The organism is Gemmatimonadaceae bacterium, assembly GCA_019637445.1.
In the GTDB taxonomy this organism is placed as follows: domain Bacteria; phylum Gemmatimonadota; class Gemmatimonadetes; order Gemmatimonadales; family Gemmatimonadaceae; genus Pseudogemmatithrix.
This window is the reverse complement of sequence record JAHBVS010000001.1, coordinates 1,959,406-2,017,076: the sequence shown is the minus strand read 5'-3', so window position 1 is coordinate 2,017,076 and position 57,671 is coordinate 1,959,406. Positions and strand designations below refer to the sequence as shown.

Below are 57,671 nucleotides of genomic sequence, written 5' to 3'. Positions count from 1 at the left end.
CGATACATCGTGGCCGGAGAGACATCGAACATCAGTTCACGGTCACCCAGCGCCGGTGGCGCGGGGTTCAGGCGGCGGGCAGCCGGCCCGTCACCGCCGCCGGCGTCGCCGTGGCAGGAGGCGCAGCGCTGCGCGTAGATCGCGCGGCCCTCGGCCAGATCCACGGCCTTCGTCGGGAAATCGAGCGAGGCGTCGGGGCCGAGCAGTGTCACCAGCTCGACTTGCGTGGCGAGCAGGTCTGCCGGCGCCACGCGCGCGGTGACCTGCGCCTGCATGCGCTCGATCAGCGCGACGAGCTTGGGTGCACGCTCGTCGGACACGCGCGCGGCAACCGACTTCGCATCGTCGAGGAACGCGACTGCCTCGTCGTACTCCACCTGCAGCACGATGCGGCCGGCACTATCAACGCCCTTCGAATACTCGTCGGCGGCGACGCCCACGATGTTGCCGAGTCTGCGCGCGGGCGACTCCTGCGCCGCGGCCACGGAGGGCCGCGCGAGGAGCGCAAACGCGCCGAAAGCGTAGATGAGAATCGTTCTCAATGACATCCTGATTCAACCTAGCGCAATCCCGAATAAAAAACAGGGGCTTTAGGGCGCCTCGAGAATGACCACCGCGCCGGCCACCTCTTCGGTGTGGCTCAGCGTCAGGTGGATGCGCGTCACGCCGAGCTCGATGGCCCGCGCCGCCGCACGACCGGTGAACTGCAACACCGGCGGTCCCTCGCTGCCGCGCTGCACCTCGGCCTCGCGCCAACCAATCAACTTGGCCTCGTCGGAGCCGGTGAGCGCCTTGAACGACGCCTCCTTGGCGGCGAGCCGCGCGGCGAGATGCATTGCCGGCTTGGCGCGGGCCAGGGCGTATTCCTGCTCGTGTGCCGTGAACAGGCGGTCAAGGGCGCGCTGTTCCTTGCGCTTGAGCATCAGCTCCACGCGCGCGATGGCGACCAGGTCAAATCCCACGCCGACGATCACTGGCCCCTCCGCAGCACCCGTCGCCACAGCGCACCTCGACGCCCCTGGGAATCCGCTAGGGCAGCCAAGGACTGCTCCCACCACTCGTCCGCGGCGCGGAACACGCCGTGCAGCGCCGCGATCCAACGCTCCCAAGCCGCGCGTCGCTCGTCAACGCGCGCTGCGCGCACCGCCTCGGCCCCACTGCGCGCCGCAGCAAGCGCATCCCAGACTGGCGCCGCCAGCATCTCCAACTCGGCCCCGATCGCGCGCCGGTCCGGCAGCGACTTCGGGTGCCGACGCTCGGCAAGCGTCGCGATGGCCCCGCGCCAGTTGCGCTCCAGTCGCGCGGCATCGAACGCGGCCAGCTGCTGCTCAAGGGAAGTCGCGCGCTGCGCCGCCCGCCGCGCCTCGATGAGCGGAAGGAACACCACGTCGTGATCCGAGCCGGGCGCCGAGGGCGTAGCCAGCGCGCGGAGGGAGCGCGTGAACTCGGGAAGCGGATACTCAGGCGTCACGGCTTGAATATCGGTAATCGCCGTCGAGTTCGCGGTCGCAGATCGCCGCGCGCTGTCCGGTCCGCGACTCATAGGCCAGCACGAAGTCAGGCAAGCGCCCGGTCGTAAAGCCCGCGCGCGGCATCCCCAGAGCGGCGATGGCGCGCTCGATGGCCTTGGGCTCGCCCTCGACCTCCACGAGCACATCCATCCGCGGGTAGCGCTCGAAGCGGACGGTGGCGCCGTGCAGCGTGTACTGTGCAATCTCCCGGTCGATCTCGCGCGTGATGATGTAGCCCAGCGCCTCGAGAATCTGCGCCAGCGCCGAGGGGTCCTCGGCCGACACGCTGTGCTCCTCGCGCACCTTGAAGCCGTCGGCGTATCCAGTGGGGCCCTTGAAGTCGAGCGACGTGCGCAGCGCGTCCTCGCTTCGATACACACGCAGGCGCAGCACGTGGTCGCGCAGGGCCAGCGCGCGATCCGGCGTGTCGTAGCGGCGATCCTCGAGCCGTCCCTCGTACTGCAACTCGGCGCCGGCTGCCTCAAGCCTGCCTCGAGCCTCCACCATGGCCTCGGCAGATTCCAGCCGGCCCTTCAGCTCGACCTCACGCATCGAGGATCGCCTCCAACACGCGGGTCGTGTCGCGCAGGTCCTCAAAGTCTGCGACCGCGCCGTGCGCGACGAGCTCGGCGCGCGCATAGCCGCCCGTCGAGACGGCAATTGCGCGGGCACCAATGCCCTGCCCACAGGTCATATCGTGCGGCGTGTCACCGATGATCACGAAGCGTTCCCCAGGCACGTCGTAGCCGAGCAGGTCGCTGGCGCGGCGCTGCGCGATGGGTGGCAGCATCGGACGGTCCTCATGGTCCGAACCATATGCGGCGACGCGGAATCGTGCCGGTTCGACGCCGACCGCGCGCAGCTTCACGCCGGCACCCTCTGCGATGTTTCCCGTCAGCAGGCCGAGCACGAGATCGTCGCGGGCCTCGATGGCCGACAGCAGCTCGGGCACGCCCGGCAGTGCGTGGGCGCTGTGCGTCCCGGACTCGAGATGGCCACGCAGGCCTTGCAGGTACCGTGCGAGCACCTCCTCCATCCGCGCGTCGATGGCGGCATCGTCAAAGCCCTCCAGCCGCATCGTCTCGCGCACGATCAGCTTGTCCGTCTTGCCGCCGTAGCGATAGCCGCTGGGCCCTCGGTGTCCGAAGACCCGCTCAAGCGCCGCTTCCATCGCCGTGCGGCCGGCACCGTCGGAGAGCAACAGCGTGCCGTCGATGTCGAAGAGGACGACCTTCATCGGCGCGCGAGGTAGAGTCCGCCGATCACTGCCGCTGCGCCAGCGCCTTGGAAGCCGGTGGGCACCTCTCCCAACGCGGCCCACGCCACCATCACCGCGACGATCGGCTGCAGGTTGGCAAACATCGCCGTGCGCGTGGGCCCGATCTCGCGCACGCCGCGATACCACAGCAGGTAGGCGATGACCATCGCGAGCACGCCGGAATAGGCCACCGCCGACCACGTGACGGGCGTGATGCTCGTCCAGTCGGTGCGCAGCAGGCTCGGCACGGCGAGGGCAATCAACGGGATCACGCCGCCGACCAGCGTCCACGCCGCCACGTGCACGGGCGAGACGCGCTGCGTGAGCGGCACGAGCCAGGTCGTGTAGAACGCCCACACGACGACCGCGCCAAGGATCATCAGGTCGCCGAGCAGGTGCGCGGCGCCGTCGGCGCTGATGGAGCCGCCGAGCACGAGCATCACGCCGGCAATGGACAGCGCGATGCCTGCCACCGCCTTGAGCGGCAGCTTCTCGTGGCCCGTGAAGCGCGCGACCAATGCGACCACTGCCGGACTCGCCGCCACCACCAGCGACGCCGTGCCAGCACGCGTCAGTGCGAGGCCCTGCACAAAAAGCAGTTGGTAGAAGCAGTGCCCGAGGATGCCCAGTGCCATCAGGCGATACTTGTCTGCACGGGCGGGCCGGCGACTATGCGTCGCGTAGGCAATCGACAGCAGGATCAGGCAGCCGAGCAGCATCCGCAGCGCGTTGTAGGCGATCGGCGCCATCTGCTGCGTGCCGTACTTCATCACCGAGAAGTTGACGCCCCAGATGACGGCCATCCCGACGAGGCTGTATTCGGTGGCGCGTACGCTGCGCGTGGGGGCGGTCATGGCCTCTGCAATCTAGCGCGACGACCAAGACCGCCCGGGGCCGCGGCCTGGCTCTCGTGCGACGAGCATCGGGGCCCGCGGCGGTGCGCGCTGCGGGTGGCCCGAGTAGCTTCCGGCGATGCACGTCTCCTTCGCGCTTTTCGCCGACGCGGCCAACATCTCGCAGGAAGGCAAGCTGAACATCCTCGGGGTCTTCGACGCCCTGCAGGTGCAGCAGTTGCCGGCCGTCCACCCGCGGGCCACGATGGTCGTCCGCCTGAAGGCCCTGCCGGACGACGTCGGTCGCCACACGCTGGCCTTCGTCTGGCTCGGCCCCGAGGGTGACGAGATGTGGTCCTCGCAGGGCGAGCTGGAGGTGGGCGCACCGCCGCCGGGCGCCGAGGAGTTGGACGTGCCGGTGATTGCCGCCATCGACCTTCCGATCCAGTCGCAGGGCACCCACGTAATGCGCATCGCGCTGGACGGCGACCTCTGCGCGGAGTTGGTCCTGCACGTGCGCTCTGGCAGCCCGGTGATGCCGCCGGCCGGCGGGCTGGTCAGCTAGGCGTTGTTGGCGGGCGGCAGTCGCAGCTCGCTCGGCAACGTCGCGCTCTAGGCGCGGTCCGCGAGACCGGGCACGCCGTCGCGGCCGACCGCCAGCCGCACCGCGCGTTCCACTGCCTGCTCCAATGCCGTGATGGCCAACTGCTCGGCCTGTGGCAGCGACCCCTTGGGTCCGTCCATCGGCGCCAGCGCGAAGATGATGTCACCGTCGGACTGCGTGCCAACGGGCGTGATGCGCCGCTGGAGCGCCGCCGTGGCACTGCGGGCAAGTGACTGCAGCTCAAGCCGCGAAAACGCCGCGTCGCAGGCCAGCACGACCAGCGTGGTCGCGGTGCCGTTGATGAATCCTTTGCGCGCGCCGCCTTCGGCGAGGCGGCGCGCGGTGTCGACGAAGGCACCCTTGCCGTCCCGCGCACCGGCGATGATGCGCCCGCTGCCGTCGCGGACATCGCCGAGGGCGTTCACGACGACCAAGGCGGCTACCGCTGAGTCGCCACCGCTGGCGACGCTGAGGGCGAAGCCGCCCTTCATCGCGCCGACCGGCCCGGAGCCCTTCCCGACCGTCGCGCCGGTGCCGACGCCCACGCAGCCCTCGGCAACCCCATCGCTGATCGCGGAGTCGCAGGCGGCAAACGCCATCTGCGCCGTGGGCCGTGCGTCGAATCGGCCGAGCGGCAGCAGGTCGAAGATCACAGCGGCTGGGACGATCGGCACCACGCCCGCACCGACCGGATAGCCGCGGCCCTTCGATTCCATCCATTGCATCACGCCGGCGGCGGCATCGAGCCCATAGGCCGAGCCACCGGTGAGCAGGATGGCGTCCACGCGCTCGACGGAATGTCCGGGCTCGAGCAGCGCCAACTCGCGCGAGCCGGTGGCGCGGCCCATTACGTGCACGGCGGCGCGCAGTGGATGCTCCACGCCGCGGATGACCGTGCAACCCGTCGCCCCGTCGCTATCGGTCGCGTGCCCGACAGCGAGGCCGAAGCGCGCGAGCGACGACGAAGCGCTCACGCGCCTTCGACGCTGGCGGAGTCGGCCGCGTCGGCGGCGGCCTGGCAGGTGGCGCAGAGCGTGACGCCGCGCATCGCACAGATCTGGCAGATGAAGGTCCCGCAGCTCTCGCAGGGATAGCCTTCGCTGGCCCGCTCCTCATTCCCGCAGGCCCTGCACACCATCACGTCGGTTTCCGACATCGGTCCCTCCTAGCGCGGCTTCTCGGCCAGGTCGTACTCGCGGATCTTCTTGATCAAAGTCGCGCGTGAGATGCCGAGTTCCTTGGCGGCGTGCGTACGGTTGTGGCCGTGCGCCCGCAGCGTGCGGTCGATATGTGCGCGCTCGACCTCGTTCAGCGAGCGCGGCTCGTGATGCGCCACCTCGGCGCCACTGGCCTGTTGCACCTCGCGAGGCAGGTGCACCACGTCGACCGCCGGCTGGCCGCGGGCGATGAGCATCGCGCGCTCCATGACGTTGCGCAGCTCGCGGATGTTGCCAGGCCAAGAGTAGCGCAGGATGGCATCCAGGGCGCCGTCGCTGAGCACGGTGGGTGCGCCGGGCAGCGAGGGCTGCAGCGAGTCCTGCACCGACGCGATGAGCTCCAGCAGGTCCTCGCGCACGCGCTGCCTGAGCGGCGGCAACTGGATCGGCATCACGGCCAGACGATAGTAGAGATCGTCGCGGAAGCGGCCGGCGGCCACCGCCGAGGAGAGGTCCTCCGACGACGCGGCAATCACACGCACGTTCGGCGTGATTTCATCGCGACCACCGACGCGGCGGAAGCCCTTGCCCTCGAGCACGCGCACGAGCTTGGGCTGCAGCTTGGGATCGAGGTCGCCGATCTCGTCGAGAAAGATGGTGCCGCCATCGGCGATCTCGAAGGCGCCCAGCTTGGTCTCGGCGCCCGGCTCGTTGCCCCCCTCCACACCGAAGAGCTCGCTATCCAACGACTCCGGTCGTAGCGAGGCGCAGTTCACTTCCACGAACGGCTTGGAGGCGCGTGGGCTCTGGGCGTGCAGCAACTCGGCCACGCGGCCCTTGCCCGCGCCGCTCTCACCGAGGATGAGCGCGGTGGTGCGGTCACTGGCGCTCAGCAACTGCAGCTGGGCCTGCAGCTCGCGCATCGACGGCGAGGAGCCAAAGACGAGCCCGTGCTGCGCGCCGCGCTTGTTGTGCAGCAGTTGTGTCATGCGACGCAGCTGGGCCTTCTCTAGCGCACGCTCGGCGGCCGCCTTCAGGTGGCTCAGGTCCACCGGCTTGGTCAGGAAGTTCTCGGCGCCCTTGTGCAGCGCATCTACCGCCATCGGCACGTCGCCGTAGGCCGTGACCATAATGACCACGGGATGGTGCTCGCGGATGGCGGCCAGCACGTCAAAGCCCGTCATGTCCGGCAGGCGGACATCGAGCAGCACGAGATCCGGCCGCATGCGGTTGAAGGCGGCGATGCCGTCGGCCCCCGTGTGCGCTTCCATCACCGTGTGCTGACCGTCGTGACGGAAGAACATCGCGAATGCAGTCGCGATGGCCACTTCGTCATCAATGATCAGGATGCTCGACATGCGTTATCTGGATTCCGGGGGTTGGGGCGGTTCGCCGCCTACTGAAAATGCGCCTCGCGCACGTGGGCGCAATGCCGCCGGGGTCGGGGCAAGGAAGCGCGCCGCCAGCGGCACGACCTCCGCATCGAGTATCGGCGCCTCCAGCAGTTCTCCGTCAGCCTCGGCCGCCACGTTCGCGGCAGCCTCGACCCGGATGTGCCGGCCCTGGGCGTGCCAGAGGCGGGAGTCGTCGGGAAACACGCCCCGCGCCATCCACGAGGCCAAGCGGAGGGCATCGCCGACACCCGAGGGCGAAAGCAGGCAGACGTCGAGCAGGCCGTCGTCGGGCCGCGCGTTGGGGCCAAGCCGGAACCGGCCGTCCATCACGGCGCCCACATTCGCGATCATCGCGAGGCCGACGTCGCGCTCTTCAACGCGGCCGTCAACGGAGACGCGCACCGCGAAGGGGCGCGCGGCGAAGACCGCCTTCACCGCGCTGAGTACGTAGGCGCCGACGCCAAGGCGGCGCTTGGAGGCGGGACTCGCGCCCTGGATCATCGCGGCGTCGAGTCCGACGCCGGCCGCCAACGCGAAGTACCGGCCGTCGCTGAGCCGACCCAGATCGAGGCGCAGCTCCTCGGCGCCGACGAGGGCGCGGACGGCGCGCGTCACGTTCAGGGGGATGCCGAGGTGGCGGGCGAGTTGGTTGCCCGTGCCGCCTGGCAGGATGCCGATGGGTGTCGGACGGCCGACACGCGCACCGACGGCTTCCATCACCGTGCCGTCGCCACCGAGCACGAGGATCGGCGCGTCGTCCGGCCCATCGGCCGCAATCCGGGCGGCGTCGCCGGCGGCGGTGGTGCGTACCACGCGCGGCGCGATACCCACCGAGCGGCAGGCCGCGAGCGCTTCGGCCTCAGCGTGCCGTCCCCCGCGAGCGGCGGGGTTCACGATCAACAGCGATGGCTGCACGCTAGAAACGCCAGGTGCGGAAAAGGTCGAAGCCCACCTGCCGCGGGGTCGGCACGAACCCGCGGGCGCTGGCATTCGCGTTGACCGAACAAAGCAGGGCGCTGGTCGGTGGCTCCACGCCGATCGAGGCCGAGACCCCGCGGCCGAGTAGGTAATCCAACTTGAGTCCCAAGGCGTCGGTGAACGAGAGCGGGTCACTGCCCCCGCCTTGCGTCACGAGCTGGCCCACCTGGCAGAGACCTGCATCGAGGCGCACGAAGGTGCGGTCATTGATCTGCTTGGCGCAGTTGAAGCGCGTGCCGGAGAGGATGCCACCACCCACGCGTCGCAGACGACCGCCATAGGCATCGAGTCCCGCGGTGGAGAGTTGCGCATCATCGCAGATGCCGCCGCCCGAGGCCTTGCCGCCGAGCACGCTGCCGAGCGAGCCCACCACCACACGCGCCGCCGTCGCCGAGATGTCGCCGTTGCGGCCACCGATCTCCACGCTGGGCCCACCGGTCACGAGGTAGGAGAGCAGGTCGGCATTCGTCACGCGCAGCGAGTCCGGCGACGAGAGTTCTAGCAGCGGCTGCTGCAGCGTGCCGCCGAGATGCACACGTACGCGAACGTCCGGCCGCACGCCCTGCTCGCTGTACTGCCGCACGGTGTGCAGCGCCGAGATGTCCAGCGTGGGATTCAGCTCGGGATCGCCGAAGAAACGGATCTCACCCTGCTCCACCGTGAAGGTGCGCTGCACCGGACCGAGGTTGAGCCGGTAGGTCCCGCGCTGAGTCTGCAGCGGCCCGAGCAAGGCCAGCTGCAACTCGCCGGCGTTCGCGCCCCGCGTGACTCGACCGCGCGTCACGCTGACTTCGCCGCCGAGATTGATGTTCGCCTCGGTGGACCGCAGCCACACGTCGCTGCCCATTCGCACCGGCACGTTGGCGATCGTGAGGTTGTCGACGAAGTCCGGCGGCGCGGCGGCGGCGCTGCGCGTGACGGGGCTGTTGATCGTGTCCAGCATCGCGAATCGGTCCGGACCCTCGAGCGAGATCACGTCCTTGCTCGCCAACTCGGGGATGGCGATGATCGCGCGGTCGGCGGTCAGGCTGCCACGCAACGTGGCGCCGCGCCAGGGACCGGTGAGGCGAAGGTCACCCGACAGGTCCACCTCGGCGAGGTTGGGCCTCGCTATCGCGTTGAAGGAGCGCGCGCTGAGCTGCAGGTCGAGCAGCGGATTCGCGCGATCGGCAAGGGCGAGATGGCCCGTGAGACGGGCGCTGCCACCGCGGCCGGCGCTGCTGGTGGCCGCTACGTTGCGCACGGCGATCGAGTCGCCGAAGAATCCGATGTCCGCCTCGACGCCGCGCCAGCGCACGTTGCCGAGTGCCGCCGGCGCCAGCGAGCCGTTGATGACGCGTAGCGCGCCTGCGGCCAGTGGGTGCGACCAGGTGCCGCCGAGCGTGAGGTCCATGGCCATCGTGCCGCGGGCCGACAGCGTGCCGCCGGTAATCGTCTGCAGGAGTTCGAGACCGAGCGAATCACTCTGCAGGCGGCCGGAGATCGGGCCCTCGCCTTCGAAGCGTGTGCCTGAACCGTCGAGCCCCAGTGCCAGCGGGAGCACCGCCTCGGCGACCAGCGTGGGCCGCGCCCGTGCGCCGAGCGTGGCGTCGAGGCGAACGGCATCCGCCGCCGCGCGGGCGCGCGCCCGCAGGGTGTCGAGGGCCACGCCGCGCAACGCGCCGCCGCGCCACTCCGCGTCGGCCGCCAGGTCCGGCGCGGCGCGCGTTCCGGTCAGCGTCGCCGTGGACCACAGCCTCCCGCGCGGATCCCCCGGCAGCTGGAGCAGCTCGGCCACATCGCGCAGCGGGAAGTCCACGGTCCGCAGACGCAGGTCCAAGGCTCCCTCGGCGGGTAGCGCGCCGGCGAGCGCGACTGTCGAGGGTCCCGCCGCAAGCGCTAGCGAGTCCAGACGGAACCCGCCGCGCGCAAAGGCCAGGCGAGACGGCGCCGCCAGCTGCCAGGTCCGCTGCGAGGTCCCGAAGCTGAGCGTGGCCAAGTTCAACTCGAGCGTGTCGCCCACACCGCGCAGTCGGCCCGAGGCGCCGACAAGCGTGCCAGTCTCACCGCGCCCCGCGAGTCGCGCGGTCGTGATGCCGTCAGCGTCGCGGTCCGCATCCACGCGCGCGTCGGCGAAGCCGATGCCTCCGATGCGCATGCCGCTGCCGCTCAGCTCGAGCGTGCCGAACGGCCGCGTCGGCAGGCCGCGCAGCCGGCCGACGAGTTCGAGCGAGTCGGCGCTGTTGCCCATCGCAAATGCGTTCTCAGCCACGGCGGTCGCATCCACGGCAAAGTCGCGCAGCCAGCCGGCGGCGCCGAGCTGCAGGCGCAGCGCGCCCGACAGTGAGTCGGTGAGGGCACGGCGCAGCCAGGGGCGCAGGCCGCCGAGCGAGTCGGCGCGCCCAGCGATGCGAAGGCTGTCCGTGACGCCTTCGTGGAGTCCGAGTGCACCGCGGCCCGAGAGGTCAACGGCGGAGGACTCGAAGTAGAGCGTGTCGAGCAGGGCGCGGCCGGCATCGAAGCGCAGTTGCGCCGTGCCCGCGAAGACGCGAACGCCCTCGATCACCGAACGATCGAGCTGGAGCTGCCCCTCACCCTGCAACGCGGCGAGCGAGTCGCCCGCGACGTCAACAGAGAAGCGCCCGTTCACCTCGCCGCTCGGCACGCGCTCCTGCTGGAACAGCAGCCGCGGATCCACGTTGGTCAGGCTCGCTCGGCCGACCACGCGCTGCTGCGGAATGCTGGCCACGCGCAGGTCCGACTCCACGCGGCCGGCCGGCCCGAGCAGGTCGCCGCCGAGAGTGAAGTCGTCGCCCGTGCCGCTGGAGCGGAACGGGCCGCTGAACTCCCCGCGCAACGGGAAGGCGGGAAAGCTCTTCGCCAGCGCCGTGAAGGCGAGCGGCAGCGCCGCCGCCTCGAGCTCCCAACGCAGGGGCGACACATCATCCCAGCTGAGGCGGCCGTCGCCGCGCAACCGTGACTCAGGAGAGTCGCCATCCACGTGGGTGAGGTCGGCGTCACGGAATCGCACGTCGCCCCAGATGGAGTCGAGTGTGGCCACGCCGCGAACGTTGCCGTTCAGCTTCGGGAACTCGTCGTCCAGCGCCTGCGCACTGCGCAGGTCGAACTGCGCCACGTCGAGTCGGAGGCCCTTGAAGATCGGCAGGCCGGGGTCCGTGATGTCGAGTGTACCGGAGGCCCTCGCCTGCGCGGTGGCGCCGGGGACGTTGGCGTCGGTGAAGCTGGCCCTCGCGTCCTGCACCACGAACTGGTCGAGCGGCCCGCCGCTCGCCCGCACACGTCCGCGCAGCTGACCACGCAGCGGCACGGCGAGCGGCCCTTGGTTGAAGCGCTCGAGCAGCGCGGCATCCAGCGGCGCCATCTCGATGTTCACGTCCTTGAGCGCGAGCGCTCGCGGTCCGACGCCCCAGGTCATCTCGCCAACGAGCCGCGAGCGATGGGCCCGCACATCCATCTCGCGGATGATGTAGTCGATCGTCGAGGGATCGTTGGGATCGCTCTGGATATCCAACTGCATGCGTCCGCGACCCGGCGTGGGAATCGCCGGGCTGATCCACGCGATGTCCTGCAGCGACACGGAATCGGAGTTCACGCGGATGGCATAGCGCACGGGACCGGGTCGGCCCCACCAGATCCTGCCGTTGGCGTCGCCGGTGGAACCCGGCAGCGTGAAGCGATTGAAGTCGAGGAAGACGGTGTCGCCAAGGATACGCACCTCGCCGGCGAGGTCGCGGAAGCTGAATGGCGGATCGCGCTCCTCCACGTCGAGGTCGCCGACCGTGAGGTGAACGCCGGACGAATCGGGATACGCGAAGCGCGCCCGCGGCAATTCGAGATTGATCTCCTGCCAGCGCCAGGCGCGCGAGATCGTGGCGTTCGGCGCGGAGTCCGGCGCCCAGGGCATGATCAGCGCGAACTCGCCGTCGCGCACGACGACGCGCTCGACGATGAAGACCGCGCCGAAGGCAGAACGGCGGCGGATGGTGCTGCGCACGCGGTTGCGCCGGAAGATCTTCTCGTGCGTCCACTCGCCGCCCAGCTCGCGACGCGCGGCGAAGAACGCGCGATCCACCTCGGCGCTGCGCAGGATGATGCGCCCGTCGGCGAGGTCTCGCGGGTCGAAGGTGAGCCGCAGCGGGCCGGTGGAGACGAGCAGGGAGTCATCCGCATCCGTGATGCGCAGCGAGTCGATGCGCAGGTCGGTGAGGAAGGATCCCGAGAGCGTGCCAAGCCGCACGCGGCCACGCACGAGCTGCGAGAGCTGCGCCTCCGCGACTCGGCGGATCAGCTCGCGGCCGCGGTCGCTCTGCGTGGCCAGCACGAAGGCGCCGATGACGCTGGCGCCCAGTGCGAGCATCAGCACCGCGCTGACGAGGGCCACGAGGCGGCGGCGGCTCATCATCTCAGAAGGCCTGGCCGATGGCGAACGAGGGGGTCCACCGGCCAAAAAGCCCACGCTGGCGACGCGGCGCGTAGCCGCCCGGACAGTTGCCCTGTGCCTGGACCAGCTGCGCACCGACCAACGTCACCGGCAGCGTGTTGCCGGGGCTGACGCAGAAGAGCTGCCCGCCCGCAAGGATTGGCGCGTCGTAGTACGCCGAGCCGCTCGAGGGATCGTAGGGGTTGTAGGCCATGTCCACGCGCAGGAAGCCGATCGGCGTGCGCAGGCGGAATCCGGCGCCGGGCGTGAGCTTGATCGACTTGAACGCCAGCGTGCGGCCCGCGCCGCGGTTCCACAGCTCGCCGATGTCGCCGAAGACGGTCCAGCGCAGGAGGTTCGAGAGGAACGGGCTGGCGAATCGCAGCTCGGCGTTGCCAACCAACAAGGTGTTGCCGCCCGTCGGCACGGCGCGCTGCCCGACCTCATCGGCGTTGGCGCGGAAGTAGTAGGTCTGGCCGGGCACGGGAACGGCCGGCGCCTGCGTGCCATCCACATTCAACGTGTCGAAGGACGTGGGGATGTAGACCGCCGGGCCGAGCTCGTTCTGGCGAAAGCCGCGTACCGAGGTCGGGCCGCCGGCGAAGAGGCGTTCCTGTGGCGGCACGAAGGCGGCCGCGTCGGAGAGCGAGAGCGTGCTGCCGAACACGGCACCCAGACGCACGCGCGTGGCGAGCACGATGTCCGGACCGAGCGGCACATAGGCGGAGGCGTCGAGCGTCGCGCGGCTGAACTCGAGGCCCGGTTCGGCTCCCACGTACTGCGAGGCGTGGCGGATCTCGCCGCGCGTGACGAAGCCCAGGCGCGGCTCCACCGGATCGTCCGTGCGCTCGAAGCTGCCCGAGGCGCTGAGCACGGCGAGCCGGAACAGGCGCTGCAGCGCCGCCCGGTCCGCGCTCTCGCAGGCGTTGAACACCGCGCAGTAGAGCGCGGGCTGCGCCTCCGTCTTTCCGTACTCCACGCTGTAGCCAAGGCCTCGACTGATGTCCGGCAGGCTCTGCGTCAGCGCCACCGAGCCACCGACCGGCGTGGTGCGCAGGAAGGCGCTGTACTCCGAGCGACGCTCCGAGTAGAGCGAGAACGAGGGGACGAGGCTGGCCCGCGTGAGCAACGGACGCGAGAGTGTGGCCCCCGCGTAGTAGTTGAGGTTTCGGCTGTAGATGTCCTTCTGCGCCTGCGGGCAGAGGGATTCCGCCCCGGCCAGGGGATCGCCGATCCCGATCTTCGAGACGCGGCCGCGGAACTCCATGCGCGTCGCGGAGCCGAGGACATTGTAGTTCGTGAGGTCAGCCGTGGTACGGAAGCAGTCCAGCGAGCCCCAACCGCCGCCAAGCCGCGCCGCGCGCAGAAAGCCTTCCTGCAGCGCCACATTGACGGCGATGCTGGAGTCGCTGATGGCCCCCGGCTCCACCAACACCTGTGTGAACGCCTCGCTCTGGTAGAGCACCCGCTTGGCGCGCTCCAGGTCGCGCTCGCGGTACAGGTCACCGGCCTGCAGCCCCATCAGGCGGCGCACGGCCGAGCGGCGCACCTCGGGCGCACCGCCGGCCCGGCCCAGATGCTCCAGCTCGATGGAACCGATGTGCACGCGCGGACCCGGCGACACCGTGAGCAGCACCGTGGCGCGTCGGTCCGCGGTCCGCGTGTCGAAGCCAACGAAGGCCTCGGCGTCCGGATAGCCGTTGTCGCGCAACCGCCGCGTCAGACTATCTCGCGCGGCGGCCGTGGCGTAGCGGTCGAAGAGCCCGCCGACCCGCACGGGCAGATCCGCGATCAGCTCGGGCCGCTCGGGCACGGCATCAAGACCCTCGATGCGCAGCGTGTCCACCAGCATCGGCGGGCCCTCGTCGATGCGGAAGGTCACCGCGATGCGGTTGCGACTCATCTCGCGCCGCGAGGTGTCCACGGACACATCGAGAAAGCCGTGGTTGCGATACCAAAGGCGCAGCCGCTGCACGTCGAGCGGCAACTGGTCCGCGTCGAGGCAATGCTTGGTGCCCACGAAGCGCAGCAGTCGCCGCAGCGTCGTGGACGGCGTGGTCACGATGCCCGCTGCCAACTCGGCGTCGGAGAACTGCGTGTTGCCCTCGAAGACGAGGTCGGCCACCTCCAGGTCGCCGCGGTCGCAACGCGTCTCCTGCGCCGCGACCAGGGCCGGGGTGCCGAGCGTCAGCGACGCGAGAAACAGGTAGAGCGCGCGTCGCCGCCGCACGTCGTCAGTCGTCCTTCTGGCCGAAGACGGCGAGGTTGGAGCTGTGCCCCGGGTTTACCTTCTTCTCGGGATAGACCCAGTGCACCGCCTGGTTCACCGCCGTCGCCGCCTCGGCGAAACCGGTAGCGATGAGCTTCAGTTTGCCCGGATACGTGTTCACGTCGCCCGCTGCCCAGATGCCCGCGCGGCCGGTCTCCATCAGTTGGTTCACCACGATCTCGTCCTTCTCCACCGTCAGCCCCCACGAGGTCAGCGCGCCCATATTGGACACGTACCCCAGCATCGGCAGCACGACGTCGCAGTCGACGCGCTTGGTCGTCTTCGCCTTGATGTCCTTGAGCTCGATGCCCACGAGGCGCCCGTTGTCCTCGTGCACGTCGGCGATCTCGTGGAAGGTGTGGACCGCGGTCTTGCCCAGCGCCGCGGACTGCATCACCGCGTCCACCGTGGCCTGGTGGGCCCGGAACCGGTCGCTGCGGTGTACGAGCGTGATACCGGCCGCCACGCCCTCCAACTGGTGCGCCCAGTCAAAGGCCGAGTCGCCGCCGCCGATAATCACCACGCGCTGGCCGCGGAACTTCTGCGGCTCGAGCACCGTGTCGTAGATGCCGCGCCCGTACCACGGCTCGGCGCAGGCCTGCGGCAGCCGGCGCGGCGAGAAGGCGCCGATGCCGGCGGCGATGATCACCGAGCGCGTCGGGAAGCGATCGGTCTCGGTCTCCAGCACGAAGTGGCCGTCTTGCTCGTGCAGTGCGATCACGTTCTGTCCGCAGTGGATGGGCTGTCCGAACTGCCCTGCCTGCTGCATCAGCTGTGCCACGAGGTCCTTGGCCAGGACCTTGGGGAAGCCGGCCACGTCGAAGATGTATTTTTCGGGATACAGGGCGGCGAGCTGGCCGCCGGGCTGCGGCAGGGCGTCGACGATTTGCGCACTGGCGCCCCGCATACCAGCATAGAAGAGGGCGAACAGGCCCGACGGGCCCCCGCCGATTATGGTGATGTCCCGCATGTCGTGAGATTGCATCCATATAAAATCGCTGGCAGACGCCTTACCGAGCAACGCCCGCCCCCGATCCGACCCCCTGGAATGAACAATCCCAACGACCTGGTCTCCGAAAGCCGATTCCGCCTCCTCCGGGAGCTGGCGCGTGGCGGCATGGCCACCGTTTACGAGGCCGAGCAGCTCGGCGCCGAGGGCTTCTCCAAGCGGATGGCCGTCAAGATCATCCACGAGCGCTTCGCCGAGCACCCGGAGTGGTTCCAGCTGTTCATCGACGAGGCCAAGCTCTCGGCCAACCTCGTGCACGGCAACATCGTGCAGATCTATCAGCTCGGGATGTCGGGCGGCCGGCCCTTCATCGCGATGGAGCTGATCAAGGGCCTGACGCTGCGCACGCTGATCAACACGCATCGCAAGATGCGGGAGCCGCTGCCGCCGGACATCGCGGCGTATTGCGCCAGCCGTATCTGTCGCGCCCTCGACTTCGCCCACCACTTCGTGGACGACGACGGCGAGCGGATGATCATCGTGCACCGCGATGTGTCGCCGGGCAACGTGATGCTCACCTGGGACGGCCACGTGAAGCTGGCCGACTTCGGCATCGCCAAGGCCAAGACGATGATCGACCCCGCAGAGAGCAAGCCGCTGCTGCTCGGCAAGAAGCACTACATGGCGCCGGAGCAGCTGCTCGGCCGCCGCGTCACGCCCAGCGCGGACGTGTTCTCGATGGGCGTCGTGCTGTTCGAGCTCTTCGCGCTGAAGACGCTGTTCCGCGAGGACGAGACGATGGCGGCCATCGAGGAGGTTGTCGTCAGCCCGACGCCCGACCTGATGCCGCTGCTGCCGAACGTCGACGAGCCGATCCGTCGCATCATCAACGACGCCATCGCGAAGGAGCCAAGTGCACGTCCGTCGGCCGCGGCGCTGGGCATTTCGTTGGATCGCTGGAATAGCTCGCAGGGCACACCGGGTTCGCCGGAGCGACTGCAGGCGCACCTCGCCGAACTGTTTCCGCAGACCTACTCGCCGCGGACACGTCGCACACGCGAGATCCGCGCCGGCGATATCCCGGACACAAGACCCCCGCGCGCGTAGATTTCCGCTATGACGCTCAAGATCTACACGAAGACCGGCGACAAGGGCGACACGGGCCTCTTCGGCGGCGGCCGCGTGCCCAAGGACCACCCGCGCGTGAGCGCCTACGGCGAGGTGGACGAGTTGAACGCCGTGATCGGAATGGCGCGCTCGGTCGAGATGATGCCGCGCATCGATGAGGTGCTGGCGCCGATCCAGCGCGACCTCTTTTCCATCGGCGCGTTGCTCGCCACGCCGGACGTGGAGAAGATGCACGAGCAACTCACCAAGGCCCGCATCTCCGACGCGCGAATCACGCAGATGGAGCAGGCGATCGACGACGGCGAGGCTGAGCTCGAGCCGCTGAAGGCGTTCATCCTGCCGGGCGGGACGCCGAAAGCGGCGGCGCTGCACGTGGCCCGCACGGTCTGCCGCCGGGCCGAGCGCGCGGTGATCACGCTGCAGCGCGACACGGAACTGCCGCCGATCGTGTTCGTGTACCTGAACCGTCTCTCCGACCTGCTCTTCGTGCTGGCGCGCGTGGCGAACCGCCGCGCCGGGGCGGGCGAAGTTGCCTGGTAGGCGCGATCCTCCGATGACCACGCGCCTCGAACTGCACGGCGCCAGCATCGAGATCGCTCCGGGTTCGCTGGCCACGCTCGGCCAGCGCATCGCGACGCTGCATCCCGGGCATCGCGTGGCCATCGTCGCGGACCAGACGGTGGCGCACCTGCACGGGGCCAAGGCAATCGCGAGCTTGGTCACGGAAGGTCTCGCGCTCGGAAGCACACAGGGCGGCACCGTGGCGCCGGCGGTGTTCACGTTTCCCGCTGGCGAGCAGCACAAGACCCGCGATACCTGGGCCTCGCTCACCGACAAGCTCATCGCCGCAGGGCTGCGCCGCGACTCGGTGCTCATCGCGCTTGGCGGTGGTGTCACCGGGGACCTCACCGGGTTCATCGCCGCGACCTTCCTGCGCGGCGTGCCCTTCGTGCAGGTCCCGACCTCGCTGCTGGCAATGATCGACGCGGCGATCGGCGGCAAGACGGGCGTGGACACCAGCGCCGGAAAGAACCTCGTCGGCGCATTTCACCAACCGTCGTTGGTGCTTGTCGACCCGACGCTGCTCCGCACGCTACCCACCGTGCACCTGCGCGGTGGCCTGGCCGAGGCGATCAAGCACGGCGTGATTGCCGATGCTTCGTATTTCTCCTGGATCACGGCCTCGCTGCGCGAGATCCTGCACGGAGACCAGACCGACGATGCAACGTTTCAACGGCTCGTGCAGCGCTCGATCGAGATCAAGGTGGAGATCGTCGCGTCCGACGAGCGAGAGGCTGGCCGCCGCAAGCATCTGAACTTCGGCCACACCCTAGGGCACGCGATTGAGCACGTCACGGGCTACGGCGTGCCACACGGCGATGCCGTCGCCATTGGAATGGTGGCGGAGGCGATGCTGGCCGAACGTATAGGCGTTGCGGAGAAGGGCACAGCGGACACCATCGCTACGGTTTGCGATGCAGCAGGCCTTCCGGTGCGGCTCCCGGACGGGCTGGCGGCGGCCGAAGTCGTCACCGCTACGCGCACGGACAAGAAGACGCGCGGTGGCAAGGTTGAGTACGCGCTGCCTGAATCGATCGGCCGTATGTCCGCGTCCGACAAGGGCTTCGCAATTGCCGTCCCTGAACCGGATGTGCTGCGAACGCTCCAACATTTGTGAGCGCCGGCTAAGTCGTTGACAGTTAACGGGATGGCTTGATGCTGGCGCGCCAATGACGACGTGGCATGCTTCTTGGCTGTTGACCGCCGTTCGCCCCCGCTTATAGCGTTCGCGTCCAGTCCGACCGGTACACCCGCAGCACCCGATGCAGCACCCGATGCAGCACCCAAAGCGTTCATTGCAGTGCCCTGGCACTGCGTCCCTTCACACGCTGGTATGGGGTGGGTATGCAGCAAGCGACCGAGACGCGCAGCAGAGGTTATTTCCGTTCTTCCCCGTCGTCCGCGTTCGACCAGTACCTGCAGGACATCCAGAAACTCCCCCTCATCACCGACCCAGCCGAGGAAAAGCGGCTCGCGCGACTCGCGCAGAAGGGTGATGAAGCCGCCGCCGAGCGGCTCGTGACGGCCAACCTCCGGTTCGTCATCTCCTATGTAAAGAAGTACCAGGGACACGGCCTCGACCTGTCCGAACTCGTTGCCATCGGCAACGAAGGCCTGCTCAAGGCGGTCCGCAAGTTCGATCCGGACCAGGGCGTTAAGTTCATCTCCTACGCCGTGTGGTGGGTGCGCCAGGCCGTACTGAAGGCGCTGGCCGAGCAGACGCGTTCGGTGCGCATCCCGCTCAACCAGAACTCGCAGCTCATCCGTCTCTCGCGGGCCGAGACGGTGCTCGCGCAGGTGTTGAAGCGCGATCCAACCGACAGCGAGATCGGCCGCTTGCTTGATGAGTCGCCAGAGCAGGTGCGCAACTCCAAGTCGATGTCCTCCACCGAGGTGTCGCTCGACGCGCCGGTGGACCGCAGCGATCGCGAGGCCTGCACCTTGGGCGAGCGCTTTGCCGGCGGCGATGGCGTGGAAATCGAGGAGCGCACGGACTTCAACCTCATGCGCGAGTGCATCGACAAGGTCTTCCGCCAGTACCTCACGCCACGTGAGCGGAAGATCCTGAACCTCTACTACGGCCTCGATGACGGTGGCGAGGCGATGACGCTGGAGCGCATCGGGGCGCTGATGGGCGTCACGCGGGAGCGGATCCGCCAGATCCGCGAGCGCGCCTTCGACAAGCTGCGCACTTCGCCCGAGGGACGCTCCCTGGCCGGATTCTGGGGCGTGGCCTGATCGGCCGTTGCGATGCAACGCCATCGCGCGCCCGGTGAACGCGCGGTGACGACGATGGGGGTCCGGAGTTTCCGGGCCCCCATCGTGCATCCGGCCACTGCGCCTGTGGCGGGACGCGCGTAGCTTCCCGCTCGTGGCTCACTCCGGACCTGCCGTCGCGCCGACTCCGACGCGGAGCGCGCTCGCCAACGAGGCGTTGATCGCCGACCTGCGCCGCATCGTCGGCGCAGCGCAGGTGATTGAGCGACCGTCAGCGCTCTTGGCCTACGAGTCGGATGCCTTGCCTGGCTACCGGCGTCGGCCCGCGCTGGCGGTGTTCCCCGGTTCGCGCGAGGAGACCGTCGCCGTGCTGCGGCGGCTTGCTGCGGATGGCATACCCTTCGTGGCGCGTGGCGCCGGCACGGGTCTCTCCGGTGGCGCGCTCGCCGACGACTGCGTGTTGCTTGGGCTGCATCGCCTGAAGCGTGTGCTGGAGATCGACCCTGCGGGCCGCACCGCCACCGTGGAGCCTGGCGTGGTCAACGCGACGCTCACGCGCTTGGTCGCACCGCACGGCCTGCATTACGCGCCAGACCCCTCGAGCCAGAGCGCCTGCACCATCGGCGGCAACGTGGCGGAGAACGCCGGTGGCCCGCATTGCCTCAAATACGGCGTGACGATGAACCACGTGCTGCGCGCCACCGTCGCGCTGCCCGATGGCGAAGTTGTCACGCTCGACCGCGGCGACACTGGCGGCTACGACCTGCTCGGCGCCTTCATTGGCAGCGAGGGCTGCTTCGGCGTGGTGCTGGACGTGACGCTGCGCCTGACGCCGAATCCGGCGGCGATCATCACGTTGCTGGCCGACTTCACGCGGTTGGGCGATGCCGCAGCGGCGACGTCGGCGATTGTCGCGGCGGGCGTGCTTCCCGCGGCGCTTGAGCTGATGGACCATGCGACCATCGACGCGGTTGAGCGGAGCATCTATGCAGCCGGATATCCCGCGGATGCTGCAGCGGTGCTTCTCATTGAACTGGATGGCGCCGCCGAGGGATTGGACGGCGAGGCAGATCGCGTGGAGGCGCTGTGCCGTGCGTCGGGCGCGCGCGGCATCCGCCGCGCCACCGACCCCGCCGAGCGCGCGCGCCTTTGGCAGGGCCGCAAGAAGGCCTTCGGCGCGATGGGGCGCGTCTCGCCGCACCTCGTGGTGCAGGACGCGGTAGTACCGCGCACGCAGCTGGCCGCGCTGCTCGAGGAGATCGCCGCCATCGGCGAGCGACAGCGCGTGCGCGTCTGCAACGTCTTCCACGCCGGAGACGGCAACCTGCACCCCAACATCCCGTACGACGCCGACGATCCGGATGAAGTGGCGCGCGTGCACGCCGCGATGCGCGAGATCATGGAGCGCTGCATCGCCGCCGGCGGCACCATCACCGGGGAGCACGGGGTCGGGCTCGACAAGCTTCCGTATATGGAAGCCTTGTTCACGCCACCGACGCTTGAGGCGATGTGCAGCCTGCGCGAGGTGTTTGACCCCGAGCGCCGCGCAAATCCTGGGAAGGTCGTGCCGGTGCACGCCTGCAAGGAGTGGCACGCGGCACCCAGCGCGCGCGCGGCCGGGCGGACTTCGACCTAATGTCAGTCTCTTCAGTGGTGGCTCCCAACGATACTCGCGAGCTCGCCGACTTCCTCAGCGAGACCACCGATGGCCTGCGCATCGTTGGCGCCGGACGCTGGCTCGACGCCGGAAATCCCGTACGCGCGATGCACACGCTTCGGCTCGAACGATTCGCTGGCGTTCGCCAGTACGTCCCCGAGGATCTGACCATCTCAGTTGGCGCGGCAACCACACTCGCCGAGCTCGACAACGTGACGCGGCCGCACGGCCAGTGGTGCCCGCTGCTCAGCTGGGGTGATGACTCGGGTACGGTCGGTGCGACCATCGCGACGGCGACTGCTGGCCCCTTCGCCGCATCTCTCGGGCGGCCGCGCGATCTCGTCCTTGGCCTAGAGTGCGTGGATGGGCTCGGCCGCGTGATCAACGCCGGTGGCCAGGTCGTGAAGAACGTCGCTGGCTTCGACCTTACGCGCCTGATGACTGGCGCGTGGGGCAGCCTCGGGGTCATCACGCGCGTGCACCTACGGCTGCGTGCGCGGCCGGCGGCGGATGAGACCTGGGTATTGCACGGGGACCCCGCGGCGCTTGATGCCTTCTTGCGTGGGCCGCACGCACCGCTGGCCGCGTTGCAGCTCGGCAGTGCGGCGAGCACCGCATCGGTCGCCTCGTTCGGCGCCGTTGCCGTCGCCGCCGGCGCCGACTCAGTTCACCGTCGGCTTGGTCTCGATCCCTCCGCGCGATGGTTGCTCCGACTTGGCGGCAATGCGGCGGATGTGAACGCGGCCGTCAAGCAGCTGCAACAGTTGGGCGACTGCACGCAGCACGATGCAAACATCTGGACACTGGTGCGCGAACACTGCGCGCCGCCTGCATCGGCGACGCAGTGGGACTGGTCGCCTCTCGCCAGGCGCGTGAAGCATCAGTTCGACCCGCGCGGAATCCTCAATCCAGGACTGCTGGGGGAGCGCGCGTGAGCCAGCCTTCATCTGTCTCGGGAGCTCAGCACGGCGCTTCGTCGCCCGGCAACCCTGCGCTCGGCGCTGCGCCACTCGGAAGCTCGCCGCTCGGCAGTTCACCGCTCGCCGCCGAGCGCGAGGGGCTCGACGCCTGCGTCCACTGCGGCTTCTGTCTGCCAGCCTGCCCGACTTACCTCACGCTTGAAGACGAAAACGACTCGCCGCGCGGGCGGCTCGTGCTGATGCGCGCGCTGCTCGAGGGCCGCGTGCAGCCGGACGATGCGGACCTGAACCGACATCTGGATCAGTGCCTCGGCTGCCGTGGCTGCGAGACCGCCTGTCCGAGCGGCGTGCCCTATGGGGCCTTGCTCGAGGCATCGCGTGCGACGCTCGCTGCGCACAAGGCGCTGCCGTGGACCGCGCGCTTGCTGCTCTGGGTGTTTGCGCGCGATTGGGCGCTGCGTCCGATGCTCGCCGCTGCTCGCGTGATGCGCTGGATACGAGTCCCTCAGCTCGCCGCTGCGATGCTCCCGGCGCGTCTCGCTATGCCGGCCGCGATGCTTGCCGCCACGCAGCGCCCATCAGCGACGGCGTGGACACCGCGCGGAGACGGATCCCGCGGCTCGGTCGCGTTGCTCACTGGCTGCGTGATGGAAGGTCTGATGGCGCCGCTCAATCGCGCGACCGAGCGGACCCTGGCGCACAACAATTACGCCCTTCGCAGGGCGGCGAACCAAGTGTGTTGCGGCGCGTTGCACGCACACGCCGGTGATGCCGAGACCGCACGCGGCCTGGCCCGCCGCAACATCGCGGCCTTCGAGGCGAGCGGCGCCGAGGTTGTCGTCACCAACTCAGCCGGCTGCGGCGCGATGTGTCGTAGCTATGCGCACCTCTTGGCCGGGGACCCCGAGTGGTCCGAGCGCGCGGCTGCGTTCAGCGCGAAGGTCCGCGACGTGCACGAGCTGCTCGCCGCGGCGGGGCCGGTGCCGACGGACGGCGACCCGGCCGCAGGCGAGTCGGCTGCGCACGCATTGCGGCCCGCTCCAACCGCCGCATCCGACTTCCCAACCGGTAAGCCAGTCGCCTGGGACGCCCCCTGCCACCTGCAACACGGCCAGCGTGTGGTCGACCCGCCCCTGCAGGTCCTGCGCGCCATCGCAGGCATCCGGGTCGTACCGCTGGAAGGCAGTGACCTCTGCTGTGGCAGCGCCGGCATCTATAATGTCGCGAACCCCGGGCTCTCCGAGCGCGTCCTCGCGCCCAAACTGGACAGCATCCGCCTGTCCGGTGCCAGCATCGTGGCCACGGGCAACCCCGGCTGCCTGATGCAGATCGAGGGCGGGCTCCTTCGGCACGGGCTGCCGGCGGTCGCTCGACACCCTGTGGAGCTACTGGACGCTGCCTACGCGCAGGACGACCGCACCCGTTAGCATTCGAGTATGGAAGTCCCGGTCCTGCTTATCGAGTTCGAGGGCGTGCTCGCCGAGACCTTGCGACTGCGCGCCGATGCCTTGACCGAAGCGCTGGCGGCGGACGAGCTCGAGACGACGACAGCGCTGCTGCACGGCGTCGAGGGCCTCTGCACCGAGGAGGCGATCCGCCTCATCCGCGATCAGTTGGGTGCGCCCGACGATCCCACGGCAGTCGAACTGGCACGCCTTCGCGCCGAGCGTGCCTTTGCGGCGCGGGCGGGCAAGGGGCTGCGCGTTGCGGCAGACGCGCGGCCCACGCTCGAGCGACTCACGGCCGTCGCCCGGCTGTCGCTCGTGACGCGCGCTTCGCGCCGCGAGGTCGAGTTCGTGCTGGACCTGGCCGGGCTCGGCGCACTGTTCCGACCGATCATCGCTTGCGAGGATGCCAAGGCACCCAAGCCCTCACCGGCGCCTTACGCCTTGGCGATGAGTCGCGTCACCGAGCTCTTTCCGGGACAGGCGCTGCGGGGCATTGCCGTTGAGGACAGCGTACGCGGCGTGCGCGCCGCGCGCGCGGCCGGCCTGCTCACCATCATCGTGGGCGACCTCGCGCCCCAGGACGCGATGGAAGCCGACGCCTGGTATCCGACGCTCTCCGACCTGACGCCCGAGCGCCTGCGCTCCCTGCTCGGCTCCTCGCCAAAGGGTGCGCGATGAGCCTGCTCATTACCGATCGCTCGGCACGCCTGCGAATGAGCTTCAGTGGCGAGAAGGCCAAGGAGGCACTGGGCGGCCTCGTGACCAATGACGTCACGGCGCTTACGCGCGGACACGGACAGCGCGCCGCCGCGCTCACTGCCAAGGGACGCATCATCGCGGTGCTGCGTGTGTTCGACCGCGGCGAGGATCTGTTGGTGGACGTCGAGCAGGAATCGGCCGACGCCTTTCAGGCGATGATCCGCAAGTACGTGAATCCGCGATTGGCCAAGTACGCCGATGTCAGCGAGCAGATCGGCTGCCTCGGTGTCTACGGCACGCACGCAGCGCACGCGATTGGCGCGCAGGTCGAGGCGCACCCAGTTGACCTGGAGGGGCTACAGCCTTTCGGACTCTGGCGTTCTCCCGACGGCGCCGTGTCTGTCGTGCGCTCCGCGGACTTCAGCATCGCGGGCTTCGATGTCTTCGCCTCGCCCGAGCGGATTGCGGCGCTCACTGCGGCGCTTGAGGCCGAGGGTGCCACGCACGCTAAGTCCGAGGAGTTGGAGCGCGCTCGCATCGAGGTTGGCCTACCGCGCTTCGGCGTGGAAATGGACGGCGACACGCTGCCGCAGGAAGCGAACCTCGACACGCTCGGCGCTATCTCGTTCACCAAGGGCTGCTATACGGGCCAGGAAGTCGTCGCGCGGATCCATTTTCGCGGCCACGTGAATCGTCATCTGCGTTGGTTGCGCTCGCCGGAGCCGCTGACGCCCGGCGCCGCGTTGCTCGATACCGAGGGCAAGGAAGTCGGCGAGGTCCGTTCTGCAACTGTCTCGCCGGAGCACGGACCATTGGCGATCGGAATGGTTCGGCGCGAGGTCGCACCAGGCAGCGCGGTGCGGGCGCGCGCCGGCGAACGCGAGGTGAGCGCTACTGTTGAGGCAATCGCGTGACCGACGCCGCGACCAGCATCCGCGGGGCCTGTCCGCTCGATTGCCCGGACACCTGCGCAACGGTCGTGACGGTCGAAGGCGGGCGCGCCGTGCGCATCCAGGGCGACAAGGCGCACCCCATCACTCGGGGTGCGCTCTGCACCAAGGTGAATCGCTACGTCGAACGTTCCTACGACTCCGAGCGCGTACTCACGCCGCTTCGGCGCACGGGACCCAAGGGCAGCGGCCAATTTGAGCCCGCGAGTTGGGACGAGGCACTCGACGACATCGCTGCGCGATTGAACGCAATCCGCGAATCGACGCACGGGCCGCAGGCCATCCTGCCCTACTCATACGCCGGCACGATGGGCCTGCTGCAAGGCGAGTCGATGGACCGCCGCTTCTTCCATTTCATCGGCGCGTCCAAGCTCGACCGCACGATCTGCGCGACTGCGGGAATGATGGGAATGCGGATGACCGTTGGCGGGAGCTTCGGCGCCGACATGGAGGAGGTGCCCAACGCCGACCTCATCATCCTGTGGGGCACGAACACGCTTACGAGCAACCCGCACCTCTGGCCGCAGGTGCTTGAGGCGCGGGCCAAGGGCGTGCAGGTGCTGTGCATCGACCCTATCCGTACGCGCACGGCCGAGCAGTGCGATGAGTGGATCGGCATCCGGCCCGGCACCGACGCGGCACTCGCGCTCGGGATGATGCACGTCCTCTTCGCCGAGGGCCTGCAGGACGATGACTACATCGCGAAGCACACGCTCGGCGCGGAGCAGCTGCGCGAGCGCGTACGCGAGTACCCGCCCGATCGCGTGGCTGGCATCACTGGTGTCCCTGCGGAGCGAATCACGGAACTCGCCCGACAGTACGGCCGCGCAAAGGCCGCGTTCGTGCGCATCAACTACGGGTTGCAGCGCCACGCGGGCGGCGGCATGGCGGTGCGGACCATCGCCTGCCTACCAGCGGTCACCGGCCATTGGCGCCGACCCGGCGGCGGCGTGCAGCTCTCGGCCAGCGGCAACTTCGCCTTCAACAAGGCGGCGCTGCAGCGCGAGGATCTTTCTCCCGCTGGCACGCGCACCATCAACATGTCGCTGCTCGGCCAAGCGCTGACGATGCCTGACGCCGGTGTCGGTGGTCCGCCGGTGATGGCGATGGTCGTGTACAACTCGAATCCGGCGGCGATCGCACCCGACCATCTCAAGGTCACGCAGGGGATGCGACGCGAGGACCTGTTCCTTGTGGTGCTCGAGCACTTCCGCACCGACACCGCCGACCACGCTGACTGGGTGCTGCCTGCCACGACGCAGCTGGAACACTGGGACATCCATCAGTCCTATGGCCACTTGTACGCAACACTCAACAGGCCCGCGATCGAGCCGTTGGGCGAGGCACTGCCCAACACAGAGATCTTCCGCCGCCTCGCACAGCGAATGGGACTCGCACACGACTGTTTCAAGGACGACGACCAGACCTTGATCCAGCAGGCGCTGAGTTCGTCCGACCCGCGGATGGCGAGCGTGACCTGGGACGCGCTGCAGAAGCACGGCTGGGCGCGCCTGCAGTTGCCGAAGCCCTACGCCCCGTTTGCAAACGGCGGCTTCCACACGCCGAGCGGCAAATGCGAGTTCTATTCGGAGCGCATGAAGGCGATGGGCCTCGACCCGCTGCCGACCTTCACGCCGCCCGCTGAGTTCCCGGAGCTCGTGCCGGAGCTTGCCGCCAAGTATCCCTTGGCGCTGATCTCCTCGCCAGCGCACCAGTTCATGAACTCCTCGTTCGTGAACGTCGGACCGTTGCAGCGCGCGGCGCGCGAGCCAGAGGTGGCGCTGCACCCGAACGACGCGGCACGCCGCGGCATCGCCGACGGCAACAAGGTGCTGGTGGAGAACGACCGCGGGCACTTCGAGGCCACGGCGCGTATCCGCGAGGGCATCCGAGAGGGCGTCGCCTGGGCCCCGGGCATCTGGTGGGCCAAGCTCTCGCCGGACAAGCGCAACGTGAATGCCACCACGTCGCAACGGCTCACCGATATGGGCGCGGGCCCGACCTTCTACGACAACCTGGTCGAAGTCCGAGCGCTGTAGCGGAAATCGGCGTTCAGAACGGGAAGCCAACGGCGACCAGTTGTGACACCCGGCCGCCGGGGCGCGCCGAACCCGTCGCCGCGTCCACGCGTTAGTATCGATATATGACTTCGCTCCCGACCACGCTCGGCGCGCTCAAGGCGTCGCCCTTCGGCGAGGCGCCGCGCCGCTCACGCTCTGTCCGCGACGAACTGCGCGCGAACCTGCTGGCGCGCCTCAAGGACAACAAGCCGCTCTTTCAAGGTGTCATCGGCTACGAAGACACCGTGATGCCGCAGATCATCAATGCCCTGCTCTCGCGGCATCACTTCATCCTGCTCGGCACACGCGGCCAGGCGAAGTCGCGCATCCTCCGCGCGCTGACCACGCTGTTGGACCCCGAGGTCCCAGTGATTGCCGGCAGCGAGGTGAACGACGATCCCTTCGCGCCGATCTCCAAGTTTGGCCGCGACCGCATTCGAGAGGCCGGCGACGACACCGAGATTGCCTGGCTGCATCCGGACCAGCGCTACGTGGAAAAACTCGCGACGCCGGACGTGACCGTCGCCGATCTCATCGGTGACCTTGATCCCATCAAGGCCGCGCGCGGTGGGCACCTGCTCTCTGACGAACTCAGCATCCACTACGGGATGTTGCCGCGCGCGCACCGCGGCATCTTCGCGCTGAACGAGCTGCCCGACCTCGCCGGCAAGGTGCAGGTGGGCCTGTTCAACGTGATGCAGGAAGGCGACGTGCAGATCAAGGGCTACCCTGTGCGCCTGCCGCTCGACGTGGTGCTCGCCTTCACCGCAAACCCTGAGGACTACACCGCGCGCGGCAAGATCATCACGCCACTGAAGGACCGCATCGGCTCGGAGATCCAGACGCACTATCCCTCCACCGTGGACCTCGCGCAGTCCATCACACAGCAGGAGGCCTGGGTCGAACGCGATGGGCTGCCGGTGCACGTGCCCGAAGTCGTGGCCGAGGTCGCAGAGCGTGTGGCCTTCGAGGCGCGCAAGGAGAAGCGCATCGACCAGCGCTCCGGCGTTTCTCAGCGGCTGAGCATCACGCTGCTCGAGAACATCGTGTCCAACGCCGAGCGGCGGGCAGTGCGCCTGGGAGAGAAGGCCGTGGTGCCGCGGCTGGCCGATCTCTACGCAGCGCTGCCGGCGATCACCGGCAAGATCGAGCTCGAGTACGAGGGCGAGTTGATTGGTGGCGCGGTGATCGCCCGCGAGCTGATTCGGCGCGCCGCCGACGCGACGCTCGCCGAGCGCGAGCCGCGCTTGGACGTCGACGAGATCGTGATGTACTTCGACACCGGCTCGGCCCTCCAAGTCAGTGACGACTCCAGCGCCAAAGCAACCCACGAGGGATTCGCCACGGTGCCGGGGCTCATCGACCTCGTGAAGGCGTCGGAGCTGCCGACCGGGAAGGATTCCGAGCTGGTGGCCAGCTGCGAGCTGGTGCTTGAGGCCTTGGTGGCGCGACGTAAGATCTCGCGCTCCGAGGGCGGCTCCTACGGTCGCTCAGTGCGCCGTCAGGGCGGGCTCCCGCCGGAATATCCAGACCGCGAAGAGTAGCATCGCGGTCGCGCAGGCCCCGATGGCCCAGGCGGCGCCGAACCACTTGGCCAGCGCGCCGCCGAGGAAGCTTCCCAGCGGCGAGCCGCCGATGTACACCATCACATAGAGCGAGATCACGCGACCGCGCAGGGCGTCGGGGACGACCTCCTGCAGCCGCGCGTTCACCAGCGCGTTGTTCAGGATCATCGTGATGCCGACAAAGAAGAGCAGCAGACCGTTCACGACAGGGAATCGCACGAAGGCGAACACCACCAGCAACAAGGGAAAGAGGTGCGAGGCCCAGAACATCGTGCGGCCTTTCTGCGCTCCGCCGCCCGTGGCCGCGATGCCGAGCGCACCACTGATGGCGCCCAGCCCCAGCGTGGCCATCAGCGCCCCGTAGCCCTCGGCGCCGAGCCCGAGCAGGTCGCGCGCGACCACGGGCAACAGCGTGATCACTGGAATGCCGAGCACCGAGAAGGTCGATGCGACGAGCATTAGTTGTGGTAGCGGTCGTGTGGCGCGCACAAAGCGCACGGCCTCCAGCATTCCGTCGAAGGCGCTCTGGCGCGGGCCCGGCGCGACGGCGCGCGGCGGGAGTTGGATCATCGCGAGCCCGACCAGCACCGAGAGGAAGCTCAGCGCGTTGAGGCCGAAGGTCCACGCGATGCCCAGCTTGGCGATCACCACGGCGGCGACCGTCGGACCGAGCACGCGCGCCAGGTTGAAGCCCGTGGAGTTGAGACCGATGGCCTGCGGCAGGTCGGCGTGGCCCACCAACTCGACAAACATCGCCTGCCGTGCCGGGATCTCGAAGGCCGCGAGCAGTCCGCCGATGCTGGTGAGCAGGATCAGCGAGCCGATTGTCAGGTGCTCGGTCATCGCGAGGTAGAACAGCGCTGTGGCTTCGAGCAGCATCAGCGTCTGCGCGGTACGGATGACGCGCAGCTTGTCGCTGCGGTCGGCGAGTGCGCCACCGGGTAGCGAGAAGAGCAGGATGGGCAGCGTGCCGGCCGCGGCGACCAAGCCCACGAGGAAGGGATCGTTCGACAACTCAAGCGCCAGCCAACCAATCGCCACCTGCTGCATCCAGGAGCCGATCAGCGAGATCGTCTGCCCCGTCCAGAACAGCCTGAAGTTCCGGTACTTGAGCAGTACGCGGAACGGATTCAGGGAGCGGACAGGCACCGTCACAGTCGTAATCTCGCTGGAGGGGTGGCCCCCGTGACAGTCCGCGTCCCCGGCTGCAGCTTTGAGGCGGATGTCCTCCCCCGTCGCCACCCTCGTCTTGATCGCCGGCATCGCTCTCTTGGGGCTCGGCGCCGACGTCCTCATCCGTGGCGCGGTGACCATCGCCAAGTCGCTGCGCATCTCGGCGGCCGTCATCGGGTTGACCATCGTGTCGATGGGCACTTCCCTGCCCGAACTGACCGTCAGCATCGCGGCCGCCCTTCGCGGCAGTTCGGATCTCGCGCTGGGCAACGCGATCGGCTCCAATCTCTTCAACATCGGCGTGGTACTGGGCATCTCGGCCGTCATCCTGCCGATGCGCGTCCACGGCAGCGCGGTGCGGCTGGAGTGGCCGTTCATGTTCCTCGCCTCGTTCCAGCTGCTGATGCTGGCCCGCGACGGACAGCTCGACCGGCTGGAAGGCGGATTCTTCGTCACCGGCCTCGCGTTGTTCACCTGGTACGCCGTGTTGATCGGCCGGAAGGCAGTCTCGGGCGAGGAGGCCTCGGACTTGGAGTACGAGGTGACGCGGCGCGCGCCGCTGGCGCATCTCCGTTCGCTCGGCGGTGCCCTTGGGCTTATTGCGGCCGGCGTGGCGCTCTTGGTCGTGGGCGGCGACCTCCTTGTGCGTGGCGCCACCGTGTTGGCACGCGCGTTCGGGATGACCGAGCGCATGATCGCACTCACCGTAGTGGCGATGGGCACCGGCGCTCCGGAAGCCTTCACCAGCATCGTCGCGGCGCGCCGTGGCCAGAGCGAGATCGCACTGGGCAACGTCATCGGCTCGAACATCTTCAACATCCTCGGCATTCTCGGCGTGACCGCCATGGTGCGGCCGCTGACCGTCTCCGCGCCGATTCTGCACGGCGACCTCTGGTGGATGCTGGGCCTCTCGCTGCTGCTCTTCCCCATCATGCGCAGCAAGGGAGAGATCACGCGCTTCGAGGGCGCGGTGTTGCTGGTCGCCTACGGCACTTATCTGGGCCTGACCGCGTTCATTCACTAGCTTGCGAGTGACGCTGGGAGGCCAGGGATGCGGTTCCACACCTACAAGAAGTTCAGCCCCGAGTCCGCGGATGCCGTGGACCTGCAGTCCCTGCTCGACAACCTGGCCGACTTTCTCCTGCAGAGCGGATTCGCCGGCGGCGGCCCCGCGAATCCCTGGGGCTACGAAGACGACGACCAGGGCGGCGACCGCTCCCTCGACGCCCTCAAGCAGGCCATCCTCGACGCGCTGATCCAGAGCGGGCAGTTCACGCCCGAGATGCTCGACGCCCTGCGCGGCGACGGCGACGACATCTCCGAGGAGAAGCTCGCCAAGCTGCTTGATGACATCGTGCAGCGCTTGATGGCCGAGGGCTATCTCAAGGCCAGCGAGCCACCGAAGGCGCCCGCCGGACACGAGAGCGTGTTCGGGCCTGGCGGCTTGGCCAAGGCCGCGGCGCAGGACGTGCAGTTCGACCTCACGTCCAAGGGCATCGACTTCCTCGGCTACAAGTCCCTGCGCGGGATTCTCGGCGGCTTCGGCAAGAGCAACTTCGGTTCGCACGACACGCCCTACCTTGCCACCGGCATCGAGGCCGACGCGGGCAGCAAGCCCTACGAGTTCGGCGACACGCTCAACCTTGACGTCAACGAGACGCTCAAGAACGCGATGCTGCGCACGGGCAGCCTCGACATCCCGATGGACCTCGAGTACGGCGACCTGATGGTGCGGCAGAGCGAGTACCGATCCAGCTGCGCGACCGTGCTGATGCTCGACTGCTCACACTCGATGATCCTCTATGGCGAGGACCGCTTCACGCCGGCCAAGAAGGTCGCGCTGGCGCTGACGCACTTGATCAACACGCAGTTCCCCGGCGACAGCATCAAGGTCATCCTCTTCCACGACTCGGCGGAGGAGATCCCCATCGGCGCGCTGGCCAAGGCACAGGTCGGCCCGTATCACACGAACACGGCCGAGGGGCTGAAGATGGCGCGGCGGCTGTTGATGGCGCAGAAGAAGGACATGCGCCAGATCGTGATGATCACCGACGGCAAGCCGTCGGCGCTCACGATGCCGGACGGGCGCATCTACAAGAACTCGATGGGCCTCGATGCCTTCGTGCTGCAGGAGACGCTGCAGGAGGTTGCGGCCTGCCGGAGGAGTGGGATTCCGGTGAATACGTTCATGCTGGCGCGGGACCGCGCGCTGGTGGAGTTCGTGAAGATGGTCAGTGCCATTACTCGCGGGCGGGCGTACTTCACGAACACGATGACGCTGGGGCAGTTCATCCTGATGGACTTTCTCAAGCGGAAGACGCAGACGGTGCGATAGCGGGCCGCGGGTCAGCGCGTCCAGATCAGGATCACGCCGCAGCCATCGAAGTCGTTGTATTGCGCAGGAGCGAGGGAGGCCTTGTACACCTCGATGCGCTTTGCCTGGCGAAGCCAGACTTCCTCTTCCGCGGCGGATGGAATGCCGAAATCCACGCCATCGATGAACCAGCGTGGATTGCAGAGCGACATCGCGCCGAAGCCAGCGTCAACTTCGAAGGCGATCTTTTTCTGGCCGGGAGGGATAAGGCGTGCCTTCGGGTCATTTCGGGAGTTCTCGCGGGCGCCCGCTGTCGCTGCGCGCGCCTTTGAAACCCGTGAGATGATGAAATCGGAAGTCACGTACGATTGTCGCGCCAAGAGCGAGTCGTCGAAGAAAGTCCCGAAGGAGTAGGACTTGCGGCGGTCCTCGAACGCTTCGCGATACCCGAGCGCGCTCGCCCTCGCGGTCACCGTGACAGCTGCAAGCGACTGAACAGCGGGCACAAGGCGTACCGCCGCCTCCGGGAAGCTCGATCCTACCGGCTCGACATCGAACTCAACGGGAGCGTAACCGACCGCCCGAACTTCGAGCCGAGCACTGCGCAGTGGCACCCGCGGGATCTGCCACATGCCGTCAGGTCCGCTGCGCGCCCACAGAGAATCGACCCCCACCACGCTCACGAGTGCGTCGGCGAGCGGCGCGCCAACGCCCGACTCGACACGTCCGGCAATCGCACGGACATCGTCGGGTCCTCCAAGCGTGATGTTCCGCGCGGACACGCGAGATTCGGTCAAGTCCAGGCCCACCACTATGCCATCGCGTCCGCCCACCGTGACGTTGATGGCAAAGGCTCCGTCGATTACTCCTTCCGCAGCGTCTGAGAGCGGGAGTCCACAGACGACGTATCGGCCGTCAGCGCCCGTGAGAGTCTCGAGTTCTGGAGAACTGGCCGACCACGTCTCCCCCGTTCGCGTCAGACGGCGCCACCTGACGCGGACTGTCGCATCTCGCAGCGCGGTGCCTTGAGGGTCGACCACGCGCCCGAGCACGCAACGCGCACCTTCTGTTGATGCGACTGCCTCACCTGCGACAGTCTTGGGTAGGACCACGACGACTCGAGGCAACTCCGTCGACGCTGGATCAACCGTTAGTTCAACTGGCGGTAATCCGAGATCGCGAATGAGATCGTCCCATATCGCGAGACGCAGCGGACCCTCAGGCACTCCCGCTAACGTGAACTCTCCGGAGTCGCTCGTCTGGCCTGCGATGCCGGTGCCCAGGGCGGCGACACGCGCCCCTGCCCACGGCGAGTCGTTGCGGAGGGAGTCATAGGCAACCCCCGACAGAGCCCGCGAGTCGCCTTCGAGCTCGGCCGTCGCCTCCAAGCCGATCTCCGCCCCTCCGTCCCAAGCCGGGACGAGCTCGTAGCTCGACACAACGCGCCGACCTGACAGGGCGGCGTCAGCGCGCAAGACAACACCGCGCGGCACTCCACAGACGTACCAGAATCCGTCACGCTCCGTGACCGCCTCCCACTCCCGCGTAGGGGCAACGCCCTGAACGGCGGTCAAGCTTCGGACCCTCACGGTGACACCTTCCGTGGACGATGAGCTCGCATCTCGCAGCGTGCCTCAGACCACCGCGTCTCGCGCCCCTAGCGGCGAGTGGCAAAGCAGCGCGACCGTCTCAGCGTCGAGCGCAGGTGCATCGAAGTCTCCCGTCTCCCGACGTTCGAGCACGACGCGGCCGCCGAGCCGGACGGCCTGCACGATGCCGCCCGTTTCCTCGAGCGAACGGACTCGCGTAATCGGGCGGCTCGTTCTGCCCACGACGCGCTCCATCCCGACGCTGACGCGCGGCATTCGGATGCTCCATTCACCGACGAGCCAGCTACCGGTGCTCAGCTTCGCGAATCCGACGTCGCCTCCAGCCGTCCGACCTGAGAACACAGGCGGCAGTCCGACATACTCGAACTCAAGCCGATTGAGCTCCAGTGTCTTGGCATTCAGCCAGAACGTGCCTGCGATCTCCGGCAGGTTGCGGCGCTCAGGGGCCGGCCGAAACGCCACACCAACCTGGCCGGCGCGCGGGCCCTCGCCGTCGACGGCTTGGAAGCAGTGCGTGCGAGCAAAGGAGTCCGAGAGCAAGACATCGGCATCAGGCGCAAAGAACTGCATCTCGCCGTCGATCTCACGAACGTACCCATGCGCCTCGAGCGAGTCGGCGGGCGCGCTGGCGAACGGTCGAGCGGTCGAGCCTTCATACTGGCGCTGTTGCGCCTCTCCCAGCGGCCGACCGTTCAAGGCCCGCCGTCGGCTGTAGAGGCTCCATACTGCGCTCAGTTCTGCGCCTCCAGCTTCGAGCCGCGACGCCTCGATCGCCTTGCGAGCTTCGCCGAACAGCGTCGCCGCACGACGGCCGCTCTCGCCGAGTCTGCCGCAGCGTTGGGACTCGGCGACCATGACTTCATCGAGTACGATAGCGGCCGCTGACGCGTAGAACGCGCGCTCCACAGTGTCGCCAGGTGCGAGCTCGATCTCTCCAAGAGCCGCAGGGCGATACCCGATGCGCAATGCCCGGAGAGACAGCGTCCGGCCCGCGGGCAGAGAAAGCACGAACTTCCCGCGCGAGTCCGAGAGAGATACGGCCGCTCGCGCCCCCGACCTGTCAGTGGCTTCAACCAGCACTCCACTGAGAGTGTGGAGCGAGTCGTTGGTGAACAGCGTGCCGCGCAGCTCCTGACCGGCCGCGGCCACGGCGGTCGATAGGAGTGCTAGTACGGCCGCAGCCCAAACGCGCATCCCTCTCCTCGCGCTGACGTTGTTGTCTCTACACTGGAGTGTGGACGATTGCTGTCAAGAGAGCACACCATAGGGCCTAGGCCTCCACGACTTGAAGAGTGGCGCCCTAGGCCGCACATTCGCCCGATGCAACGCCGAACCCTTCTTCGTCTCCTCGCCGGCGCCTCTGCCGCGAGCCTCCTGCCGCGCCCGGCCTTCGCCGCCCCGGCCATCCTCAAGGGTCGCTACCAACTCGGCCCCTTCACCGACGACTACTCGGCGCGCACCATCCGGCTCATGACAGAATCGCCGGTGGTGGACATGCTCTGCCAGTTCGCCTTCCCCGACAATCGCGAGGAAGGCACGCCGCGCGCCATCCGCTGGCTGCAGGACCCCACGAGCTTCACCGCCGAGGACTTCGCGGCGTTCAAGGGATCCGGCGTGAAGACGCTGGCCTTGGGCCGTGGCGCGAACAGTTATGAGGCGATGCTGCAGTTCATGGCTGAGTGGAACGGCTTCATTGCCTCGCGCAACGAGTTCTTCACGCGCGTGGATGACGTGGAGGACCTGCGCAGCAACCGCCCTGACGGGCGCGTGGGCATCATGATCACGACGCAGAACGCGCTGCACTTCCGGCGCGCGGCGGACGTGGACCTGTTCCACCGACTCGGGCAGCGCGTGGCGCAGCTCACCTACAACACTCAGAACACCATCGGCGCGGGCTTCCTCGAGCACAACGACGGCGGCCTCACGATCTTTGGCCACGAGATCGTCGAGCGCATGCAGAAGGTCGGGATGACCGTGGATCTCTCGCACTGCGCCGACCGTACGACGATGGACGGCCTGGCCGCCTGCAGCAAGCCGCCGATCTACACGCACGCCGCGGCCCGTGGGTTGATGCCCGGCTACACGCGCTGCAAGACCGACGAGGCCATCAAGGGGCTCGCGGCCAAGGGTGGCGTGATGGGCATCGGCTTCATCCGCTTCATGATCCGTCAGCAGGCGCCGGTCACGGTCGAGCACGTGGCAGACCACGTGGACTACGTGATCAAGCTCGTCGGCGAGGACCACGTGGGCATTGGTTCGGATCTCGACATGGCCGGTATCGGTGCGCCGATCCCCAAGGACAACCAACCGCTGGCGATTGCCGACCAGGTCAACTTCGACCGTTACCACCCGTACTACGCGGAGGACGGTGGCGTGCACGTGGATGGGATGAACCATCCGAAGCGGTTGTTCGATCTCACCGAGGCGATGGTGAAGCGCCGGCACTCGGATGCGACGATCAAGAAGGTGCTGGGCGGGAACTTCATCCGGGCGGTGGGGGCGAGCTGGGCGGCGGGCTGAGCGGCTGGGCTAGCGCGTCCAGATCAGGATCACGCCGCAACCATTGAAGTCGGTGTACCGCGACGGGGCCTCCGTGGCCTTGTAGACCTCCACGCGCACGGCCTGAGCCAACCACATCTGTTCCTCGAAGGCCTCCGGCTGGCCGTAGTCCACGCCGTCGATGAACCAGCGTGGATAGCACAGTGACATCGCGCCCATCCCTGAGTCGACCTCGAAGCCGATCTTGCCACGGCCGCTCGAGTCCCAACTCAGCCGCGCCTTCGAGATCTGCCGCACCACGAACGTCTGTTGCAGCGTCGGCTGGCGCTTGATGGCTTCGTCGTCAATGAATGTGCCGGACGCACTGGCCCGACGACGCTCCTCGAACTCGGCCTTCCAGGCCTGCGGACCGCCGCCACCCCGTGCCGTCGTCACGCTTGCCGCCAGCACCTGCGGCGCGAGCTCCAGCCGCACCTCACCGACGTTGAAGCGGCCGCCGATTGGATCCAACTCGCGTGCGAAGGGCGAGAAACGCAGCGCGCGGATTGCCAAGGTCGTCGTGCGCACTGGCACCGAATCGATCACCCACACGCCGGCGGCCGACGTCTGCACGCTGCGGCCGCCAAGCCCGCCCACCACGACAGTGGCGCCTTCAATCGGCTGACCAAGGTGGTCCAGCACGCGCCCGGAGATCCGTGTGCGCGATCGGGCATCACCGGCCACGAGGTCACGCCGCCGGATCACCGCCCCGTCGAGCCGCACTCCCACGGGGTCTGTGCCGAGCGATCCCGCGTTGGCGCTGAGCGAGACCTCGCCGCTGAAGTACGTGGTTAAATCGCCCGACTTGGCGGCCTCGCCCTCCACCGGGATTCCACAGAGCGTGTAGCGCCCGGCCGCATCGGTCGTATCGGCGACCAGACGTCGATCCTGCTCTGAACGCGAAGGACCCAACAGCGCGCGCACCCACTCGGCCTGCACGGCGACTCCGGCACGCCGAACGCCGGCCACATCGCGCAACTCGCCAACGATCACACCAAGCCCGGGCTCGCGTGCCACTCCACAGATTGATTCGTAGAGCCGCTCGGGTGTCGGCGAGGCGACGATCGCGCTGGACTGCAGCCCACCTCGAACCTCAACCATCGCCTCGGGCATCGGCACACCGAGCGTCCTCAGCTCATCGTCCAAGACCACGATCCGATGGCGTCCTTCCGGCAGGCCATCGAGGACGAAGCGTCCGGAAGAGTCGCTCACCGCCTGCCAGGGTCCACCAATCACGCGCAACTGCGCGTTGGCCCACGCGGCACCTCTGCGCAGCGAGTCAATCACAACCCCTGCGACACGACCAACCGGCACCGCAGCCACAGGCGAGCTTAGGGCGACCTCAAGTCCGAGATCCTCCCGGGGAATGACGATCGGATGCGCCGCCCGACCGCTGCCCTCCAGACTCACCTGCAGGATCTCGCGCTTCGGAACCCCGCAGGCCAACCAGAGCCCATCGTCCGCGGTTCGCGCCACCACCCCGCGCGTGTCCCAGCTGCGTTGCCACTCCGCGATCCAGCGCGCGTTCTGCCGCCACTCAACGCGCACCTGCGCGCCGGAGCGCGGATTGCCAGCTGAGTCGCTGACCACGCCCCAGAGCAACCCCTCATTGGCGGCGAGCGAGTTGGGGCAGAGTTCCGCCATCGCTGTCGGCGACGTGCTCGGTGCGACCAGTGTCTCAGCGCCGACAGTTGTGAAGAGCAGGCCGCGGTCGCCGCGGATCTCCCGGACCGCGCCACCCGCCACTTCCATAGATCGCAGGCGCGACGAACGCGTCGTGCCCACCTGCACGCCACCGCGGAACACCGGCTCCTCGGTTTCCGTCAGCCGCGGCATCCGAATCTCCCAGCGCTCGACGAGCCACACACCGGTTGGCAAGCGCAGGAACTGCACGTCACCGCCGGCCGGTGCATCGCGAATCTCGCGTGGGAGGTTGGAGTAGCGGTACTCCAGCCTCCGGAGTTCGGCGCTCTGCCGGTCGAGCCACAGCGTGCCCTCGATGTCCACGACGTCGCGACGAGTGCGGACCGCCGAGAAACCGACGCCGACCCAATCCCGATCATCGCGCGACCACGGCTCGGTGCGGAAGCAGTGCCCGGCTACGAAGCTGTCTGAGAGCAGGACATCGGCATCGGGCGCGTAGTAGGTCGACTCGCCATCGCGCTCGCGTCGATAGCCGTCCTCAGCAAGCGAGTCTGGTGCCAGACTCACAAAGGGCTGGCTCGTGCGTCCCCGATACTCCCGCAGGGTCGGCGCGCCAATGGCATCGCCGCGCATGGTGATGCGCTGGCTTCGCAACTCCCAGGTCGCGCTCAGCTCGCCCTGCGTCGAAATCAGCTGCGTGGCGCGCAGCGCCTTTCGCGCTTCGTCCAGCAGGGTGAGTGCGGTCGCCGTGCGATCGCTGCTGGGACCGCAGATGCGTTGACCCACCACGCGCACGCGGTCCAGCACGATCGCCGCGCCAGAGAGCTCGACATCCGCGGTGCGCACTTCGCCAGCGGCCAGCGTGAAGTCGCCGAGTATGGTGGGCCGCTGTCCGATACGCAGCGCACGCACCGTCACCGGTTCGCCGGCGACGAGGTGCAGGATGTAGTAGCCGCGCGAATCCGTCAGGGTGCTGGCCACGCGATCGGCGCTACCCCTGCGTAGCGCCTCGATGATCACCCCGGCCGCAGGCTCACCCGCTGCCGAGAGCCGCACGGTGCCGCGCAGCTCCTGGGCCGCGAGAATCGGCGGGAGTGCGAAGGCCCCAAGGAAGAGCAGGAGGCGCGCGGTGTGCCGCATTGCAGAATATCTACACCGCGCGCAGGGTCCGTTCAAACAGCCTAGGCCACGGCGAACTCCCCCGTGTGCATCACCTCATCCTCGGTGGGCGGCAGGAGCTTGTAGAGCACAGGTGTCACCAAGCGCGACAGCAGCGTGGAGCTCACCAAGCCACCGATGATGACGATGGCCAGGGGCGAGTAGAGCGAGCTGCCCTGCACCGCCAACGGCGTGAGTCCGCCGATCGCCGTGAGCGAGGTCAACACGATGGGCACGAAGCGGATCTTGCCCGCCCGCTCGATGGACTCGTCGAGTCCAAGGCCCGTAGCGCGCAACTGGTTGGTGAAGTCCACGAGCAGGATCGAACTCTTGATCTCGATGCCGATCAGGGCCACAAAGCCGATTACTGCGCTGAAGCTCAGCGTGTAGCCCGTCAGCCAGAGGCCAACAAGGCCACCGATCACGCCCAAGGGGATGACGCTCGCGACGATCAGCATGCCGCGGAACGTCTTGAACTCCAACACGAGGATTGCGAGGATGCCGAAGGTGGCAATGAGGATCGCCGCGCCAAGCCCGCCGAAACTCTCCTGCCGACTGGCAATCTCACCAGCCGGCGTGATGCGGTAGCCGTCGGGCAACTGCAGTATCTCCAGCTCGGCCAGGATTTCGCGCGTCACGCGATCGGTGATGAACCCCGTGCGCACCTGCGATGTCACGGTCACGGCGCGTTCGCCATCGTAGTGCTGGATGACGGGCGCCGAGGTCTCGAACTCGAGTGAGGCGAGTTGCCTCACAGGCACCTGTGCGCCGGTGACGGCGCCGGCATAGATGCGGTCGAGGGCTTCGGGCCCCTTGCGAGTCGGCCCAGGCAGTCGAAGCGTCACGGAATACTCCTCACCGTCGTCGTCGCGGACGCGGCCAGCGGTGAGTCCCTCGAGCGCGAGTCGCACGGCGCGATCGACCTCGACAGTCGGCACGCCATAGAGCCCGGCCTTGGCGCGGTCGGTGCGCAGTCGAAGATCCGTGCGCGAAACGCGCAGCGGGTTCACCACATCGCGGGTGCCCGGCGTGCCTTCCATGATCCCCTCGATCCGGCCGGCGATGGCGCGCAGCGAATCGAGGTTGCCACCCGTCACCCGCATTGCGATGGGTGCGTCGATCGGCGGCCCGTTCTCGAACTCTGTCACCGTGATACGCGCGTCGGGATACAGGTCAAACTCCGCGCGCAACGAGTCCAGCAGCAGCGGCGTGTCCGTGTTGTCGTAGTCCTCCAACAGCACGAACAGCTCGCCGCGCGTCGAGCGCTCCGCCTCGGAGTTGATGTTGTAGTAGATCTTTGGGTTGCCGCGGCCGACGTTTGCGTAGACATCCGTCACCCGCTCGCGCCGAAGCAGCGCGCGCTCGGCGAAGGCCACGCCGGAGTCCGTGATCGCCAGCGCGCTGCCCTCCGGGGCCGTCACGCGCACAAGGAACTGCGGCGTACCGGCCTTGGGGAACAGCGAGAAGCCGATGCTGGGAATCAACGCCAGCGCGCCGACGAAGAGCAGCGCCGCCACGGCCAGCGTGCGCATCGGATGTCCCAGCGCCCGGTGCAGCACGCGGGCATAGGTGGCATCAATCAGACGATTCAGCGCGCGCAGGAAGATGTTGCCGTGCTCGTCCTTCTCCTCGCGCAGGAATACCGCGGCGAGGAACGGTATGATCGTGATGGACACCAGCAGCGATGCGGCAATCGTGAACACCACGGCCGCGGGCATCGACCGGATAAACTTGCCCGGCGTGCCCGGCAGCATCAGCACGGGAAGGAAGGCAAAGATCAGCGTCGCGGTGGTACCGACGACGGCCACAAGGATCTGGTTCGTCGCCGCAATCGCCGCTTCGGTCCGCTTGTATCCCTCGCGCAGGAAGCGGGCGATGTTCTCCACCACCACGATGGAGTCATCGACCAGCAGGCCGAGCGCGATCACGAAGCCCACGATGCTCAGCTGGTTGATGCTGTAGCCAAAGGCCTTGAGCAGCGTCACGCCAATGGCGAGCGACAGCGGGATGCTGACCATCACGATGCCCGAGGCGCGAAAGCCAAGTGGCAGCAGCGTGAGGATGACCAGCGCGATGGCGATCAGGAAGTCGGTGGTGAGCCGCGAGAGCCGCAGCCGCACGTTCCGCGACTGATCGAAGGGCCGCTCCAGCGAGATGGCCGCGGGCATCGCTGCCGCAAACGCATCCGCTTCGGCCCAGATGCCGTCACGCACCGCCATGATGTTGCGGTTCTCCTGCATCGTGGCCGTCACCCAGACCGCGCGGCGACCGTTGAGGCGCGCGGTGCTCGATGCATCCTCGTAGTCCCAGGCGACATCGGCAACGTCACCAAGGCGCAGCGTGCTGCCGGGCGTGCCGGCGATGACCGTCGTTCGGATCTGCTCCAGCGAACGGTAGCCGCCGCCAGTCTTCACATTGAATCGCCGTGTGCCGGCGTTGACGCTGCCGCCGGGGATGTTCGCGCTCTCGCCTCCCACGGCCTGCAGCACCTGCGTCAGCGGCACGCCGAGTTCGGCCAGCCGACCGACGTCGAGCGTCACGCGCGCCTCACGCGCGGGGTAGCCCCAGGTCTCCGACGCCTTCACACCGGGTACGCGCAGCAAGGCATCACGCAGCGCGCGGGCCTGGCGGTCCAACTCGTAGTAGGGCGTGGTCTCGGACACCAACGCGAACTGCGCGATGTTGACGTCCGAGGGGTTGATCTGGTTCACATCAAGTCGCGCGAGGTCGGCCGGGAGATCGGCGCGAATCGAGTTCACTTCGCGGACGACTTCGTCGTACTTCCGGTCGGCGTCTACATAGACCTCGAACTCGGGCACGATGACGGCGAGCCCGTCCTCGATGCTCGTCTTGACGTCGCGCAGGTCCTCGAGGGCGCGGATGCGGTCCTCGATGGGGTCCACGACCAACTGTTCCATATCGGTCGGGCTGGCGCCCGGATACACCGCGATGATCGGATAGACCGGGATCGGAAACACCGGGTCCTCGGCGCGCGGGATCGTGAGCATCGAGAACGCGCCCATCGCCAGCAACGCGACGAAGCTGACCAGCATGAACTGCCGGTTGCGGACACTGAAGCCAACGATGTTCACGGCGCACGCTCCGTCACGACCTGAACACGCGTGCTGTCGGAAAGGCGCGTGGCGCCGGCGACAATCACACGCGAGGCGCTGTCCACTGCGACGGATTCACCTGGGGCTGCAGCGATCGCCGCGACTCCGTTGTCGAGCCAGAGGACCTCGACGCTGACTCGCCGTACGCGGCTGCCGTCGCCGCCGAGGAGGAAGATCGTTGCCGTGCGGCCGTCCACCTCCAGCAGCGCGTCGGTCGGCACCGTCAGCACGGGACTGCCGCTCGCGGGCGTCAGTTCTGCGCGGCCAATCAGCCCCGAGGCAAGCGGCTGCGGCGGATTCTGCAACTCAATCTCAACCTCGTAGGCACCCGTCGTCGGCGCCGCGGCCACGCCAACGCGCGTCACGCGACCCGAGAACGTCCGGCCGGGCAGCGCATCGAAGCGCAGTGTGGCGGGCATCCCGTCGCGGATGCGCACGGCATCGCGGTCCGCGGCACCCGCACGCAGCACGATGCCACTTCGCTCCACGCGGAAGAAGAAGGCCGGCGCCCCTGGGCCGATCAGCTGGCCAGGGTCGACGGCGCGCTTCAGCACGACGCCGGGACCCGGCGCCCGCACCTCGGCGTACTGTCGATTGAACTCCGCGGCGCGCAGCTGCGCCTCAGCGACCTCGAGGCCAGTGCGGGCATCCTGCAGCTGCGAGAGCGTCGCCACGCTGTCCGCATGCAGGACCTCCACGCGCGCGAGGTCCCGGCGCGCCTTGTCGCGGCCCTCACGCGCCGCGGCGACCTGCGCCTCAATCTCCGTGAGCGAGAGCGCAGCCAGCAACTCGCCGGCCTGCACACGCTGGCCACCGACGGCCGTCACGCGCTCCACCACGCCGCCGATCTTGAAGGCGAGCGGAATCTCCTCGCGTGCGCCGAGGAAGCCGGTGAGCACGATAGTCGGCTCGGCGCTTCGATACGCGGGTGCCGCAACCCTAACCGGAATGGCAGCGGCGGCTTCGGCGGTGTCCGCTTCAGGTGCGTTCCCGCAGGCAGCAACAGCAACAAGGGCCGCGACGGCAACTGCTGCGGTGAGAGTAGATCGATGCGCATTCATCGGGCAGTCCTCGGATAGAGCGCGGCGGCCCGGTCGAGCTCCACACGGCGCAGGTAGTAGTCGTAGGTGGTCAGTGTTGCGTTCAACTGGGCCGCGGTGCGCGCCACGCGGGCCTCGGAGAGCTCAAGCGGCGACGCCAGACCTTCCTCGGCGCGCCGGCGCACCAGTTCGTAGGTGCGCTCCGCGGCGCTGCGCTGCGACTCCGCGGTCTCGATCGCCTGCCGGGCGACCGCGGCGGCCTGCCAAGCCAGCCGCACCTGCAGCTCAACGCCGCGTCGTGCGTCATCGCCTTGCAGCGAGTAGCGCTCGGCGTCGATCCGCGCCTGCTGCACGCGTGCGCGATCCTTGCCGCCATTGAAGAGGTTCCACGACGCCACGAGGCTCACGAGCATGAAGTCAGCATCGCGCGAGAAGCGGTACTCGTTCCCCTGCACGCCGTAGTCCACCGCCAGCGCGAGATTCGGCAGGAAGCTGCCGGCCGCCACGCTGCGCTGGGCGTCAGCGGCGCGGCGGGCGGCGTCGAGTGCGCGCAACTCCTCCCGTCGCGTGAGTCCTTGGCTCAGCGCGTCATCGAGAGAAGGAAGTGCATCAAGTCCGAGCGCAGCGTCGGGCAGCACGGCCACCGAGTCGGTGATCGCCCGACCGACGATCATGTTGAAGCTCTGAGCGCTAGCCGCGACCAACTGCCGCGCCTCGGCCTGACGCTGCTCAGCCTCGCTCTGCTCGGCCCTCGCGCGCGAGAGCGCATCGGGCGTGGCGCGGCCGGCCTCGACCAAGCGCGCCATCACGCGCACCTGCTCGTCGAGCACCTCGCGCGTGGCGTCGCGGATCTCCAGCACGCGCCGCGCCTTGAGGTGCGTGACGTACGCGGAGCGAATCTCCGCGGCCAGCGCTCGTTCGGCGGCGCCAAAGCTCGCATCCTGCGACTCGCGCGCGGCGCTCGCCGCCCGGTAGCCCGAGTAGACCTCCGCCTGGAACAGCGGCTGCGCGAGCCGCAGCGCCGTCTCCTGCTTGAGCGGCAACTGCAGGTCGATGTCGGTCGGGAACTGAGGCGCGCCAAGCAGCTGGTTGAGCGCCCCGAACGCGGGGTTGATCAACTCGCCGAGGTTCACGACCTGCCCGTTCACATTCGTGTAGCGAGCGTTCAGCGTGAGCGAGGGCAGGAAGTTGCCCAGCGCCTCGCGCTGCGCGGCCTCGGATCGCGCCACGGCCAATGCCTGCTGTCGGATTCCCAGGTTCTGTCGGAGACCCTGGTCGACGTACGCGTCGAGCGGACCCTGCGCGGCGATAGGCGCGGACGCTACGAGGGCGGTGGTCAATAGAAGGAGGTGGCGCATCGGCTTCGGGCTGGGTGTCTCGGTGGACTCCCGATCTGGACAAGAAAGGCCAGGTCGGCATTTTAGAGGATATCCTCTAATACGGGCCAAAATATTAGAGGGTTTCCACTACTTGTCAATAGTGGAGGGAATCCTCTATTATCCGGCCATGGCAAAGTCGACCACCCGTCCCAAGCCCCAACCAGTGCCCGACATCCTAGAGACCGTCGCACCCGAGGCTTCGGACCGCGCGTCCCGTGCCCCCCAGCAGGAGCGGGGACAGCGACGGGTTGAGCAAATCCTCGACGCGTCCGAGCAGGTCTTCGCGGAGCTCGGCGTCGACGCGGCGACGATGCAGTTGATCGCCGAGCGGGCGGAGTCGTCGATGGGATCGCTCTACCACTTCTTTCCCAACAAGGACGCAATCGTCGAGGCCTTGGGGGCGCGATACGCGGAGGCGGTGCGCCGCGCCAACGAAGAGGCGATGCCGCTGACCTTGGCGCATATCGAGCTGAAGGATCTCTTCGACCGCGTGCTGCGCGCCCAGATGCGCCTGCTCGAGGAGCTGCCGGCCTTCAATCCGGTCCACCAAGCGGTGCAGCGAAACTGCCCGGAGATCAACGCCGATATGGAACAGGCCTTGGTCGGGCACGTGGGGCAGTTCCTGGCGCTGCGATATCCGCGGATGCCGGAGGATGTGCGCGCGGCGTCAGCACTGGTGTCGGTGGTCGCGGTGCACGCCGTGGTGGAGTTGGCGGGGCGCTTGCCGAGCGCGCACCGTGCGCTCGCCATCCGCGAGGCGCATGGAATGATGGTGTCGCACTACGCCGCGCACGACGCGCGCTACGGGTCCGTGTAAGGGGACGGCAGCGCGGCGGCGACCTTCGCATCGGCGGCGTCCCGCAGCGGCCTTCGCCGGCCGCCGCTCGCTAGATTCCCCGCGTGCCGTTTGACGCCCTCGCCCCAATCCTGCTCGGCGCCCTGCTCGGGCTTCGCCACGCCACGGACGCCGACCACGTCGTCGCGGTGACGGCGATTGTCGCGCGTGAGCGTAGGCTTGCGCGTGCCGTCGGAATCGGGGCGCTCTGGGGCGTCGGGCACACGCTGACCCTGCTCCTGCTCGGCGGGACGATCATCGCGTTCCGGCTTGTGATTCCCGCACGCATTGGTCTCGGCCTCGAGTTCGGCGTGGCGCTGATGTTGATCGGGCTCGGCTACGCCAACCTGCGCCGGTCGGACGAGGACGAGAACGCTCCGGTGGTCGCGCGACCGCTGCTGATCGGCGTCGTGCACGGCCTCGCCGGCTCGGCCGCAGTCGCGCTCCTGGTACTCGCCACCATCCGCGGCACTGCCGCTGCGCTCTTCTACCTGCTGATGTTCGGCCTCGGCACCATCGCCGGAATGATGCTGGTCACGCTGATTCTTGCCGCGCCGGCGCTCTACGCGGCGAGCCGCGTGAAGCGGATGCAGACCGGCATTCGGGTGGCGGCCGGTGCGCTGAGCATCGTGTTCGGGCTTCTGCTCGCGCGCGAGCTGATCGTGGACGGCGGCCTGTTTTCGGCGGCGCCGACGTGGGATCCGCACTGACGCGAGGCGCCGCTCCGAGGCTGGGGCGTGTGGGGAAGATCCGCATCGAGCGACGCGGTTCGAGCGCCCTGCATCTCAACAGCATATCGCTCCGTGACTTCGGCACGAAGCTTCGCGCCTGGTACCGACGCCAAGCCCGCGACCTTCCCTGGCGCCGCACGCGCGATCCCTACGCAATCCTTGTCTCGGAGCTGATGCTCCAACAGACGCAGGTCAGCCGCGTGTTGGAGTACTGGACGCGATTCCTACATCGATTCCCCACCCTCGAGACGCTGGCGAGCGCGCAGGAGCGCCACGTCCTCGCGCAGTGGAAGGGGCTCGGCTACTACGCCCGCGCGCGGAACCTGCACAAGCTCTCTCGCGCCGTGGTCCGCGAGGGCGCACGCGCCTGGGGCGACAACCACGTGGCCGATGCCGGGCCGATCGCGCTGTCAGCGGACGGCCAACCCTCGTGGCTCCCCGCCGAGGCAGCGAAGCTGCGCCGCCTACCGGGCGTGGGTGCCTACACGGCGGGCGCGGTGTCCACCTTCGCATTCGAGCGCCGTGCTGCCCTCGTGGACACGAACGTGGCGAGGGTGCTCGCGCGCGTCTTTGCGCCGCGGCTTAACCCGAAGCGACCGCGTGACCTTACGGTGCTGTGGCAGATCGCCGAGCACTCGCTGCCGCGCACGGGCAAGGCGACGTGGACACACAACCAGGCGCTGATGGAGCTTGGGGCGCTGGTGTGCACGGCGAGGGTGAAGCGATGCGGGGCATGCCCTGTAAGAACGATCTGTGCGTCGCGCGAGTCCGCGCTGTAGGTGGGTACGGGCAGTCGTAAGTGGTGAGTTGTAAGTGGTGAGTGAAGAGAGGGGAGCAGCCGCAGCGGCCGCCCCCCTCTCAACTCTTACAACTCACCACTCACAACTTACGACTGCCGTTCACCTACTTCACAACCTTGTGCCCAAGGTCGATCCGCGCCGACTTGTAGTCCCGCGTATCGAAGCCCGTGTAGATCTGACGCGGACGCGCGATCTTCTGCTCCTTGTCGTTGAGCATCTCCTCCCACTGGGCCAACCATCCCGCCGTGCGCGCAATCGCGAACAGCACGGTGAAGTAGTCCGTGGGGAAGTGCATCGCGCGGTAGATCAGGCCCGTGTAGAAGTCCACGTTCGGGTAGAGCTTGCGCTGGATGAAGTAGTCATCCGAGAGGGCGATGCGCTCGAGCTCCAGCGCAATCTCCATGTCCTTCGTGAGGCCGGCGACCTTCAGCACGTCGTCGCAAAGCTTCTTCACGATCTTGGCGCGCGGGTCGTAGCTCTTGTAGACGCGATGGCCGAAGCCCATCAGGCGGTTGCCCTTGCCCGTCTTCACGCCATCGATGAAGGCCGGGATGTTCTTCACATCGCCGATCTCCTCGAGCATGCGCAGCACGGCCTCGTTGGCGCCACCGTGCAGCGGGCCGTAGAGCGCCGCCACGCCGGCCGCGACGGCCGAATACGGGTCCACGTGCGAGGAGCCAACGGCGCGCACCGCGTTGGTCGAGCAGTTCTGCTCGTGGTCCGCGTGCAGGATAAAGAGGATGTCGATCGCCCGCGCGTAGATCGGGTTCGCCTCGTACTTCGGCTCCGACATCCGCGCGATCATCGAGAGGAAGTTCTCGGAGTACGACAGCGAGTTGTCGGGATAGACATACGGCAGGCCCTTCACGTGGCGGTACGCAAAGGCCGCCAGCGTCGGCATCTTGGCCAGCAGCCGGATGAACGCGATGTCGCGCTCCGTCTTGTCGTGGATGTCCTTTGACGCCGGATAGAAGGACGAGAGCGCCGCGACGCCGGCCGTGAGCATCGACATCGGATGGGCGTCGTAGCGGAAGCCCTCCATGAAGCGCTTGATGTTCTCGTGCACGTACGTGTGGTACGTGATGTGGTACTGCCACTCGTCGTATTCCTTCTGCGTCGGCAGCTCGCCATTGCGAAGCAGCCAGGCCACTTCCAGGAAGTTCGAGTGCTCGGCGAGCTGCTCGATCGGGTAGCCGCGGTAGCGCAGGATGCCCTTGTCGCCGTCGATGAAGGTGATGGCCGACCGACAGGACGCGGTGTTCATGAACGCCGGGTCGTAGCCCATGATGCCGAAGTCGTCGGCATTGACCTTGATCTGCTTCAGGTCGGCGGTGCGGATGGTCTCGTCGGTGATCGGGGCGTAGTAGATCTTCCCGGTGCGCGAGTCCTTGATCTCAAGATGGTCGCCCTGCGGGGCGGCCTTGGCGTCGGATGCAGCCATCGGTACGGGTCTCAAGCTGGGGGGTTCAGGCCCAAGCCGTGGCAGGGCGCCGGCTGGGCGGACGGCCAGGAGAGGCCGCTACCCTGAAATCTAACGACCTCGCAGGTCGTCGATGGCGGGGACCAACCCAATGGCGAGAAGACCGAGCGCGAGCGGAATCGTGGCCGAGTAGCCCAGCGCCCCGAAGCCGATCGCCCCCAGTACACCACCCCCGAAGAACGCCACCAGCAGCGCCGCGAGCACGCGCATCCGCTCCCGATCCGCCAGCACGGCGAAGCCGGGGTCGCGGCGGGAGCGGTTCCAGTACGCCAGCTTCCCGAGCTCGATGCCGAGGTCCGTCACGATGCCCGTGACGTGGGTGGTACGGATGACCGCGCCGGAGAGCTTGGTGATCACCGCGTTCTGCAGCCCCATCGTGAAGCAGAGCAGCACGACCGTCAGCGGCACCACCACTGTCTGCAGGTTGCGCATCTGAAGGCCGAGAAGCCCAAACGCCAGCAGCAGGGCCGACTCGAGGATCAGCGGCAGGGCGAAGGCGCTGGCGAGGTCGCGGCGGCGGGCGAAGTTGACCAGGACGGCCGTGGTCGCTGCCCCCGCAAGAAAGGAGAGCAGCGAGCCGAGTCCCAGCCAGACCAGCGGCATGTGGCCTAGAACGACCGCGTCCGCCATGGCCGAGACCACGCCTGTCATGTGCGAGGTGTACTGGCCCACGGCCAGGAAGGCCCCGGCGTTCGCGGCGCCGGCCACGAAGGCGAGGATGCCGCCCAGGTGGAGGTCGGCCCGCGGAGCACGGCGCGTGGCGGTGAGGCTGCGAATGTACGAGACCGTCATCACGCCTTGGACGACGCAGTGGCGGAGACGGCAATCGCCGCAGCAGGACCGATCGCGAATAGCTTACGGGGAATCGCTTCCCGTCGACCCCCGTGGACTCCCCCCTCTTCCTCGCGACTACCGCCCTCGCCGCCGCCCTCGGCGCGATGATGAACGCCATCGCCGGCGGGGGCACGCTGATCACGTTTCCGGCGCTGGTCGCCTTGGGCGTGCCGCCGATCGTGGCCAACGCCACGTCGACGGTGGCCCTCTGGCCGGGCACGATGTCCTCGATGTGGGGCTACCGCCGCGAGCTCGTTGGGGCCCGCCGCTGGGCCAAGGCCTTCGCCGTGCCCTCGTTCGCGGGCGGCATTGTAGGCGCGCTGCTGCTGCTCAAGACGCCAGAGAAGCAGTTCGCCGCGCTGGTGCCTTGGCTGATTCTTGGCGCCACGGCGCTGTTCATGACGCAGCGGCCGCTGATGCGCGTCCTCGCCCGCATTGGCAGCCTGCGCCGCGAGATCAACGGGGCGGACGGCAAGCTCTTGCCGCCGAGCGCCTCGTTCCTCGTCTACCAGTTCGCGGTGAGCGTCTACGGCGGCTACTTCGGGGCGGGCGCCGGCATCCTGATGCTGGCCTCGCTGGGGCTGATGGGGCTCACGAACATCCACCAGATGAACGGCCTCAAGAACTGGGGCGGCGGCGTGATGAACCTCGTCGCCGTGGCGATCTTCGCCGTCTCGGGGATCGTGAACTGGCCGATCGCCCTGGCGATGGCGGTCGGGGCGGGGCTCGGGGGTTACGCCGGCTCCAAGTTGGCGCAGCGTGTCGGGCAGGAGTGGGTTCGCCGCGCAATTGCCGTCATCGGACTCGGAGCCGGGTTCGCGATGCTCTTCGATCTCATCTGACGACCTGGCGCACCGCAGGATCCGGGTCGCCGCGACGAATCATATCAACGACGTTTCCCAAATGAAATCCACCGATACGGTCGCCCCGCTGGACCCCACGAACTGGGACGAGTACCGCGCCCTCGCGCACCGGATGCTCGACGAGTCGCTGGACTACCTGCGCGACGTGCGCGAGCGGCCCACGTGGACGCCCACGCCGGCGGACGTGCGATCGGAGATCCGCGACGAGCCCCTGCCCCGCCGCGGCCAGGGCGAGGCGGCGACCTACGACGACTTCCTGCGCCTCGTGCGGCCCTACCCCAACGGCAACATCCACCCGCGCTTCTGGGGCTGGGTGATGGGCACGGGCACGCCGCAGGCGGCGATGGCGGATTTCCTCTCGTCGATCGTGAACCCGCAGATGGGTGGCATCGACCACTCGCCGATCTACATCGAGCAGCAGGTGGTGCGCTGGTACGCCGAGCTGATGGGCTTCCCCGACACCGCGGGCGGCATCCTCATCAGTGGCGGCACGATGGCGAATGTGCTGGGCCTCGCCGTGGCACGGCGACAGCGCGCGGGTTGGGACGTGCGCGCGAAGGGCACTTATGGTGGCCCGCCGCTGCGCGTGTACGCGAGCGCCGAGATCCATAGTTGGCTCAAGAAATCCTGCGATTTCCTCGGGATGGGCGAGGAGTCTTTCCGGAAGGTGCCCGTGCTCGACGACTTCACCGTCGATGTGAAGGCGATGGAAGCGATGATCGCCGAGGACCGCGCGGCGGGGCTCCGGCCGTTCTGCATCGTGGGGACGGCCGGCACAGTGCAGACCGGGGCCAGCGACGACCTCAATGCTTTGGCGGACCTTGCCGCCCGCGAGCAGCTCTGGTTCCACGTGGATGGTGCCTTCGGTGCGATGGCGCGGCTTGGAACATCGGCGGCCGCCAAGACCGCCGTGCGCGGCATCGAGCGCGCGGACTCGATCGCCTTCGACCTGCACAAGTGGGGCTACCTGCCCTTCGATGTGGCGATGGTGGTGGTGCGCGAGGACAAGCATCTCCCCGAGACCTTCGCGAACCAGGCGCCGTACCTCACCACCGCGGTGCCCGGCGGGATGACGGCCTCGGGCAGCATCTACTACAACGACCGCGGCATCGAGCTCACCCGCAGCTTCCGCGCGCTCAAGGTGTGGATGACGATGCGCGCACAGGGCACGGACCTGTTGGGGCAACACATAGACCGCAACATCGCGCAGGCGCGGTATCTCGAGGGGTTGGTGGCCGCGGCGCCCGAACTCGAACTGCTGGCGCCCGTGCCGCTCAACATCGTGAACTTCCGCTATGCAGCAGCAGGTCTTTCGGAGGAAGCGGTGGACCTGCTCAATCGAAAGATCCTCGTGCGATTGCAGGAGGATGGCATCGCGGCGCCGTCGGGGACGGTGGTGCGCGGGAAGTACGCGATCCGCGTGGCGATCACGAACCACAGGTCGCGCAAGGAGGATTTCGACCTGCTGGTGCGCGAGGTGTTACGGCTGGGGCGCGATCTGGCCTAGGTATCGTGAGCTAGCACGATGTTGACAGCTAGCGAGCGAGGCGGGGCGCTGCGCTAGGATCCGACCGCCGAGCGCGCCGTGGCGGCACTCGGTGTTGTAGAGGGAGAGGTCGTGCGGGAGCGCGCGGGTGCGCCGCGATGGGCAGGGCATGAAATCGGCTCCCCTTGTCGGTGTGGATGCGCTCGACGACGCCGTCGAGCGCCGCGTACCGGGCGACCGCCCGCGCCAGGAAGTCGGCCGCGGTGGCCGCGGTGTCGTCCTCGAGCACCTCGGCGTACGCGAGCCGCGCCTGGTCGTCGATGCCGGGGTGCACTTGCTTCCCCACCCGCCGCGCGCGGCGCGTGAAGTCACCGTAGATGCAGTGGCCCACACGGCCGATGCGGCCGCTACTTCACGTCGAGGTACACCAGCTCGCCAGGCCGCGCCCGCTCGGAGCGCACGATCCGTCGCGGCGGCCCGACCCGCGCAGCCGCCGCCACTTGCAGATGGTCTACCGCGACACGCCGAAGGCGCGGGCGACTTGGGCGACGGGTGGAGTTCACCCGCTCGCGTAGACACCCATGATAGCCTGCCCGACAACCCAATGCCTCGCACACAACTCGCGAGTGGAGGCCATGTGACGGGCGTCGCCCCCATTGGGGAGGTGCGTCACGCGCGGCGGATTCATCTTGTGGTCCTCGCGGCGCAGACCAAGGGTCGATCAACTTCGTTCTAGACTGACGATAGCCGAACGCGGACAGTTCAGGTTTCGCCTACCACCTCCACCATGCCCGCGTTGAAAGGTCTTCTTGCCGCCGGTCTCAGATCGGTGCGTCGCGCTCCTGACTTCGCCGCCCTCGTCATCGGCATCCTGGCCGTTGGCATCGGTGCCAATACGGCGATCTTCAGCATCGTCTACGCGATCTTGCTTCGGCCACTTCCCTATGCCGACGCGGGCCAGCTCGACCTGCTCCGGTTATCGTTCGGCCCAAACGAGCGACGTCCCTCGTATGCCGGCGTGGAGATTCAGTACATTCGCGATCGTAGCCAAGTGTACGAAAGCCTCGCTGGGACGTTCACAGTCAGCGAGGCGCTGACTGGCGACGGAGAGCCCGAGCAGGTCGATGTCGGACTCATGACGGGAAACTTTTTCCAGACACTTGGCGTGAACCCCGTCCTCGGCCGGCACATCGCCCCTGAGGAGGACAACGATACCGGGCCCCATGCGGTGCTGATCAGTTTCGATCTCTGGCAGCGCCGCTACGGCGGCATGCCTGACGTCGTCGGGAAGGTCATCTTGCTGGGCGGCGAGTCATGGACCATCGTCGGGGTCCTGCCGAACGCGTTCGCACTCTACGGTCCGCCGGATGCGAACCTCGGCCCCTCGACGGCAGTCTGGAAGCCTCTCCGCGTCGACTTTCGAACGGTCGTGCACAATGGGCACTTTCTGAGAGTCTTCGCGCGCCGGAAGCCCGGAATGACGACAGAGGCCGGGCAGGCGGAGCTGACGCGACTCCAGGCGTCGTTCGTGGAGGACATGCCGGATTACGCCGAGTCGCGGATGCGATTCCATGCGAGCGGGCTGCAAGACGAAATTGTGCGCTCGGTTCGCCCTGCTCTCGTCGCGCTCATGGCTGCTGTAGGATTCGTGTTGCTGATTGCGTGTGCCAATGTCGCCAACCTCCTACTGGCTCGCAGTGTACGGCGCCAGCGCGAGGTTGCCATTCGATCGGCGCTGGGCGCTTCTCGTCGTGACATCTTTGCGCTGCTGATGGCCGAGAGCGCAGTCCTCGCTCTTTCTGGAGGAATTCTCGGAGTGGGAATCGCTTGGATTGCGCTCGAAATCCTACTCGCAGGGGCACGACACGCGTTTCCGATGCAAGACGCGATTAGACTAAATTTCGTGTGCCTTGGCTTCGCTGTTGGGCTCACGGTGCTTACCGGTATCCTGTTTGGATTGGTGCCCGCGCTCCGTGCCGAATCCGCGTCGCTCGCGAGCGCGCTTCGTGAGGGCGGGCGCGCCGGGATGAGTCGACAGGGAAAGCGACTCCGCACCGCTCTCATGGTAGGTGAGGTGGCCTTCGCACTCGTACTGCTGGTCGGGGCCGGGCTCTTTATCCAGAGCTTCCTCAACATCAGCCGCGTCAGACTCGGCTTCGAGACCGCAGGAGTTCTTACGGCGCGCGTTGCACTCCCCACTACCCGGTACGATCAGCCCGGAACAAAGCGATTCCTCGACGAGGTCATTCCACGACTTGAAGCGCTGCCGGGCGTGGTTTCAGCGGGGGCCACGTCGCATCTGCCGCTGGCAGGCAGAGTGTTGTCGATGCCGTACGCGTATGACGATGCAACCGCTGAGAGATTCGGTGAGCTTTCAGTCGAGCAGCACACCGTCACCACTGGCTACTTGCAGACAGTGGGCACGCGCCTCCTACGCGGGCGCCATTTCGAGCCACTTGACGATATCGAAGGATCCGACGTCGCCATTGTCGACAATCAGTTCGCCGAGCAGGTCTGGCGCGGACAGGATCCCATCGGCCAACGCGTCATGTTGAATCGTGTCGGTGGCCCCGCGAGATGGATGCGTGTCATTGGCGTGGTAGAGCATGTGCGACACGAAGAGGTGCTCACCGTCGGCAAGCATCAAGCCTACGTGCTACCGAACCACACCGTGATGAACCAATTGACGTTCACGGTACGAGGCGGCGGTGACCCCGTCGCGCTGGCGACAGCGATGCGACGGGTGATTGGCGCGGTGGACCCAGACCTGCCGGTCTACGATCCGAAGCCGCTGACGGATTACGTGCGGGATGCCACGTCCACGACGCGACTTGCAGGGACACTCATGGGTGTGTTGGCCGCTCTCGCACTCGCGCTGGCGATCGTTGGCGTGTATGGCCTCATGTCCTACACTGTATCGGAGCGAACGAACGAGTTCGGTATCCGAAGCGCCCTGGGGGCCACGCCGAGAGTAATTCGGCGTCTGGTGCTCGACCATGTGTTGGGTAGCACCGCAATCGGAGTCGCTATCGGCGTCGCAATCGCGATGGGCATGGCACGCCTCGGAAGCGCACTCTTCTACGGGATCTCAGCGAGCGACGGGAAGACAATGGGCGTCGCGGCGCTAGCTATCCTGATCGCAACACTGCTGGCGGCCTGGCTTCCGGCTTCGCGCGCCGCCCGCACGGACACGCTGGCTGCACTGCGGTCCGAGTGAAGTTCACCTGAATTGGTGGACACCACTTCGGTCCAGCGAGAGCTTCTGTTCAGAAATGTTCCGTGCGGAGGAAGCCGCCAGTTCTTTGTGCGCACGAGCCGACGGAGAGGACGAATTCCCGATGCGACTCTTGTCAGCGCTTGGAGGCGCTGGTGCGCCGGAACGAGAACTTCAGCGGTGGCCCAGTGTCGGTTGCGTCAGGGAGGCCCGAGAGCCGCATCAGCCCCGAGAGCTCTTCGCCCTCTAGTGTGCCCTCGAAGAGCGCGAGGGCCCGAGGCTCCATCCCGTTCATGAAGCCCCAGGTCATGCCCCGGGGCGATATTCTCAGGTATTCCCAGCGGCGCACCAGCGGAGCGACCCCGGGGCGAGGCTGCTCGGTCTCGCCGACCAGCCGGCCGTCCACGACTCGCAGCCGGAGGCGAACCTCGTCGCGCACGGGTCGCTCGTCGCCCATCCAGACGCTGCCGGTCCATTCGCCCACGAACTGCGCTGCCTCGTCCGGGGTCGCGAACGGGGTTGCGAGCAGCGACGCCACAGTCACGGAGCCGGGACGAGCATTAGCCTCTTGCAGCACCCTCTCCTGCTCTGCCACACGTGTCGGATGGTCGGCGAAGACATCGCGCAGTCCGAGATAGCTGCCGAGCATCGTCATCGTCTGGTGTCGCTCTTCAGGCAGATGCCGACGCAGCAACTGCCAGCCCTTCGGAGCAACCTTCGTCAGGGAGTCCCATCCATCGTCGGGCCATTCGAAACGTGCGCCGATTGTCGCGTAGCGCAGTGGCCGCTCCGATTCATTGGCCGCCTCGGTAAGACGGTTGACGAGCCAGCCCTCTTGCAGACTGACAGGGGCGTCCAACGACAACACGACGTCGAATCTCGCACGGGTCGCCGCTGCGTACGTCGCAAGGATCCCACCCGATGAGTGACCGATGAGAACCTTGGGGGACCCGCCGAGGAGTCGCTGATCGACTGCCTCGAGGAGCTCGTGCTCGACAAAATCGAGCATGAGGTCACCCGCCTGCCGCCGGTCGCTCCCGCTGACGGACAGGCCGGGCGGGGTCAGATCCCACACGCGCTTTTGGTTCGCGTCCAGCCTCGCCGTACGGCCGGTGTTCTCGACGCCGACGACCAGCATCTCGGGGATCTGTCCGTTCCGGGCGAGTTCGGTAGCGACCGTGGCGACGGTCTGTCCGAGTGTTTCCCCGTCGAAGACGACCGCGACGGGATAGCGACGATCCGCCGACGCTCGGAAGTACGACGCCGGAAAGTGCACGGCAACTCGACGCTCCTCCCCAAGCGCTGCGGAGAGGATGCGGTACGACCGGACGATTCGGTGCGGTACCGAGTTGACGGAGTCTTCCAGGAGTACAGGCGCAATCTGTCCACGCACCGGCGCCGCGACCATCGCGACTAGGAGGCCGGCGACGAAGAGGCTACGCATTCGCGGCGGTACCTCGACAGTTCGGAGGGCGAGCCGGGCGACCGAGGTCAGATATGCGTGAGTACCCTCAGGTGCAGCAACTCCAGCGAGACCCCCTGGCGCACTGACCTCGCGTTCGAGCGATGGTGCCCAACGGGCGGCATGCTCCCGTCGACGTGGTCGGTGCGAAGAGTTCATTCTGCCCTCTGGAGAAGGTTCGTGGTGTGCTGATGGGGATCGGGACGCTTCGGAGCACCAGGCGCGGAAACGCTGCGATTGAGTGTCGCGCTGCGGACTCGCCAACGGAGCGCAGGGTGCCACCCACCCGCCACTGGCCCGACGCGGCACGTCCGAAGCCTTCACGCGCGAGGTGCGCGTCCCATTCTGTACCGCCGACACGAATCGCGCTTCCCGTCGGGGCGCTTGGAAAGGATGGTGGCAGCAGCGGCGGCAACTCGAAGCCGTCGCCGACCTTCCGAACCGGAGGCCGCGCAAGTGCGTGGCAATCCAAACCGCTGCTGCGCTCTTCGACGGCATTGGTGCCCTGACGAACAGGACTCACCTATGGCGATACAAGTCATTCTCGCGTCAGCTGACGAGCGCGCATGCCATCGGTGCGCATCACCCACACCTCCATCCGTCCGGTCCGATTGCTTTGAAACGCCAAGTGCCGTCCGTCCGGAAACCACGAAGGTACCTCATCCAGGTACACCCGCTCGTGCCCGGCTAGACTGACGAGACCTCCGGTGGCAATCTCCACGAGCCAGATCTGGCTTGTGGACTGAGGTGGCGTGCTTGACACCTGAACGTTCACTTGAAATGCGATCCGTGTTCCGTCGGGCGACCAGGCCGGCACCTGCGGGCGGCCGGCGCTCACTACATGGCGGACGACCGGCCATGTTCCGCTCCCGTCACGGCGCGCCACCCATATCTCGAGCGTCCCCGTCGAGTCCATCCGTGTGTAAGCTATAAGCTTGCCATCGGTCGAGAGCCGTGGGTTGAAGATCGCTTCGCCACCGTGGGTGATGAACCGCGGGTTGCCCCCATCCAAGTCAGACTCCACAAGCCGGTTGGACCGGAACGTCCCGACCGTGTGAAGCACGCGGTTACCCTCGGGCGTCAGCTGCACTCCGCGCCCCGGGACACGAGCGATAGCCGAGGTCGAGCCATTCAGGCGGCCGGCAAACAGCGTTGTGCTGTCCTGCGCAAAGACGCCAAACAGAGGACGGTCGTGGGACCAGCCGACGGGCAGTTCCCGCTCTGGACCGTAGGTGAGTCGCCGCACGTCGCGCCCAGAGGTACGCATTACGTACACATCGGGTGTCCCGTCGCGTTCCGACGTGAAGAGAATCCAACGGCCACTCGGCGACACGATGGGATACGCCCCATTGCTGAGCGCGGCGGGAGGCTCGGTGCCCGCCTGTTGACCGGCGAGGGCTACTGGCAAACGGCCGAGTA

46 protein-coding genes (2 of these 46 only partly in view) are annotated in these 57,671 nt (G+C 67.8%); 21 read left to right on the top strand and 25 right to left on the bottom strand.

The genetic code is table 11. From position 1 onward, the window contains the following. The 6 genes in view from KF709_08980 to KF709_08955 are tightly spaced (at most 42 nt apart) and all read right to left on the bottom strand, a layout consistent with a single transcriptional unit that may run on beyond the window. Window positions 1-548: the 5' portion of an FTR1 family protein gene (locus KF709_08980; GenBank protein MBX3174537.1), read on the bottom strand. It extends 1,510 nt beyond the left edge of the window; only the first 548 of its 2,058 coding nucleotides appear in the window; the start codon lies at window positions 546-548; the stop codon falls past the left edge of the window. Window positions 549-590: 42 nt separating this feature from the next. After that, window positions 591-974 (bottom strand): holo-ACP synthase, encoded by a 384-nt coding sequence (gene acpS / locus KF709_08975; protein ID MBX3174536.1) that lies wholly within the window; start codon window positions 972-974, stop codon window positions 591-593. Then, window positions 971-1,471: a hypothetical protein gene (locus KF709_08970; protein MBX3174535.1), complete on the bottom strand. Its 501-nt coding sequence runs from the start codon at window positions 1,469-1,471 to the stop codon at window positions 971-973. The genes acpS and KF709_08970 overlap by 4 nt, the downstream gene beginning before the upstream one ends. Then, on the bottom strand, window positions 1,461-2,063 hold the full coding sequence (locus KF709_08965; protein ID MBX3174534.1) for a class IV adenylate cyclase: 603 nt from the start codon (window positions 2,061-2,063) through the stop codon (window positions 1,461-1,463). The genes KF709_08970 and KF709_08965 overlap by 11 nt, the downstream gene beginning before the upstream one ends. Beyond that, window positions 2,056-2,748 (bottom strand): HAD family hydrolase, encoded by a 693-nt coding sequence (locus KF709_08960; protein ID MBX3174533.1) that lies wholly within the window; start codon window positions 2,746-2,748, stop codon window positions 2,056-2,058. Before KF709_08960 ends, KF709_08965 begins: the two co-directional genes overlap by 8 nt. Beyond that, the gene (locus tag KF709_08955) at window positions 2,745-3,623 is read right to left on the bottom strand and encodes a DMT family transporter (protein ID MBX3174532.1); all 879 of its coding nucleotides are present in this window, start codon (window positions 3,621-3,623) and stop codon (window positions 2,745-2,747) included. Before KF709_08955 ends, KF709_08960 begins: the two co-directional genes overlap by 4 nt. 118 nt (window positions 3,624-3,741) lie before the next feature. Between KF709_08955 and KF709_08950 the strand changes: the two genes are divergently transcribed. Further along, window positions 3,742-4,167, top strand: a complete 426-nt coding sequence (locus tag KF709_08950; GenBank protein MBX3174531.1) for a hypothetical protein — start codon at window positions 3,742-3,744, stop codon at window positions 4,165-4,167. A 47-nt stretch (window positions 4,168-4,214) separates the two neighbouring features. Here the strand turns inward: KF709_08950 and KF709_08945 are convergent, their stop codons facing one another. The 7 genes from KF709_08945 to KF709_08915 are packed head-to-tail and all read right to left on the bottom strand — an operon-like array spanning window position 4,215 to window position 15,409. Further along, window positions 4,215-5,180 carry a P1 family peptidase gene (locus KF709_08945; GenBank protein MBX3174530.1) on the bottom strand — a complete coding sequence of 322 codons (966 nt, stop codon included), beginning with the start codon at window positions 5,178-5,180 and terminating at the stop codon, window positions 4,215-4,217. Further along, window positions 5,177-5,362 (bottom strand): hypothetical protein, encoded by a 186-nt coding sequence (locus KF709_08940; GenBank protein ID MBX3174529.1) that lies wholly within the window; start codon window positions 5,360-5,362, stop codon window positions 5,177-5,179. The genes KF709_08945 and KF709_08940 overlap by 4 nt, the downstream gene beginning before the upstream one ends. A 9-nt stretch (window positions 5,363-5,371) precedes the next feature. Further along, window positions 5,372-6,721 carry a sigma-54-dependent Fis family transcriptional regulator gene (locus KF709_08935; protein MBX3174528.1) on the bottom strand — a complete coding sequence of 450 codons (1,350 nt, stop codon included), beginning with the start codon at window positions 6,719-6,721 and terminating at the stop codon, window positions 5,372-5,374. A 3-nt stretch (window positions 6,722-6,724) separates the two neighbouring features. Beyond that, a complete protein-coding gene (locus tag KF709_08930) occupies window positions 6,725-7,672 on the bottom strand; it encodes a hypothetical protein (protein ID MBX3174527.1) in 948 nt (315 codons plus the stop codon). Between the two features lies 1 nt (window position 7,673). Next, entirely contained in the window at window positions 7,674-12,134 is a 4,461-nt protein-coding gene (locus tag KF709_08925) for a translocation/assembly module TamB (GenBank protein ID MBX3174526.1), read from the bottom strand. 4 nt (window positions 12,135-12,138) lie between these two features. Beyond that, complete coding sequence (locus KF709_08920; protein ID MBX3174525.1) at window positions 12,139-14,385, bottom strand: BamA/TamA family outer membrane protein; 2,247 nt, start codon at window positions 14,383-14,385, stop codon at window positions 12,139-12,141. A 4-nt stretch (window positions 14,386-14,389) separates the two neighbouring features. Next, window positions 14,390-15,409: an NAD(P)/FAD-dependent oxidoreductase gene (locus KF709_08915; GenBank protein MBX3174524.1), complete on the bottom strand. Its 1,020-nt coding sequence runs from the start codon at window positions 15,407-15,409 to the stop codon at window positions 14,390-14,392. Between the two features lie 63 nt (window positions 15,410-15,472). Between KF709_08915 and KF709_08910 the strand changes: the two genes are divergently transcribed. From KF709_08910 to KF709_08860, 11 genes are all read left to right on the top strand, one after another. Beyond that, window positions 15,473-16,480 carry a serine/threonine protein kinase gene (locus KF709_08910; GenBank protein MBX3174523.1) on the top strand — a complete coding sequence of 336 codons (1,008 nt, stop codon included), beginning with the start codon at window positions 15,473-15,475 and terminating at the stop codon, window positions 16,478-16,480. 9 nt (window positions 16,481-16,489) lie between these two features. After that, complete coding sequence (locus KF709_08905) at window positions 16,490-17,041, top strand: cob(I)yrinic acid a,c-diamide adenosyltransferase (GenBank protein MBX3174522.1); 552 nt, start codon at window positions 16,490-16,492, stop codon at window positions 17,039-17,041. Window positions 17,042-17,054: 13 nt separating this feature from the next. Then, window positions 17,055-18,179 carry a 3-dehydroquinate synthase gene (gene aroB, locus KF709_08900; protein MBX3174521.1) on the top strand — a complete coding sequence of 375 codons (1,125 nt, stop codon included), beginning with the start codon at window positions 17,055-17,057 and terminating at the stop codon, window positions 18,177-18,179. 227 nt (window positions 18,180-18,406) lie between these two features. Next, window positions 18,407-19,300, top strand: coding sequence for an RNA polymerase sigma factor RpoD/SigA (locus tag KF709_08895; protein ID MBX3174520.1), 894 nt, complete (start codon window positions 18,407-18,409; stop codon window positions 19,298-19,300). A 196-nt stretch (window positions 19,301-19,496) separates the two neighbouring features. Next, window positions 19,497-20,915 carry an FAD-binding protein gene (locus KF709_08890; GenBank protein ID MBX3174519.1) on the top strand — a complete coding sequence of 473 codons (1,419 nt, stop codon included), beginning with the start codon at window positions 19,497-19,499 and terminating at the stop codon, window positions 20,913-20,915. Window positions 20,916-20,932: 17 nt separating this feature from the next. Then, on the top strand, window positions 20,933-21,871 hold the full coding sequence (locus KF709_08885; protein MBX3174518.1) for an FAD-binding protein: 939 nt from the start codon (window positions 20,933-20,935) through the stop codon (window positions 21,869-21,871). Continuing rightward, complete coding sequence (locus KF709_08880) at window positions 21,868-23,283, top strand: 4Fe-4S dicluster domain-containing protein (protein MBX3174517.1); 1,416 nt, start codon at window positions 21,868-21,870, stop codon at window positions 23,281-23,283. The genes KF709_08885 and KF709_08880 overlap by 4 nt, the downstream gene beginning before the upstream one ends. Before the next feature lie 9 nt (window positions 23,284-23,292). Continuing rightward, complete coding sequence (locus tag KF709_08875; protein MBX3174516.1) at window positions 23,293-23,982, top strand: HAD family phosphatase; 690 nt, start codon at window positions 23,293-23,295, stop codon at window positions 23,980-23,982. Next, entirely contained in the window at window positions 23,979-24,917 is a 939-nt protein-coding gene (locus KF709_08870; GenBank protein ID MBX3174515.1) for a folate-binding protein YgfZ, read from the top strand. The genes KF709_08875 and KF709_08870 overlap by 4 nt, the downstream gene beginning before the upstream one ends. Next, window positions 24,914-26,992: a molybdopterin oxidoreductase family protein gene (locus tag KF709_08865; GenBank protein ID MBX3174514.1), complete on the top strand. Its 2,079-nt coding sequence runs from the start codon at window positions 24,914-24,916 to the stop codon at window positions 26,990-26,992. The genes KF709_08870 and KF709_08865 overlap by 4 nt, the downstream gene beginning before the upstream one ends. Before the next feature lie 104 nt (window positions 26,993-27,096). Next, complete coding sequence (locus KF709_08860) at window positions 27,097-28,557, top strand: sigma 54-interacting transcriptional regulator (GenBank protein ID MBX3174513.1); 1,461 nt, start codon at window positions 27,097-27,099, stop codon at window positions 28,555-28,557. On the opposite strand, the gene KF709_08855 is transcribed toward KF709_08860, so the two are convergent. Beyond that, window positions 28,504-29,733 (bottom strand): MFS transporter, encoded by a 1,230-nt coding sequence (locus tag KF709_08855; GenBank protein ID MBX3174512.1) that lies wholly within the window; start codon window positions 29,731-29,733, stop codon window positions 28,504-28,506. The genes KF709_08860 and KF709_08855 overlap by 54 nt on opposite strands. Window positions 29,734-29,800: 67 nt before the next feature. On the opposite strand from KF709_08855, the gene KF709_08850 reads away from it, so the two are divergent. Next, on the top strand, window positions 29,801-30,775 hold the full coding sequence (locus tag KF709_08850; GenBank protein MBX3174511.1) for a calcium/sodium antiporter: 975 nt from the start codon (window positions 29,801-29,803) through the stop codon (window positions 30,773-30,775). A 27-nt stretch (window positions 30,776-30,802) separates the two neighbouring features. Then, on the top strand, window positions 30,803-32,086 hold the full coding sequence (locus KF709_08845) for a VWA domain-containing protein (GenBank protein ID MBX3174510.1): 1,284 nt from the start codon (window positions 30,803-30,805) through the stop codon (window positions 32,084-32,086). An 11-nt stretch (window positions 32,087-32,097) separates the two neighbouring features. Here the strand turns inward: KF709_08845 and KF709_08840 are convergent, their stop codons facing one another. Both KF709_08840 and KF709_08835 read right to left on the bottom strand, forming a co-directional pair. After that, window positions 32,098-32,898 carry a hypothetical protein gene (locus tag KF709_08840; protein MBX3174509.1) on the bottom strand — a complete coding sequence of 267 codons (801 nt, stop codon included), beginning with the start codon at window positions 32,896-32,898 and terminating at the stop codon, window positions 32,098-32,100. An 801-nt stretch (window positions 32,899-33,699) separates the two neighbouring features. Next, complete coding sequence (locus KF709_08835; GenBank protein MBX3174508.1) at window positions 33,700-34,869, bottom strand: carboxypeptidase regulatory-like domain-containing protein; 1,170 nt, start codon at window positions 34,867-34,869, stop codon at window positions 33,700-33,702. A 126-nt stretch (window positions 34,870-34,995) separates the two neighbouring features. Between KF709_08835 and KF709_08830 the strand changes: the two genes are divergently transcribed. Beyond that, window positions 34,996-36,195, top strand: coding sequence for a membrane dipeptidase (locus KF709_08830; GenBank protein MBX3174507.1), 1,200 nt, complete (start codon window positions 34,996-34,998; stop codon window positions 36,193-36,195). 9 nt (window positions 36,196-36,204) lie between these two features. On the opposite strand, the gene KF709_08825 is transcribed toward KF709_08830, so the two are convergent. Genes KF709_08825 through KF709_08810 form a run of 4 tightly spaced genes read right to left on the bottom strand, consistent with a single transcriptional unit; the run spans window position 36,205 to window position 44,526 of the window. Further along, the gene (locus KF709_08825; protein ID MBX3174506.1) at window positions 36,205-38,997 is read right to left on the bottom strand and encodes a carboxypeptidase regulatory-like domain-containing protein; all 2,793 of its coding nucleotides are present in this window, start codon (window positions 38,995-38,997) and stop codon (window positions 36,205-36,207) included. Window positions 38,998-39,038: 41 nt separating this feature from the next. Next, a complete protein-coding gene (locus KF709_08820) occupies window positions 39,039-42,107 on the bottom strand; it encodes an efflux RND transporter permease subunit (GenBank protein ID MBX3174505.1) in 3,069 nt (1,022 codons plus the stop codon). After that, window positions 42,104-43,189, bottom strand: coding sequence for an efflux RND transporter periplasmic adaptor subunit (locus KF709_08815; GenBank protein ID MBX3174504.1), 1,086 nt, complete (start codon window positions 43,187-43,189; stop codon window positions 42,104-42,106). The genes KF709_08820 and KF709_08815 overlap by 4 nt, the downstream gene beginning before the upstream one ends. Continuing rightward, window positions 43,186-44,526 carry a TolC family protein gene (locus KF709_08810; protein MBX3174503.1) on the bottom strand — a complete coding sequence of 447 codons (1,341 nt, stop codon included), beginning with the start codon at window positions 44,524-44,526 and terminating at the stop codon, window positions 43,186-43,188. The genes KF709_08815 and KF709_08810 overlap by 4 nt, the downstream gene beginning before the upstream one ends. A 184-nt stretch (window positions 44,527-44,710) precedes the next feature. Between KF709_08810 and KF709_08805 the strand changes: the two genes are divergently transcribed. The 3 genes from KF709_08805 to KF709_08795 all read left to right on the top strand — a co-directional run bounded on the left by KF709_08805 (window position 44,711) and on the right by KF709_08795 (window position 46,892). After that, window positions 44,711-45,364: a helix-turn-helix transcriptional regulator gene (locus KF709_08805; GenBank protein ID MBX3174502.1), complete on the top strand. Its 654-nt coding sequence runs from the start codon at window positions 44,711-44,713 to the stop codon at window positions 45,362-45,364. A gap of 83 nt (window positions 45,365-45,447) precedes the next feature. Beyond that, complete coding sequence (locus KF709_08800; protein MBX3174501.1) at window positions 45,448-46,092, top strand: hypothetical protein; 645 nt, start codon at window positions 45,448-45,450, stop codon at window positions 46,090-46,092. 29 nt (window positions 46,093-46,121) lie between these two features. Beyond that, complete coding sequence (locus KF709_08795) at window positions 46,122-46,892, top strand: A/G-specific adenine glycosylase (GenBank protein MBX3174500.1); 771 nt, start codon at window positions 46,122-46,124, stop codon at window positions 46,890-46,892. Between the two features lie 124 nt (window positions 46,893-47,016). Here the strand turns inward: KF709_08795 and KF709_08790 are convergent, their stop codons facing one another. Both KF709_08790 and KF709_08785 read right to left on the bottom strand, forming a co-directional pair. Beyond that, window positions 47,017-48,354, bottom strand: coding sequence for a citrate synthase (locus KF709_08790; GenBank protein MBX3174499.1), 1,338 nt, complete (start codon window positions 48,352-48,354; stop codon window positions 47,017-47,019). Window positions 48,355-48,444: 90 nt separating this feature from the next. Next, entirely contained in the window at window positions 48,445-49,185 is a 741-nt protein-coding gene (locus KF709_08785; protein MBX3174498.1) for a DUF1275 domain-containing protein, read from the bottom strand. Window positions 49,186-49,277: 92 nt separating this feature from the next. Between KF709_08785 and KF709_08780 the strand changes: the two genes are divergently transcribed. Both KF709_08780 and KF709_08775 read left to right on the top strand, forming a co-directional pair. Continuing rightward, complete coding sequence (locus tag KF709_08780; protein MBX3174497.1) at window positions 49,278-50,069, top strand: sulfite exporter TauE/SafE family protein; 792 nt, start codon at window positions 49,278-49,280, stop codon at window positions 50,067-50,069. A gap of 61 nt (window positions 50,070-50,130) precedes the next feature. Beyond that, a complete protein-coding gene (locus tag KF709_08775; protein MBX3174496.1) occupies window positions 50,131-51,597 on the top strand; it encodes a hypothetical protein in 1,467 nt (488 codons plus the stop codon). 28 nt (window positions 51,598-51,625) lie between these two features. On the opposite strand, the gene KF709_08770 is transcribed toward KF709_08775, so the two are convergent. Continuing rightward, window positions 51,626-51,967, bottom strand: a complete 342-nt coding sequence (locus KF709_08770; protein MBX3174495.1) for a DDE-type integrase/transposase/recombinase — start codon at window positions 51,965-51,967, stop codon at window positions 51,626-51,628. Window positions 51,968-52,363: 396 nt separating this feature from the next. On the opposite strand from KF709_08770, the gene KF709_08765 reads away from it, so the two are divergent. After that, the gene (locus KF709_08765; GenBank protein MBX3174494.1) at window positions 52,364-54,793 is read left to right on the top strand and encodes an ABC transporter permease; all 2,430 of its coding nucleotides are present in this window, start codon (window positions 52,364-52,366) and stop codon (window positions 54,791-54,793) included. Between the two features lie 133 nt (window positions 54,794-54,926). Here KF709_08765 and KF709_08760 read toward each other — a convergent pair whose 3' ends face one another. Beyond that, window positions 54,927-56,234 carry an alpha/beta fold hydrolase gene (locus KF709_08760; protein MBX3174493.1) on the bottom strand — a complete coding sequence of 436 codons (1,308 nt, stop codon included), beginning with the start codon at window positions 56,232-56,234 and terminating at the stop codon, window positions 54,927-54,929. Between the two features lie 556 nt (window positions 56,235-56,790). Beyond that, window positions 56,791-57,671 carry the 3' portion of a PD40 domain-containing protein gene (locus tag KF709_08755; GenBank protein MBX3174492.1) on the bottom strand. The gene runs 34 nt beyond the window's last position, so the window shows 881 of its 915 coding nt (coding positions 35-915); its start codon lies beyond the right edge, outside the window; it ends in the stop codon at window positions 56,791-56,793.

Bases quoted from the DNA above. Each gene is read 5' to 3' on its own strand.
- KF709_08965 (MBX3174534.1), bottom strand. From the start codon at position 2,063: ATGCGTGAGGTCGAGCTGAAGGGCCGGCTGGAATCTGCCGAGGCCATG.
- KF709_08960 (MBX3174533.1), bottom strand. From the start codon at position 2,748: ATGAAGGTCGTCCTCTTCGACATCGACGGCACGCTGTTGCTCTCCGAC.
- KF709_08955 (MBX3174532.1), bottom strand. From the start codon at position 3,623: ATGACCGCCCCCACGCGCAGCGTACGCGCCACCGAATACAGCCTCGTC.
- KF709_08950 (MBX3174531.1), top strand. From the start codon at position 3,742: ATGCACGTCTCCTTCGCGCTTTTCGCCGACGCGGCCAACATCTCGCAG.
- KF709_08940 (MBX3174529.1), bottom strand. From the start codon at position 5,362: ATGTCGGAAACCGACGTGATGGTGTGCAGGGCCTGCGGGAATGAGGAG.
- KF709_08935 (MBX3174528.1), bottom strand. From the start codon at position 6,721: ATGTCGAGCATCCTGATCATTGATGACGAAGTGGCCATCGCGACTGCA.
- KF709_08925 (MBX3174526.1), bottom strand. From the start codon at position 12,134: ATGAGCCGCCGCCGCCTCGTGGCCCTCGTCAGCGCGGTGCTGATGCTC.
- KF709_08915 (MBX3174524.1), bottom strand. From the start codon at position 15,409: ATGCAATCTCACGACATGCGGGACATCACCATAATCGGCGGGGGCCCG.
- KF709_08910 (MBX3174523.1), top strand. From the start codon at position 15,473: ATGAACAATCCCAACGACCTGGTCTCCGAAAGCCGATTCCGCCTCCTC.
- KF709_08905 (MBX3174522.1), top strand. From the start codon at position 16,490: ATGACGCTCAAGATCTACACGAAGACCGGCGACAAGGGCGACACGGGC.
- aroB (MBX3174521.1), top strand. From the start codon at position 17,055: ATGACCACGCGCCTCGAACTGCACGGCGCCAGCATCGAGATCGCTCCG.
- KF709_08895 (MBX3174520.1), top strand. From the start codon at position 18,407: ATGCAGCAAGCGACCGAGACGCGCAGCAGAGGTTATTTCCGTTCTTCC.
- KF709_08875 (MBX3174516.1), top strand. From the start codon at position 23,293: ATGGAAGTCCCGGTCCTGCTTATCGAGTTCGAGGGCGTGCTCGCCGAG.
- KF709_08870 (MBX3174515.1), top strand. From the start codon at position 23,979: ATGAGCCTGCTCATTACCGATCGCTCGGCACGCCTGCGAATGAGCTTC.
- KF709_08860 (MBX3174513.1), top strand. From the start codon at position 27,097: ATGACTTCGCTCCCGACCACGCTCGGCGCGCTCAAGGCGTCGCCCTTC.
- KF709_08850 (MBX3174511.1), top strand. From the start codon at position 29,801: ATGTCCTCCCCCGTCGCCACCCTCGTCTTGATCGCCGGCATCGCTCTC.
- KF709_08845 (MBX3174510.1), top strand. From the start codon at position 30,803: ATGCGGTTCCACACCTACAAGAAGTTCAGCCCCGAGTCCGCGGATGCC.
- KF709_08835 (MBX3174508.1), bottom strand. From the start codon at position 34,869: ATGCGCGTTTGGGCTGCGGCCGTACTAGCACTCCTATCGACCGCCGTG.
- KF709_08830 (MBX3174507.1), top strand. From the start codon at position 34,996: ATGCAACGCCGAACCCTTCTTCGTCTCCTCGCCGGCGCCTCTGCCGCG.
- KF709_08825 (MBX3174506.1), bottom strand. From the start codon at position 38,997: ATGCGGCACACCGCGCGCCTCCTGCTCTTCCTTGGGGCCTTCGCACTC.
- KF709_08815 (MBX3174504.1), bottom strand. From the start codon at position 43,189: ATGAATGCGCATCGATCTACTCTCACCGCAGCAGTTGCCGTCGCGGCC.
- KF709_08810 (MBX3174503.1), bottom strand. From the start codon at position 44,526: ATGCGCCACCTCCTTCTATTGACCACCGCCCTCGTAGCGTCCGCGCCT.
- KF709_08790 (MBX3174499.1), bottom strand. From the start codon at position 48,354: ATGGCTGCATCCGACGCCAAGGCCGCCCCGCAGGGCGACCATCTTGAG.
- KF709_08785 (MBX3174498.1), bottom strand. From the start codon at position 49,185: ATGACGGTCTCGTACATTCGCAGCCTCACCGCCACGCGCCGTGCTCCG.
- KF709_08775 (MBX3174496.1), top strand. From the start codon at position 50,131: ATGAAATCCACCGATACGGTCGCCCCGCTGGACCCCACGAACTGGGAC.
- KF709_08765 (MBX3174494.1), top strand. From the start codon at position 52,364: ATGCCCGCGTTGAAAGGTCTTCTTGCCGCCGGTCTCAGATCGGTGCGT.
- KF709_08760 (MBX3174493.1), bottom strand. From the start codon at position 56,234: ATGCGTAGCCTCTTCGTCGCCGGCCTCCTAGTCGCGATGGTCGCGGCG.